Below are 57,347 nucleotides of genomic sequence, written 5' to 3' on the forward strand. Positions count from 1 at the left end.
CGGTCAAGATCGCCATGTCCTGCAACATTGCCTTGCGTCGGTCGCCGAAGCCAGGAGCCTTGACCGCTACCGACTTGAAGGTGCCACGGATCTTGTTGACCACCAGGGTGGACAACGCCTCACCCTCGACATCTTCGGCGATGATCAGCAGCGGCTTGCCACCCTGGATGACCTTCTCGAGCAATGGCAGCAGATCCTTGACGGTCGAGATCTTGGAACTGACCAGCAGGATGTAGGGGTCCTCGAGGACCGCTTCCTGCCGGTCTGCGTCGGTCACGAAGTAGCCGGAGATGTAGCCCTTGTCGAATCGCATACCCTCGGTGAGTTCGAGCTGCAGGCCAAACGTGTTGGACTCCTCGACGGTGATAACACCTTCGTTGCCGACCTTGTCCATCGCCTCCGCGATCAGGTCGCCGATCGATTGGTCACCAGCCGAAATCCCCGCGGTGGCCGCTATCTGCTCCTTTGTCTCAACCTCTTTGGCCGACTTGAGCAGAGTCTCGGTGACTTTCTCGACCGCCTTCTCGATACCGCGCTTGAGGCCGAGCGGGTTAGCACCCGCCGCAACATTGCGCAGGCCTTCACGAACCAGCGACTGCGCCAACACCGTGGCTGTCGTCGTGCCGTCGCCGGCGACGTCATCGGTCTTCTTGGCGACTTCCTTGACCAGCTCGGCGCCGATCTTTTCGTACGGGTCCTCCAGCTCGATCTCCTTAGCGATGGACACACCATCGTTGGTGATCGTGGGAGCACCCCACTTCTTCTCGAGGACGACATTGCGGCCCTTGGGGCCCAACGTCACCTTTACCGCGTCGGCGAGGCTGTTCAGACCCCGCTCGAGGCCGCGACGGGCCTCTTCGTCGTACGCAATTGTCTTGGCCATTGCGAAGTGATTCCTCCGGATTGGGAATGAAACGGGGTCACCGGGTATTAGGCCACCCCATTACTTACGCTGGCCGGGCGCAGTGCCCGCGACGGACGACCAGAGCTGCCGTGGAGCCACGACAATGCCTAGCCTCACCGTCCCGACCTAGCACTCGCCGGTCGCGAGTGCCAACGTCATTCTTAGCACTCGCCTATGCCGAGTGCAAGGTCACCCAGGGCACGATGCGCGCCCTACAGCGCCGCACCGAATAGCCCGCCAAGCAACGCCCACCTACCCGGGTCGAAATTCGGCGCGACATTGGCGCCACTGGATGCCTATCGCTTGCAACGCCTCCCTACCCAGACCAATGCCAACCGCATGGACGAGCGTGGCCCACCCGCTCTGGGCCAGACCCAACGACCGCCAGGGCAGTCAGAATCGAAGACCGCTCGAAAACTGGCGCACCACCGGCACTGGTCGCAGCTGCGCGAGGAATGGCCAGTGGCGTGCGCACGCCGCTAACGTTCCACGGCGCACTAGATGACCGGACCCGATGACGGATCACGCAGACCAGGATCAAACGGAACCAACCTCACCACGGAGATGTCGCGAGTGGGGAAATTTCTCGCTACATGTGACGCTCTCGCGCCGCTTTCGCCTGTCTCGACGCAGCCTAAGCTCGCCGTGACCATCTACTTTTACGCACTTTCGCCGATGTTCTTTGCCCTTCCGAGCTATCAAGATCGATGACGTACGGGGGCGAACGCAGGACCCGTTTTCAAAAGTTCGTCGGCTCAAACGTGCGCCAGCCAGGTCTCAGATGGAACACAGCAGTGACAAGCGATCCCGCAAGAAGAACAGGACGATTTCTCCGGGCGGCCCAAACCGACGGTCCGAATGGGCGGATCAACCCGCCGAACCGGAAGCGTCAACAGCTAGGCCGGCAAACCATCGCTGCTCGGGCCGGCCATCGCTGTTCGGGCCGGTCGGAAACCCTTAAGCGAGCTGTTCTCACCTAGCCTCCAACGCCTACTCCATCATCGACAATGCACGTGGGATATGACGAAAGGACGCCGCGATGACCCGGCCTAGCTCACATTGGCGTGACGACGTCGATCCCGACTACGACGGAGAACCCCCTGCCAAATGGCCCCGATTTGATAACGGGGCCAGCTCGGTTTTTATCGATCCAACAGCCGACCCGAATCTAACCACAGAAGAAGACGACTGGGCAGTTGTCGACTTCGGAGCCGATGGCAACCTCCACTCCGTCCAAGCGTCATCACATGAACTGTTTCAACAGCGGAAATCCGCAAAACTCGAAGCCGAGTTTCGAAGCATCGACCAAGAACCAGACCAAACAGGTATGGATTGGATCGCCGAGGGCGGCTCCTACCCGGGTGGAGCCGCCACTTCGAGCCAAATATTATTTGATCAAGAACGCGTCGAGCAAAATCTATCGGATTTACAAAACACCATTGATAGAGCTCGTGATATCAACGCCGAAGCTAGACAACTGACAGGATCCTCGGCCGAGACCTCGCAGGGTCAACTTTTCGATGCGCACGAGCAAACGGCACAACCACTGATTAGCCGGAATGAAAAAACTATCGACATGGCTAGCCAAGCGATTCAAATCGTAAGACAACATACCGACGAAGTTATGGAGACCGACAGAAACAGAGCGACACAATTCTAGAGCCCCGGCGATGGCGATACGCGCCACTGTGAACTAAGGACGTTTCACTGCCACCGGCTTTGCCCGGGTCGATCTTGACTCGGCGGATTTCAGACCCCCGGTGGTTGTAGGTGTCAAGTCTGCGGGTTGCCCAGGCTTTCGGCTTGACCGCGAGGGCCGCAAAAGCGCCGAGAGAGGGCCGCTATCTCGACGGGCCGCAAGACAGCGAAGACGTTTGCCGCGCAGCTCCCTTCTCCTGCAGGCGTTAGGTCGCCCAATCCTCGGAACTAACGGTCACTCGGTCATTCGGATCTACGTAGTGGTAGATAACCGGGTAAGCGCCATCGTCAGGTCGAGATGTGGGGCATGACCTGTGCCCACAGATTGGAGCCGGGTAGTGAGAGTTGATGGATCGGACAGACCTCCCTTGAAGAACCCACCGGCACCAGCGTCGAGGTTTGCGGTGTCGATAATGAACGCGTGGGGTCTGCCATGCGGTCCGTAGCGGAACATCAGCGCGTCGTCACGGAAATGGTCCGCACCCGCCCGGCGATCATGGTTCCGCTGTCCGAGGCCCAAGGTCTAGTGCTAGCCGACGACGTAGTCGCGCAGCTGTCGCTTCCGGTGTTCGATAACTCCGCGATGGACGGCTACGCGGTGCGCGCCGAGGAAACCTCGGGGGCGACATCGGAACATCCGGTGGTGCTGCCGGTCATCGAGGATATTCCCGCTGGCCGCACCGACGATCTGACACTGCAACCGCAGTCGGCGCACCGGATCATGACCGGGGCGCCGCTGCCGGCCGGGGCAAACTCCGTTGTTCCGGTCGAGGCCACCGACGGTGGCATGCAGTCAGTGACAATCTGGCAGCAGTCCACCCTCGGCAAGCACATCCGGCGGGCCGGCGAAGACGTCGCCGCCGGTACTACCGTGCTGCACAAGGGCCAGATCGCGACGCCCGCCGCGCTCGGCCTGGCCGCAGCGCTGGGACGGGATGAGCTGACCGCCATCCCGCGGCAACGGATCCTGGTGGTCTCCACCGGGTCAGAACTGGTGCAACCCGGCAGTCCTCTAAGACCGGGACAGATCTACGAGTCCAATGCAGTCATGCTGGCCGCCGCCGCGCGCGAGGCGGGCGCCGACGTTGTTGCTGCGCCAACCACCAGCGACGATGTCGCGCAGTTCGGGGCGGTTCTGGACCGGTATGCCGCCGATGCAGACCTGATCATTACCAGCGGCGGCGTCAGCGCCGGCGCCTATGAAGTAGTCAAAGACGCATTTGGCCGCGAAGGTTTTCAAGGCGGCCGGGCCGTGGAGTTCGTGAAAGTAGCGATGCAGCCGGGGATGCCGCAAGGCACCGGACACGTGGCCGGCACACCGATCATCACCCTGCCCGGCAACCCGGTTAGCGCGCTGGTGTCTTTTGAGGTGTTCATCCGCCCCGCGCTCCGAATGGCCATGGGGCTGCCAGATCCGCGACGACCACAACGGGGCGCGGTGCTCACCGAGTCGCTGACATCGCCGCAGGGTAAGCGCCAGTTCCGGCGCGCAGTGCTCGACACCACCCCAGCGGGGATGAGCCAAGTAACCAGCTACGGCCCACCAGCGTCACACCATTTGCGCTGGTTGGCGTCGGCCAATGCGCTGTTGGACATCCCCGAAGATGTCGTGGAGGTATCCGCCGGAACCGAGTTGCTGGTCTGGGATCTGAGCTAAGTCGGCAGAGCGGCACTCTCGCGGGGAAACCGCTTCGGCGGTTCTAGCCGACAACCCGAAGTTCCAAACCAGCAGTGGCGCGCCGCCGGCATGCCTTCCGTAAGATAACCGCGTGGCACGACGCCCTCGCCGCCGTTCCGTCAAGGAAGGCCCCGCACACCTGCTCGAGTTGGTGAGGTCCACCGTTCCTCCAGTCCACCCGGCCGGGCTGCCCTTCATCACCGCCGGCCTAGCCGTGGCCTCGGCTGGCGTGGTGAGTCAGGCCGCGACTGGACGTGACCACCGTTGGCTACGTCGGGCAGGCCTGCTGGCTGCAGGTGCCTGCGCGGGTTTCTTCCGTCACCCCCCACGCGTCCCGCCCAACCGCCCGGGCGCCATCGTTGCACCGGCGGACGGCGTGATCTGCGTAGTCGACTCCGCTGCCCCGCCCGCCGAAATCGACATGGGTGACCTACCGCTACCTCGGGTCAGCATCTTCCTGTCGGTGTTCGACGCCCACGTACAGCGGGCCCCAGTCAGTGGCGAGGTCATCGCCGTACAACACCGACCAGGCCGTTTCAGGTCCGCCGATCTGCCCGCAGCGAGCATCGACAATGAACGCAACAGCGTTCGACTGCGCACGGCCAGCGGCGCTGAAGTAGTCGCGGTGCAGGTAGCCGGACTAGTAGCACGCCGCATCGTGTGCGATACACACGTCGGAGACAAGCTGTCGATCGGAGACACCTACGGCCTGATCCGGTTTGGCTCCCGGCTGGATACCTACCTACCGTCGGGCACCGAACCAGTCGTGCAAGTCGGCCAGCGCGCTGTTGCCGGCGAGACTGTGCTGGCTGATCTGCCATGATCCGCAAGCCCCGAACCAAGCGAGCGGTAAACCTCCAGATCCTGCCCAGCTCAATGACGGTACTGTCGATCTGCGCAGGGTTGACCTCGATCAGATTCGCCCTTGAGTATCAGCCGAAAGCCGCGATGGCGCTGATCGCCGCGGCCGCCATCCTCGACGGACTCGACGGCCGGGTGGCCCGCATCCTCGACGCCGAGTCGCGGATCGGTGAGCAGATCGACTCACTGGCTGATGCGGTGAACTTCGGTGTGGCACCCGCGGTGGTGCTTTACGTCACGATGCTGTCCGGCTCACCCGCCGGCTGGATAGTCGTCCTGCTGTACGCGGTGTGCGTCGTGTTGCGGCTAGCCAGATTCAACGCGCTGCTCGACGACGGGACCCAGCCTGCCTATGCACGGGAGTTCTTCGTCGGGATGCCCGCACCGGCGGGCGCGGTCGCGATGATCGGTCTGATGGCCGCCCAAATGCAGTTCGGCGATGGGTGGTGGACGTCGACGTGGTTTCTTTGCTTCTGGACAGCAGGAACCTCGATGCTGATGGTCAGCGGAATCCCGATGAAGAAAATGCATGCCGTGTCGGTTCCACCGAATCTGGCTGCCGTATTGCTGGCGGTGCTGGCGATCTTCGCCGCGGCCGCATTCCTGGCTCCCTACATCCTGATCATGGTGATCATCGTCGCCTACGTCTGCCACATTCCGTTCGCGATCCGCAGCCAGCGATGGCTCGCCGCACACCCAGAGGTGTGGGACGACAAGCCCAAACAGCGGCGCGCCGTGCGACGCGCGATCCGCCGCGCGCAGCCACACCGCAGGTCGATGGCGCGGCTGGGTCTGCGTAAACCCAGCAGAGGCTGAGATGAGTCGCCCTAGCGACGAAACCGGCCGTCCGGGCCCGGGAAGCAGCAGGGCAATTGAAGCGGGCCCGCCCTCCGTGCCCGGGCCAGCACGCCAACTCACCCTCACAGCTCGGCTGAACACGTCTGCTGTCGATACGCGCCGTGGTGTCATCCGTCTGCACCCGAACGCCGTTGCTGCCCTCGGCATCCGCGAGTGGGATGCGGTGTCGTTGACTGGGTCGCGCACTACGGCGGCGGTAGCGGCAGTGGCCAGCAAGACCGCTCCTGTCGGCATAGCGCTGCTGGACGACGTCACCCTGTCGAACGCTGGGCTGCGCGAGGGAACGGCCGTGCTCGTCAGCGCGGTCACGGTCTATGGCGCACGATCGGTGGCTTTGAGCGGCTCAGCACTGGCCACCCAGTCCCTGTCGCCAGCGACTCTGCGCCAGGCCTTGCTGGGCAAGGTGATGACCGTCGGCGATGCAGTGTCGCTGTTGCCCCGCGATCTAGGCCCCGGAACGTCGACCTCGGCAGCGAGCAGAGCGCTGGCGTCGGCAGTCGGAATCAGCTGGACCTCGGAACTGCTGACCGTCACCGGCGCCGACCCTGGCGGCCCGGTCAGCGTCCAGCCTAATTCGCTGGTCACCTGGGGCACCGGCACTGCGCCCACGACTGTGCAGTCCGCTGCAAAAGCGGTCAACGTCGCGAATCCGCCCATCAAAGTCGATGACCTCAAGGGCACGCAGGTGCAGACCAACAAACTCGCTGAATGGCTCAAACTCGCCCTCGACGAGCCACACCTGCTCAAGAGCTTGGGCGCCGCCACCATTCTGGGCGTGTTGGTTTCAGGTCCAGCCGGCGTTGGCAAAGCGACATTGGTGCGCGCGGTGTGCGCCGGCCGCAGGCTCGTAGAGCTGGACGGACCTGAGGTCGGCGCGCTGGCGGCCGAAGACCGGCTGAATGCGGTCGCGGGCGCGGTGGCGGCGGTTCGCGACGGCGGCGGCGTCTTGCTGATCACCGATGTTGACGCCTTGCTGCCATCGACCAGCGAGCCGGTCGCCGCACTAATTCTTTCCGAGTTGCGCACCGCAGTGGCCACCGATGGCGTGGCGCTGATCGCCACCTCCGCACGTCCCGATCAGCTCGACAGTCGCTTGCGCGCGCCCGAGTTGTGCGATCGGGAGCTGGGCGTGCCATTGCCCGACGCCGCCATCCGCAAGGCGTTGCTGCAGGCACTGTTGAAGCAGGTGCCCACCGGCGACCTTGATCTCGACGACATTTCTAGCCGCACCCCAGGCTTCGTCGTCGCGGACCTGACCGCCTTGCTCCGCGAAGCAGCCCTGCGCGCAGCGTCGCGGGCCAGTGCGGACGGCTGCCCACCGGCACTCAACCAGGACGACCTCGTGGGTGCGCTGACCGTCATCCGCCCGCTGTCCCGCTCCGCGAGCGAAGCGGTGGTCGTTGGCCTCCAGACCGGAAATGTCACGCTCGACGATGTTGGCGATATGGCCGAGGCCAAACAGGCTCTGACCGAAGCAGTGCTGTGGCCACTGCAGCACCCCGACACCTTCGCCCGGCTGGGAGTCGACCCGCCGCGCGGGGTCTTACTGTACGGCCCACCAGGATGCGGCAAGACGTACGTGGTCCGTGCGTTAGCCAGTACCGGACAGCTCAGCGTGCACACCGTCAAAGGCTCTGAGCTGATGGACAAGTGGGTGGGCAGCTCCGAGCGGGCGGTACGAGACTTGTTTCGCCGGGCCCGCGATTCCGCGCCGTCGCTGGTATTCCTCGATGAGCTTGACGCGCTGGCCCCCCGGCGCGGTCAGAGTTTCGACTCCGGCGCAAGCGATCGGGTGGTAGCCGCGCTGCTAACCGAGCTGGACGGCATCAACCCGTTGCGAGACGTGGTTGTGCTGGGCGCTACCAATCGGCCCGATCTGATCGACCCGGCTCTGCTGAGGCCAGGGCGACTAGAACGGCTGGTATTCGTCGAACCCCCTGACGCTGCGGCCCGCCGCGAAATTCTGCGCACCGCCGCACAGTCGATCCCGTTGAACGCCGACGTCAACCTGGACGTAGTGGCTACCAAACTCGACGGTTACAGCGCGGCCGACTGCGTGGCGCTGCTGCGAGAGGCGGCCCTTACCGCGATGCGGCAATCTATCGACGCCACCGACGTGACTGCTGCCGACATGGCAGCGGCTCGAGCAACCGTTCAACCCTCTCTGGACCCGGCGCAGGTGGCATCGCTGCGCACGTTTGCTGATAGACCGTAGCGCTGGCCGCATGGTTGTCCGTGCACGGTAGCCGGGCGGATACTCCACCCTGCTTCCGGCCCACATGAAATCGTCTGCCGCCAGGTAAATTCCGCAAGCACTGGTTCGCTACACACGGTTGCTGCCCACCGGCCCGACCCGGTCGGCCGGTAGACTGCCCGGCGAAATGGCCCCTCGGGCCAACACCCCGCTTTGCGCTCTTAGCCGAGGGCTCATCGCAGACCCCATCGGAGTGCCGTGCTAGCGATTCTGCTCGCCCACGCGGCAGCCGCAGCACTGGCCCCAGCACTGGTGCGCAGATGGGGTCGGATTGGGTTCTATCCGCTCACGCTGGTTCCACTTACATCGCTGGCCTGGGTCGTGCTGAACTGGCCAAGATCGCCGACCGGTGACCATCGTGTCGTGGTGTCCTGGGTGCCCAACCTGTCGATGGACATTGCGCTGCGGTTCGACAACCTGGCGGCGATCATGAGCGTGCTGGTTCTCGGTATCGGCGCGCTGGTGCTCTGCTACTGCGCCGACTACTTCGACCACCGGGACGGTGGCGCCGAAAACCGGCTGCCCAGCTTCGCCGCCGAGCTGGTCGCGTTCTCCGGAGCCATGTTTGGTCTCGTCGTCGCCGACAACATGCTGGTGCTTTACGTGTTCTGGGAGCTCACAACGGTGTTGTCGTTCCTGCTGATCGGTCACTACGCTGAACGCCTCATCAGCCGCCGCGCCGCCACCCAGGCCCTGCTGGTAACCACCGCCGGCGGATTGACCATGTTGGCCGGGATCATCATTGTGGGTCTTGCCGCCGGCAGCTTTCTGCTATCCGACGTACTCGCCGCTCCTCCTTCGGGGACAGCGGTTACCGTCGCCGTACTGCTGGTGCTGGTCGGCGCGATGAGCAAGTCTGCGATCGTACCGTTGCATTTCTGGCTGCCGAGCGCGATGACTGCACCGACACCGGTGAGCGCTTACCTGCATGCTGCCGCGATGGTCAAGGCCGGTGTGTACGTGATCGCCCGGATGACGCCGGGTTTCGCCGATTCTCCGGGATGGCGGCCGACTCTTCTGGTCCTCGGTGCGGCCACGATGCTGCTCGCGGGCTGGCGCGCAGCCCGCGAAAACGACTTAAAGCTAATCCTCGCGTTCGGCACGGTCAGCCAACTCGGGCTGATCACCGTGCTGGTCGGCAGTGGGGGGCGCGACCTGATGCTGGCCGGTTTAACCGTGTTGTGTGCACACGCGATGTTCAAAGCGGCGCTGTTCATGGTCGCGGGCATCATCGACCACGCCACCGGCACCCGCGACGTCCGCCGGCTCGCCTGGCTCGGCCACCGCTGCCCCTGGCTATTCGTGATTGCGGCCGCGGCCACCGCCAGCATGATTGCGCTGCCGCCGTTTCTTGGATTCGTGGCCAAAGAAGCCAGTTTCGCGGCACTAGCGCACAGCCCCACCCTCGGTATGGCGGCGCCATACGTGCTCGGCGTGATCGCGGTTGGCTCGGTGTTCACCACGGTCTACGGTGCGCGTTTCCTGTGGGGCGCCTTCGCGCGCAAGGGCACAGCCAGCCCCAGCGGCCCAGTGGCCGGCCTCCACCAACCCACCGCAACATTTCTGGCAGCGCCAGCGATTCTGGCTACGGCGAGTCTGCTGTTCGGCGTGGCGCCGACGCAACTGGGTCGCACAGCAGGCAGCTACGCCGACGCATCCTTTGCCGCCGCCTCACGTGAAGGCGAGAACGGATACCGACTGGCGCTGTGGCACGGCCTGGATCTTCCACTGTTGTTGTCGGCGCTCGTCCTACTGACCGGAACAGCGATATTCGTAGCGCGTACCCGGCTGCGCCGCCCCCAACTCGGCTGGCTGCCACTGCGCAACGCTGATCGCGTCTATGACGCGGCGATGCGGGCGCTGGATGTGGTTTCAGTGCGGTTGACGGCAATCACGCAGCGTGGCTCGATTCCCGGCACCCAATCGGTAATCCTGTGCACGCTGATCCTGGTGTCGTCGGCGGCGCTGTTGTCGGGTGCCCGCGACCGGCCAGAGTTCCGGCTCTGGGATACCCCACTGCAACCGATACTCGGAGTGCTGCTGCTGGCCGGTGCGGTGGGCGCCACGATGATGCGCAACCGGCTGGCCACTGTGCTGATGGTTGGTGTCACCGGCTACGGCTGCGGCGCGGTGTTCGCCTTCCACGGCGCGCCCGATCTCGCGTTGACGCAGTTTTTGGTGGAGACAGTGACACTGGTGATCTTCGTGCTGGTCCTAAGGACGTTGCCCGCCGAGGTCGATCAGGATTCCGTCGGCCGGCACCGACTCCCCCGGGCTCTGCTGGCGCTAGCGGTCGGCGCCACCGTCACTACACTCGCGGCGTTCGCGATGGCCGCGCGAACCGACCGCTCAATCGCGACTTTGCTGCCCGCCGCTGCACACGCCCGCGGACATGGCGCCAACACGGTCAACGTCCTGCTGGTCGATATCAGAGCATGGGACACACTCGGTGAAATCTCAGTGCTACTCGTCGCGGCGACCGGTGTCGCCTCAATGGTGTTCCGGCACCGCCGGTTCGGGGCGGCACCACGGATACCGCAATCCGGTCAGCCCGACCAACCTCAAAGCGGGCAAAGCCCACCGACCCCATATAGCCCAGCCGTCGGCGACACCACCTGGCTGCGCGGCAGCGACTACCGCGATCCCAGATACAGGTCGTTGGTCTTAGAAGTCACCACGCGGGCCATTTTCCCGATGATGATGGTGGTCTCGGTGTACTTCTTCTTCTTCACCGGCCACAACACTCCCGGAGGGGGTTTTGCCGGCGGCCTGATGGCCGGGCTCGCGCTGGTACTGCGCTACCTGGCGGGCGGTCGCTACGAGCTCGGCGAGACATTGCCGTTGGACGCGGGCAAGGTCCTGGGCGCTGGCCTGGGTTTGTCCGCCGGAACCGCGATCGGGTCAGTGCTGTTGGGTGCGCCAGCGCTCTCCTCAGCGGTGGTGCAGATCGAGATACCGGTCCTAGGCCATGTTGAGTTCGGCACCGCGTTGTTCTTTGATCTCGGCGTGTACCTCATCGTGGTCGGGCTGGTGCTCGACGTGCTGCGCAGTCTCGGCGCGCACCTCGACGAGCAAGTCGCCGCCCGGGAGCCAGCGCCGGAGGTGCGGGTGCAGTGACAGTCTTTTTGGTTCCGTTGATCGCGATCGGCGGCCTCACCAGCTGCGGGGTGTACCTGCTGGGTGGCGTCTTAGGACTGGTGTAAAAACGCTGGGCGCATGTTCCTGGTGGTCATGTTACGCGGCGGTGGTGTCGGTCGTGGTTGTTGTGGTGGGGGGATGCAGTGGGCGGGGTGGCTCGAGCAGTTGGTGGCGTAGTTCTTGGAGGTGGCGGCTGGTCGCTGATGTTTGGGTGACTCCGCGCCAGCCGCGGCTGGCGCGGTCGAGGACGGCCCATACCAGCGACAGACAGCTGGTTTCGCCGGGTAGGCGGCCGATGACCTTGACCCGGCGACGGGATTCTCCGAAGGTGCGTTCGATGAGGTTGGAATGGCGGATGCGTGTCCAGTGTTGGCGGGGGAAGCGCAAATGCACGCTCAGCGAGGCGAAGTCGTTGGCCAGGCAAGCGACCGCGGCTGGGTAGAGCCCGCGGTATGTGGTGGTGAACTCCTCGGCGCGGCGGGTGGCTTCATCCACGGCCTGCTGGCCGGGTGGCTGGTCAATGTCATCGAAGATCGACCAGAACGCGGCTTTGATCTCGTCCTGGACCGCGACAGGTGTCTTGGCGATGACGTTACGGCAGCGATGGATCAGACACCGCTGACGCAGGCTTGCCGGAAACGTGGTCTCCCATGCGGCGATCAGGCCCGGCGCCCCGTCGGAGATGCCCAGTAGCGGCGGGCGTAGTCCCCGGTTCCTCAGGTCAGCCAAGAAGTCGGCCCACGCATCAGCCGACTCCGCTGCGGCTGGGGCCAGCCCAATAAACAGGGGCTTGCCGTCGGTGCAGATGCCCCAGGCGGCCAGCACCGGCTCGGCCGGGGCGTTGGGATGCATCCGAAAGTTCGAGGCATCCAAGAACAGGTAGTCCAACACCAGCTCATCAAGGCGTCGAGACGACCACGCAGCGAACTCGTCTTTGATGGCCGCACAAATCCGGCTCACCGTCGAGCGCGACAACGCCGCCTGCGAGCCCAGCACCTCGGCCAACGCGGCCTCGATGTCGCGATCCGACAAACCGCGCACCCATCCCGAAATCACCAACGCCTCCAGAGCGTGGGTGCGCGTCACCCCGGCACCGAATAGCCGCGAACAGAACCGCTCGTCGGTGTCGCGTAGTTTCGGGCGGCATAATTCGACCGAGCCCATCGTGGTCTTCACCGTCGCCGGCGGTTGATACCCATTGCGGTACCCGCCCGGGCCGTCCTGAACCCGACGCTGGTGACGGGCTCGGCCCAACACTGCTTCTACCTCGGCCTCCACGGCGACCTGAAACACCAGACGCACCGATAACCGCCCGACCTCCTCCAAAATCTCGGTCAACGGCCGCTCGGTCGCGGCGAACAACTGATCCATCTCAACACGCACACGCTCAATCGGCGATACTCGCTTGGTCACGGGCGTAGCCCCTCCTTCATAGCTTTCGTCGGTTGCGACGGAACCTACGCCCGTGACCATTTACACCAGCGATGAGACGCGACCACCTGCTGCTGGAACGCAATCTGACCCGCATGTTGCTGGGATTGTTGCTGATCGGCAACGCGATAAACCTGTTGATCATCACCGTTGGTGGGCCTGCCGGCAATCCTCCGATCCAGGACCGTGACAGCACCGGCAAGGCCGCCACAGCTGACCCCTTGGCGCAAGGCATGGTTCTGACCGCCATCGTGATCACCATGGGCGTCGCCGCATTCGTTCTTGCGTTGGCCTACCGCGCCTACCAACTGACCACCGCAGAAGCACTGCACAACGACCCCGAGGACACCAGGGTCTCGCGACTGTCCAGCAAAGAGGCCGCCGCGCCCGATACCGACCCAGCCGAGCCATACCCTGACACCGACGAGCCCGACGAGTTGGACGCCGTGCCTGGTCATCGGGGTTCGCGATGATCGCATCGAATACTCTGGCCACCGCACTCATCCCGTTGCCGGTGCTGGTACCGATGAGCGGCGCGGCGGCTAATCTGCTCGCCGGCCGGCGACCGCGGCTGCAACGCGGGGTCACACTGACTGCTCTTGCAACGATCGTCATTGTCTGTGCAGCGCTGCTGTACCTAACGGATCAAGCAGGCACCCTCGCCCTCAACGTCGGAGGCTGGGGTCAGACCGAGCCCGGGATGGGTCCGCTGGGCATCACACTGGTGCTGGACCGGTTGTCGGCGCTGATGTTGATGGTGTCGTCGATTGTGCTGCTGGCGGTGGTGGTCTATGCGATCGGTCAGGGCATTCGTGACGGCGGCGAACGTCAGCCAGTGTCGATATTTCTGCCCACCTATCTGGCCCTAGCCGCGGGTGTGTGCTTGGCGTTTATGGCCGGTGACCTGTTCAATCTATTCGTCGGGGTCGAGGTGCTGCTCAACGCCAGCTTCGTATTGCTAACCATCGGCGCCAGCGCCGAGAGGGTGCGCGCCGGGATCGGCTACGTGATGGTCTCGCTGGTGTCGTCGATGATCTTCCTCTTCGGCATCGCGTTGGTCTACGCCGCGACCGGCACGCTGAATCTGGCTGAGCTGGCGCTGCGCGTAGGCACCCTCAGTGCAGGCACCCGCAGCGCAATACTCGCGGTGCTGCTGGTTGCGTTCGGCATCAAAGCCGCGGTCTTCCCGCTGTCTGCTTGGTTGCCGGACTCCTACCCCACCGCGCCGGCGCCAGTGACCGCCGTGTTCGCCGGAATCCTCACCAAAGTCGGCATCTATGCGATCATCCGCGCGCATTCGCTGCTGTTTCCCGGCGCCGCGCTCGACGGTGTGCTCCTGGTGGCGGCATTGCTGACCATGATCGTTGGCATCCTCGGCGCAATCGCGCAGAGCGATATCAAACGCCTGCTGTCATTCACCCTCGTCAGCCATATCGGCTACATGGTGTTCGGCGTCGCGCTATCCAATCGGATGGGCATGTCGGGCGCCATCTACTACGTAGCCCACCACATCATCGTGCAGACCACTCTCTTCCTGGTGGCTGGGTTGATCGAACGCCAGGGAGGCGCTTCCACTCTGCGACGTCTCGGCGGACTCGCGGCCAACCCACTGCTGGCCTTCCTGTTCCTGGTTCCGGCGTTGAACCTTGGCGGCATCCCACCGTTCTCGGGGTTCATCGGCAAAGTGGCGCTGCTGCGCGCCGGCAGCGCTGACGGGTCAGTGCTGGCCTGGCTGCTTGTGGCCGGCGGGTTGCTGACCAGTCTCCTAACCCTGTATGCGGTGGCGCGGGTGTGGACCAACGCGTTCTGGCGTCCCCGGATCGACGCCCCAGAAGGTGATCTGGTCGCCCGCCGCGCCACTGCTCTGCTCAACACAGGCGACGATGATGTGGCGTTCGGCGACCAGGACGATGTCGGGCGAATGCCAACCACGATGATCGCCCCGACAGTGGCCCTGATCGTCGTCGGGCTGGGACTCACAGTTCTGGCTGGGCCGATCTTTGCCTACAGCGAGCGTGCTGCGGGCGAGGTGCTCGACCGCAGCCACTACATCTCGACGGTGCTGCCCCGCGATGGAGCCGGGCGGGCCGCTCAAGCCAGAGACACCTCCGACTTTCCGGGGAGTACCGGACCATGAATCTCAGCGGACCAGCGATGCGGGCGGCCGTGCTACGGACCGCGATCTTGATCGCCTTGACCGCGGTGTGGGTGCTGCTGTGGGACGTCTTGTCGGTCGCTACCGCACTCAGTGGCCTGTTGGTGGCGGTGGCGATCACGACCTTGCTCCCGATGCCACCGGTGCCGGTGCAGGGTAAGGTTCATCCGCTGTCTCTGCTGCGGCTGATCTTGCGAGTCGCCTGGTATCTCGTGGTCGCCAGTGTTCAGGTGTCGTGGCTGGCCGTGCGGCTGGGGCCGCCGCCACCCACTGCGGTGCTGCGAGTACAGCTATCGATCAAGTCTGATCTGGTGCTGGTACTCGCCGTTAGCCTCTTGACGATGATTCCGGGATCGATCGTGCTAGAGATCGATCAACTTCGGCGGGTGATCTACCTGCATGTAATCGACGTTGGATCGGCTCGTTCCATCGAGAGATTCCACCGTCAGGTCGCTGAGGTGGAGCAGCTTCTAGTAGCAGCTTTCGAACGAGACGCGGACTGGCGACCGGCACGACCGCAGGAGGCCGCATGAACGGTATCTGGGTAGTCGCCGGAGTGTTGCTCGGCGGCGCGGCGGTCATCACCTTGGTCCGTCTGCTGGCCGGTCCCAGCACACTCGACCGGCTGGTCGCGCTCGACACGCTGATCGCTGTGACGATGTGCGCGATCGGCGCCTGGGCGGCATCCAGTCTCGACAGCACGGCGACCTACAGCCTTGCCGCGATGGCGCTGATCAGCTTTGTCGGGTCGGTGAGCGTGGCCCGGTTCCGAGTTCCCGAGGTCGCGTCTCATCGCTGGTGTAAATGGTCACGGGCGTAGGTTCCGTCGCAACCGACGAAAGCTATGAAGGAGGGGCTACGCCCGTGACCAAGCGAGTATCGCCGATTGAGCGTGTGCGTGTTGAGATGGATCAGTTGTTCGCCGCGACCGAGCGGCCGTTGACCGAGATTTTGGAGGAGGTCGGGCGGTTATCGGTGCGTCTGGTGTTTCAGGTCGCCGTGGAGGCCGAGGTAGAAGCAGTGTTGGGCCGAGCCCGTCACCAGCGTCGGGTTCAGGACGGCCCGGGCGGGTACCGCAATGGGTATCAACCGCCGGCGACGGTGAAGACCACGATGGGCTCGGTCGAATTATGCCGCCCGAAACTACGCGACACCGACGAGCGGTTCTGTTCGCGGCTATTCGGTGCCGGGGTGACGCGCACCCACGCTCTGGAGGCGTTGGTGATTTCGGGATGGGTGCGCGGTTTGTCGGATCGCGACATCGAGGCCGCGTTGGCCGAGGTGCTGGGCTCGCAGGCGGCGTTGTCGCGCTCGACGGTGAGCCGGATTTGTGCGGCCATCAAAGACGAGTTCGCTGCGTGGTCGTCTCGACGCCTTGATGAGCTGGTGTTGGACTACCTGTTCTTGGATGCCTCGAACTTTCGGATGCATCCCAACGCCCCGGCCGAGCCGGTGCTGGCCGCCTGGGGCATCTGCACCGACGGCAAGCCCCTGTTTATTGGGCTGGCCCCAGCCGCAGCGGAGTCGGCTGATGCGTGGGCCGACTTCTTGGCTGACCTGAGGAACCGGGGACTACGCCCGCCGCTACTGGGCATCTCCGACGGGGCGCCGGGCCTGATCGCCGCATGGGAGACCACGTTTCCGGCAAGCCTGCGTCAGCGGTGTCTGATCCATCGCTGCCGTAACGTCATCGCCAAGACACCTGTCGCGGTCCAGGACGAGATCAAAGCCGCGTTCTGGTCGATCTTCGATGACATTGACCAGCCACCCGGCCAGCAGGCCGTGGATGAAGCCACCCGCCGCGCCGAGGAGTTCACCACCACATACCGCGGGCTCTACCCAGCCGCGGTCGCTTGCCTGGCCAACGACTTCGCCTCGCTGAGCGTGCATTTGCGCTTCCCCCGCCAACACTGGACACGCATCCGCCATTCCAACCTCATCGAACGCACCTTCGGAGAATCCCGTCGCCGGGTCAAGGTCATCGGCCGCCTACCCGGCGAAACCAGCTGTCTGTCGCTGGTATGGGCCGTCCTCGACCGCGCCAGCCGCGGCTGGCGCGGAGTCACCCAAACATCAGCGACCAGCCGCCACCTCCAAGAACTACGCCACCAACTGCTCGAGCCACCCCGCCCACTGCATCCCCCCACCACAACAACCACGACCGACACCACCGCCGCGTAACATGACCACCAGGAACATGCGCCCAGCGTTTTTACACCAGTCCTAAGACGCCACCGTTCCCGATACTCGGCGGGACGAGCCACAGTGAATACAGTCGATCTGGTCGCCGGTGTGTTGGTGTTGGCCGGCTGCTCGTTGGCCCTAACCGCAGCCATCGGAGTGGTTCGATTCCCCGACACCTTGTCGAGGATGCACTCCGCGACCAAACCTCAGGTGCTCGGCTTGCTGCTGGTGTTGGCCGGAGCCGCGATCCGATTACGCGGCGACCACGACGTCGGCATGCTCATCCTTTCCGGAATATTCACCGTGATCACTGCCCCGGTGGTGGCGCATCGCGTCGGGCAATTGGCCTATCGAGAGCAGCAGCCGCAACGCTCTCGCACGGTCGATCAGCTACGGCCCAATGCCCGAGACGAACAAGACAGCGGCCAAGACCCCCGTCGTTAGCGGCCTGCTATCGCAGACCATTTCCGAGCAGAAGAGACCGTGCTCACTTGGTGAGCCTCATCGCGGCAATGGAACCTTCGCTGCGCTTGACCGCGCACGCCACCCGGTGAACTTGACGCAGGTCGCCGTGCCGAATGCCGGCAAGCACGTGGCCGCGTTGTCATGGTGACAGCTCGAACTCCACCATGTCGGCCACCGAGTCCACCGCCTCGCTGAGCGCGGCCAGCCGGTCCGCCGCCGAAGGCGACGACAACACCGCGTAGCGGTCGGTGGGCCCCATCGGGATCCGAGAGGCCAACGCGAATAGACGCTCCGCCGTTTCACCGGTGGCCCCCCGCGGGTAGCCAAGCAACACGTCGTGGCCCGGCAGCCGAGCGCCGCGAGCGGTTGCGATCCGCTCAAATAACGCCAGAACCCGGTCCTCCACAGCACGCAGCTCCGAATCTCTTACCTGCTGTCCCGGCTCGTCGGGCCAGACCCGCACGATCGCGCGCGGGAAAGGATCGTCGGGTAACCAGTCGCACACCCGGATCCGTTCACCCGTCCGACAGCGCAACGAATACCGACCCGAACCGTGGTCGACCCAGTCCTGAATCCTGGTCAATGTGCCAACGTCGCAACGCATTTCTCCGCCACCGACCTCTCGGCCGCGCGAGATGAGCACAACGCCGAACGGATCGCCGCTGCCGACGCAATGCTGCACCAGCGCGCCATAACGGGGTTCGAAGATGCTTAGCGGTAGATCCTCGTTCGGCAGCATCGCCGACTCGAGTGGAAACATAGCCAGCTCAACTGGCTCGGAGGCGCCCATGGCTAAATTTCTAGTTCACCAACCAGTGCGTCGACAACGGCGCGCAAGTCTCCGTCATGTTCCTCGGCGACCCGGCGCTGTCGTTGATAGGACGCACCATCACGGCAAATGTCGAACACCGCGGCCAGTTCATCCGTGCAGTTCAGAGACTTCGCGACCGGCTCCAGCCGGGTCAGAAGGTCAGCGACATCATCAGTTACCAGCCGCTCGTTACTATCGTCGTCGCGGATGATCACCGCGTCCAGACCGTAGCGGGCGGCACGCCACTTGTTCTCCTGCACATGCCAGGGCGGCATCGTCGGCAGCGTCTCGCCAGCGTCGAGACGACGGTCCAGGTCCACGATCAGACAATGGGTCAACGCAACCAGAGCGCCGAGCTCACGCAAATTGGATACGCCGTCGCAAATCCGTACCTCCAGCGTGCCCAGATGCGGAGAAGGTCTTATATCCCAACGGATTTCATCCATATGGTCGATGATGCCGGTCTTCTTCTGATCGTGCACGAAGCCTTCGAATTCCGCCCAAGTCTGGAACTGGAACGGCAAACCGGCAGTGGGCAACTGCTGAAACATCATCGCCCGATTGCTGGCGTATCCGGTGTCCTCGCCGCCCCACCACGGTGAGGAAGCCGACAACGCCAACAGATGCGGATAGTAGTTCAACAACGAGGTCATGATCGGCATCACTTTGTGCGCCGAACGAATCCCGACGTGAACGTGCACCCCCCAGATCAGCATCTGGCGTCCCCACCACTGGGTGCGCTTGATCAGTTCTGCGTAGCGCGGCGCGTCGGTGAGCTGCTGGATAGACCACCGCGCAAACGGATGAGTACCCGCGCAGAACAACTCCATTCCACGATCCCGGACGATTCGACGCGCAGGACCTAAGTTGTCGCGCAGATCCTCGATCGCCTCTGCGGCGGATTCACAGATTCCGCTGACAACTTCGACGGTGTTGCGCAGCAACTCCTTATGCACGCGCGGGTTTTCACCTAGTTCGGCGATGACCGCGGTCGCCTCATTGCTCAGGTCGCGGGTCTGCGCGTCGACAAGAGCGAACTCCCACTCCACACCAACGGTAGGCCTTGGCGAGCGGGCAAAATCGATTCGGGTGCCCGCTGTGGCGGCCGGCGGGCTAGCCGGCACCGATGACACCGCACGCCACTCGCTTGCCGGCGTCGCCAGTGCTCATCGTCGTCTCATCGGGACCCGGTGTCCCGTCGACCTGCGTGTAGCGGTCCGTTGGGATGTTGGCGAAGTTGTCGGCACCGGCGTGAACGATAATCGCCGTCTTTTGACCGGTCACCAAGTCGTCCATGGTGAACGCGTCCGTGGTGGTAACCAGCGTCGCAGCACCATCCTGGCGTACCTGCAGTGAGGACAAGTCACCACTGGTGGCACTCCCGGTGCCGTGGCCAGACACATGAAGGTGTCCGCCGGCTGACAAGAAATCACCCGACGCTCCGCCGGTTGGGGCGACCGAGTTGGGCTCACACTTGCCCACCTCGTGGATGTGCACTCCGTGGAAACCGGGCGTGAGCTGACCCACGCCGGTCGTCTCGATGGTGATCGTGGCGTACCCGTCGGCGAACTCGAACTTCGCCGTCGCAACCTCGGTGCCGTCTGGCGCCTTCAAGCGGGTGGTCAGGCCCTGCGGCCCGAGCGAATCCTGCTCAGGCATCGAGTTCCCCGACGAGGAAGGTGATCCCGTCCAGACCGAAGGTGTGGTGCCCGGCGACGTCGCTGGAGGCTGATTCGGTGTGCACGCGCTCAACAACGCGACGCACGTAGCGACGGACAATACCGACGTAGCGGCAGCGGCGACATTGCGGTGACCGGCGAGCATTGGCATAGCCAGAGCCTAACCTGACGACCCGAAACGCATTTAGCCGGCCGAAACGGCACGCTGTGAACGCACCGCACGGTCACCGAGCAGAGTCGAGAACGGCCTCACCTTGTCACGACGACTATCACCCCGGGCGGCTGGTCGGCGAGGCCAGGGACTCGCTCCAGGACCGGAGCTCCCAGCTTTTGCCCCACCGCTTCCGCAGTGGCCCGCTCCCCCTCGGCATCACCGAAGTACACCGTCGTTGCGGAGACATCGGGCAGCGTGAGGTTCCCGACTTCAGTGACGTTGAAGCCAGCATCCTTCAGCTCGTCTCCGGTGCGTCCGGCTGCCCCGGTCACCTCCGAGATGTTGAACACGCGTACCTCGGCTTGGGTCTTCGGCGGTTCAGTTTTTCTGATGGTGGCGGCAGTGGTCGTTGTGGTCACGGTCGGCATGCTCGACACCGCAGCCGAATCGTCGTCGGAATCTCCGGAACCTAGCGCTTGCCAACCAAGCAACAAGAAAATGACGCCAAGGAACAGCAGCACCATAACCATGGCCCGTAGAGGAAGCCCCGAAGAGTCGGGTACACGCTCATTCATCGAGCCCACTGTAGCCAGGAGAGACCCAAAACCTGCAAAGGCACGAAGTCGTCAGGTCACCTCAAAACCAAGTCGCCGCGCAGCCCGTGCCTTCTGACGACTGGCACGAAGCCGGCGCAGCCGCTTAACCAGCATCGGGTCGGCAGCCAGCGCCTCCGGCCTATCGACCAACGCATTCAACACCTGGTAATAGCGCGTAGCCGACATCGAGAACAGCTCTTTGATGGCTTCTTCCTTGACACCCGCGAACTTCCACCACTGACGTTCGAACCCAAGGATGTCATGTTCGCGACGGGTCAACCCGTCAACGATTTCAGAGTCGTCCCCCGGTCGATTTGCCCGCGCCATGGCGCTGTCCATATCGCTTCCCTGGACCCTTTCGGCGATTTCCCAAACTGCTTGAATGACTTGACTTACATAGGGGCATGTTTCGGCGAATATTGAACCACGGCGAGATGCCTTGAGTCGTAACCCAGGCCCGCGAGTCGGCCTATTGGCTTGGATTACCTTGCTAGCCGGTCTTCTGACAGGTCCGGTCCCGCCTCCTCCGCACGCCGCATAGCGGCGCGCCCACACCCCCCGGGGTCGGCGCGCCCAACCCGACCGCCCGCCTCCTCCGCACGCCGCATAGCGGCGCGCATCGTCGGCGCGCCTAAGCTAACCAACCATGGCAGTAGTACCCATCCGCATCGTGGGCGATCCCGTATTGCACACTCCCACGACGCCAATTTCGGTCGCAGCCGACGGATCACTACCGACGGATCTGAGCGAATTGATCTCGACGATGTACGAAACCATGGACGCCGCCAACGGCGTCGGCCTGGCAGCCAATCAGATCGGTTACGGACTGCGGGTGTTCGTCTATGACTGCGCTGACGACCGCGCGTTGTCCAACCGCCGCCGCGGCGTGGTAGTAAATCCGGTCCTGGAAACCTCGCACATCCCCGAGACGATGCCCGACCCGAACTCTGACGACGAAGGTTGTTTGTCGGTTCCCGGCGAGTCATTCCCCACCGGACGTGCCGACTGGGCGCGTGTGACTGGACTCGGCGATGATGGCAGCCCGATCTCCGTCGAAGGCACCGGCCTCTTCGCGCGGATGCTGCAGCACGAGACCGGGCACCTCGATGGTTTCCTTTACCTCGACTGCCTGATCGGCCGACACGCCCGCAGCGCGAAACGGGCCGTCAAGTCACACGGCTGGGGCGTTCCCGGGCTGTCCTGGACGCCGGGCGAGGGACCCGACCCGTTCGGTCACTAATGCCCATCCTGCCGCGCGTCGGGACCCGGGTGGCGGTGCGTTACCGCCGCCCGCACGGGGCCAAGCCACCGCTGACCGACGCGGTGGGGCACCTCCTAGCCACTGCTCCCATGGTGCAGGTGCGGACGAAAAACGGGGACGTGGTCGAATTCGCGCCGGCGGATGTGTTGACCGTGCGCCGATTGACCGACATTCCGGTGCGCAACTCACAGATCCGTGCGGTAGAGCATGCCGCGGCGCTAGCTTGGCCTGGCGTCGAGCAACAATGGCTGGACGGCTGGCTGCTGCGCGCGGGCCATGGCATCGACTACCGCGCCAATTCTGCAATACCACTGGATATTTCAGCCCGATCCGACACCGTGCCGGCGATCATCGACTGGTACTTAGAGCGCGGAGCCACCCCTCGTCTGGCCATCCCAGACCGGCTGCTGTCATTGCCCGCGGATGCGCCAGCAGAATGCGAGACCCGCATGCTGGTATGCGATCTGTCGAGCGTCTCGCTGCCGTTGCAGTACGCCTCAAGCGCGACGCTGGAGCCACGGCCGAACAACGCCTGGCTGGCCTGCTACGCAGGCGATCTGTCGGTCGACGTGTTGACCGCAGTCGTCGATGGCGAGGTCGCGTTCGGCTTGCGGTCGGACGCAGCAGTCGCGCGGGCGGCCGTAACAAAAGCACCGGACGGTACTGCCTGGGTAGGATTGTCCGCGCTGCGGATACGCGAAGAATCGCGCGATCATGCCCACGCACTGTCCGCTGCGCTGCTGTCCTGGGGTGTTGAGCGCGGTGCGACCCACGCCTATGCGCAGGTCGCTGAAGACTGCCGCGACGCCGCGGCTACGCTGCCTGCTCTCGAATCCTTGGGTTTCATCGCCCAGCACCGCTGCAGATACCTTTCGGCCACCTGGTTGGCCGAACATAGGCTATAGGACATGCGCGACGGCAACCTGCGACTGGCTACCTGGAACGTGAACTCGATTCGCGCACGACTAGATCGCGTCGCCGATTGGCTTGCGCGAGCAGATATCGACATACTGGCGATGCAGGAAACCAAGTGTGCTGACAGCCAGTTCCCTAGCCTGCCGCTCCTCGAACTCGGCTACGAAGTTGCCCACGTCGGCTTCAATCAGTGGAACGGAGTGGCGATCGCTTCCCGCGTCGGCCTCGACGATGTGCAGATTGGCTTCGACGGTCAACCGGGCTGGAGCAGCACTCCAGAGGTCGCCGCCACCACCGAAGCCCGGGCAATGGGCGCCACCTGCGGCGGCGTGCGGGTTTGGAGTCTGTACGTGCCCAACGGTCGCGCGCTCGCCGATCCCCACTACGCATACAAATTGGATTGGCTTGCCGCGCTGCGTGATACGGCAGACGGTTGGCTACGCGACGACCCCGCCGCTTCGATTGCGCTAGTCGGCGACTGGAATATCGCACCAACCGACGAGGACGTCTGGAGCACCGAATTCTTTGCCGACTGCACGCACGTCTCGGAGCGGGAGCGCAAGGCGTTCAACGCCTTTGCTGACGCGCAATTCACCGATGTAGTACGGCCCTTCACCCCGGGCCCCGGGGTCTACACCTACTGGGACTACACCCAGCTGCGCTTCCCGAAGAAACAAGGCATGCGCATCGACTTCATTCTCGGGTCGCCGGCGTTTGCGAGCCGAGTCACCAGCGCACAGATCGTCCGCGACGAGCGCAAAGGCAAGGCGCCCAGCGACCACGCACCGGTGCTGGTCGAGTTCGTTGACTGCTCCCCCGCATAAATGCGGGGGATTCCGCAGCTCGGGTTGCCTAGCGCAGCTACGCCGCGTCGGGTCTTACACCGTCTACGCCGCCGGGGTTCAGCCCTGCCCGGTTTAAAACCACCTGCGCCGCGTTTCGATCCCTGTCCGCGACTGTGCCGCACGTGGCACAGGTGTAGATGCGTTGCGACAGCGGCAGGCGGTGCGTGGCTCTTGCCCCGCACTGTCCGCAGTCGGTGCTGGTGTACTTCGGGTCCACCATCACAACACAACGGCCATGCTTGCCCGCCATGTTCACAAGTTCTGTTTTCGCGATACGGATACCCGCATCGGCGGCCTTACGCGCCATCGTCGACTTCGCCAAAAACTTTGGCTTGAAGTCCTCGACTGCTACCGCATCGAAATCATTGACCAGGTTTTTCGCCCACATTCGTGCGTCCTGCTGGCGTTGACGCGCAACCTTCTTGTGCGCCTTGGCCGCCAACCTTTTAGCCGCCCGGTAGCGCCGACTACCTGGCTTCCCTTTTCCGGGGCGCCGTCGCGCCATGGCCCGCTGATAGCGGGCCAGCTTGTCGGATCCGGTTTTACCGTGCTGCGGGTGCGCCAAATCATGCTCAGCGCTGGTGGTGGTAGCTATAGCCTTCACACCCCAGTCGATACCAACTACCCGGCCCGTGACTGGTAGCGGCTCGGCTTGGGCTTTCACCACAAACGAGGCATACCAGTGCCCCAGACTGTCGCGGTAGACGCGCACACTCGACGGCGCAGTAGGCAGCTCCCGCGACCACACCGGCCGCACCACAACACCTTTCGCCAAAAACAGCACCCGGTCTACGAGCCGGAAGGCGTTGCGGTTGTAGTTGAGGGTGGGCGCGGCGAGTTGCTTCTTCTTGAATGTGGGGAATCCAGCACGGGCTCGCATCGGCAGCCGGTTCCGGATGTCCTTGAGCGCTTTTGCCCGCGATTTCGCGAAGTCACGCACGGTTTGTTGATGCGGTACCGCCGATCCAGCGGCCAGCCAATCCTGCTGTTGGCGCCAGCCAGTTAGTTGCTTGTCGAGTTCCGCGTATCCGCAGGTCTGGCCTGCCTGATGCGCTTTTTTCGATTCTGCGACACACTGGTTCCACACCCAGCGGCAGCGATCCCACTCGACCAGGAGAGCCTTTTCGGCGACGCCCGACATGCGCAGCCGGTAGGTGTAGCGGGCTTTGCCGCTACCCGCATCCTCACCAGCCCCGGCACTCATACCAGTCACGATAGTGCCGGGCACCGACAAGCGGCGGCCACGCCGCGACCCCAGGCAGTGGCCACCCCGGAAACAAAATTGATGCGCTCCATCCCCGCACTAAAGATGCGGGGCTTTCCCGCGCTACGAATTTTCGGGTAATGACTGAGCCGACCGCGAAGCGCGAGCCGGCACCCAGGCCGCTGCGGCGGCGGGCGCTTATGAGGCGGCGTAGACTTACCGTCGCCCGTTGTATACGCGTTTGTAACGTGGCACGCTTTCGCTGGAGGCATGCCGAGAGCCGTTTTTTGTCGGCCATATTAAATGTCCGGGCAAACGGCATACAAACGTTGCCGACGAGTTATAGCCAGAAAGAATGGAAGAGTACGGGCCAGGGAGTCATCATGAGTGTCGTTGGCGGGGCAGTTCGGGGCGTGGGCCGAACGGTGAATCTTGCGGCGACGGCGACCACATCGGCCGCGGGCGCCATAGGTGGCGCGGCGGTGAACGGGGTCGTGGGTGGAGTGACCGGCGCCGCAGAAGGCGTTAAACGCGGACTCGACACAGGCAGCAGATCCACGCCTGCCGCCGCATTAGCCATGGGTGCGCTCGGGGTTGTGGGTCTGGTCGAGTGGCCGATTCTGTTAGCCGTCGGCGGCGGTGCGCTGTTGCTGCGCAGAATGAACCACAAACCAGAGGAACCCGCACTGCCGGTGAAGACAAAGTTGACCACGGTTCCCGCCAAGCCAGAGCAGACAAAACCAGCTGAGCCAGCTGCACCACGCAAACGCGCAGCCAAGAAGACAACTGGCAGGCGGGCAGGCAACACCGAGTTACATATCACCAACTAATCGGCCTCGAGACCGACTCTTGAGCATTGCAAACCTTAAGAAGTCCGCACCATGGCGGGCTGCCGCGACGGGTTTGCGGATCAGCGCTGCCCTCACAGGTGGATCGATTACTACCGCGGCGTCGCTAGCCGGCACGCTGCGGAAGACAGCGGGCTCGGCCGCCGCGATAGGGATCGAGGTCACTGCCGTCCCGCTGCGAGAAGGCGTCCGGGCGTTTTGCGCCAACCTATCCCCCGACGTGCTCGGCCGGCACTGCTGGCGTGGCGGGAACCGCGCCTGGATAGAGGTTCGCGGCCTTGACGACGACCGCAACAGTGACCTCGGGCACGCAGTTCTCGAGGCGGTTTTGGCTCACCCGGACGTGGCTAAAGCCAGCCTTAACTACCCCTTGTCGCGCGTCGTCATCAGCGTCGACAGTCACGGCACCTCGCTGCGCGATCTTTGCCGGGTAGTCGACAAAGCCGAAAAAGCCGCTGCCCGCCACCGCCCGAGCCGGCGCACCGTCTCGGCGACCAGTCTGCCGGGCGACGGTGTGATGCTGGCGACCAGAGCCGTAACCGTGGCAACCAACGCAGCCGGGCTAGGCGCCGCGGTCGCAGGCCAAGTACTGCGGTGGCCCCGATTTCCGCTCGGCGTTGAGGCCGTCGTCGCAGCCGCGGAATACCAGCCCCGACTGCGTCAGATGCTCGAAGATCGCATCGGCGAATCCGCCACGGAAACCATATTGACGCTGGCCATGGCAGCCGCACACACTCTCACGCTGTCGCCAACGTCACTAGCGGTGGATCTGACGATGGAGACCCTCAAAGCTGCCGAATGTCGCGCCGGGGCACGAGCCTGGCAACAGCATGAACCCGAATTGGCGCGGTTCGCCGACCAACCTGCCATCCACCCGGCGGAAAGGCCGAAGGGGCCTTCGGCGACCAAAGCTGCCGAACGCAGCGCCGGTCGTTTCGCACTCATCCAAGCGTTAAGCACCGTCCTGGTCGGCGCCGGTACCCGCAGCCCGCACATGGCCGCCACCGCGGCCCTGGTAGCCACCCCGAAAGCCAGCCGAACCACGCCTGAGGCGTTCGCTGCGACGCTCGGTCGGGGCCTCGCCGATCAGCATTCGGTGTTGCCGCTGCGACCGGAGAGTTTGCGCCGGCTAGGAAACATCGACGCGATCGTCATCGACCCGCGGGTACTGTGCACCACCAGCATGCGAGTGGCACGCATCCGCGGCGCCGCCGACGAGGAACTGTCCACAGCATGGAACCAAGCCCAGCTCGTACTAGAGGAGAACGGCCACCGCCCAGGCTGGCATCCAGTGCCGGGAATATCGGCTTGCCGCCCCGATGCCCAGATCGAGGCGTTGTTCCGCCCCGCCCTAGATCCACTGGCTTCGGCCGTGGTCAGCGAGGCAAACCGTACCGGGGCGGATCTGATCTCGGTCGACGACGACTCCTTGGGGGAGCTACGGCCGGTATTCGACGATATCTGGCCGCTAGGCGACGGCGAGCCAAACCGATCCGTCGATGACGCGCTCGCGAACGCGGTAGCCAACATAAAGAGTTCCGGACGAACCGTAGCGGTGCTGTCATCATCAGCCACACAAGCGATTGCGTGGGCCGATGTGGCACTAGGCGTGATGCCGCGGCCTGGCGGCTCTCCACCGCCTTGGTACGCCGACCTGCTTCTTCCCGATCTCGCTGCTGCATGGCGGGTGCTGCGTGCTATTCCGGTGGCCAGGTTGGCCCGCCGACGCGGTATCGAAATATCCGGTGGTGCATCGGCTTTAGGAGCGCTATTGATGCTGCCCGGTGTCCGCGGCGCCGGCCCCGGGCCAGTGACCAGCGGCGCGGCGGCCGGCATGTTCTCGGGTTACGTGCTAGCACGCAAGGTTGTCACTTCCCGAATACCCCGTCCGGCGGCTTTCCACGAGTGGCACGCGATGTCTGCCGGACAGGTTCGCAAATTGCTGCCGCCGCCCAATGCTTTGGCTGTGAATGAACAGCCCCCGACACGGGCGGCCCGCGCCCTGGCAGGTGGCGTTCGCACAGCCACGCGTGGCGCACGGCTCACGGCGCCGCCTATCCGCGCGGTGGGTCAGTTCTTCGGAGCAGTGCGTGCGGAGTTGTCGGACCCCTTGACCCCGATGCTGGCTCTGGGCGCGGCAGCCAGCGCGGTACTGGGTTCGCCTGTCGATGCGGTCATGGTGGGCTCGGTGCTAACTGGAAACTCCATCCTCGCAGCCAGCCAGCGGCTCCGGGCCGAGGGCCGACTAAAGCGCTTGCTGGCTCAACAGATTCCACCGGCCAGGAAGATGCTCAGCGGTCCGGACGGAGAACCGATGTATACCGACGTCATCGCTGAGCAACTACAGCCGGGCGATGTCATCGAAGTGCGCACCCACGAGGTGGTTCCCGCTGATGCGCGCGTGATCGCAGAGATCGACGTCGAGGTTGACGAATCCGCGCTGACCGGCGAGTCGCTGTCGGTGGCAAAACAGGTCGACGCCACCCCGGGCGCCGACTTGGCCGAGCGTCGCTGCATGCTGTTCGCAGGGACCACCGTCGTCAGCGGAACCGCAGTTGCGATAGTGACCGCCGTGGGCGCCGACACACACGAGCGGCGCGCTGCCGATCTGATATCAGATGACCTGTCAAACGTCGGCCTGCAACAACAGTTGAGTCAGCTCACCAATCGGGCCTGGCCAGTCAGCATGATCGGCGGCGCGCTGGTCACCGCGCTCGGGTTGCTACGCAGACAGGGCCTACGCCAAGCGGTGGCTAGCGGAATAGCAGTCACGGTGGCTGCGGTGCCAGAAGGGATGCCTTTGGTGGCGACCCTGGCCCAACAGGCGTCGGCACGTCGGCTAACCCACTTCGGCGCGCTGGTCCGCATCCCGCGTTCAGTGGAGGCCCTCGGCCGTGTCGACATGGTCTGCTTCGACAAAACAGGAACTCTTAGCGAGAACCGCCTGCAGGTGACCCAGGTGCAGCCAGTCTCGGGGTATTCGCGCCAAGACGTGCTGCGCTGCGCGGCGCACGCAACGCCAGCATCGAGCGGCCCGCAGGTACATGCCACCGACCTCGCCATCGTCACGGCGGCGGCAGCTGCCGATAAAGGCAATAGCGCCAATAGCTCATGCCCCGCCGCGCACCTTCCGTTCCGCTCTGGTCGGTCGTTCTCCGCTTCGGTGACCGGCACTGAGCTCACCGTGAAAGGTGCACCCGAAGTCGTGTTAGCGGCTTGCGCCGATCTTGACTCGAGCATGGACGGCGCGGTCGCTGACCTTGCCGCCGCCGGCCTTCGAGTGATCGCAGTGGCTCACCGCCAGCTCAACGAGCAGCAAGCCGAGACGCTGCTGCACGACCCCGACCACATCGCCGATTTCTGTGCCGATGAGTTGACCCTGGCAGGGTTCATCGGCCTTTCCGACACCCCGCGCCCAGCAGCGGCCAATCTGCTCGCGAGTCTGCGTGAGCATGGACTGGACGTGCGACTAATCACCGGTGATCACCCGATTACGGCGACGGCTATCGCACGGGAGCTGGGCATGCCGGTGAGCACCGAACAGATCATCAGCGGTGCCGAATGGGACGCTTTGTCGCGCAAGGAGCAGGAGCGGGCGGTCGCCGAGCGGATCATCTTCGCCAGAATGACGCCGGAGAACAAGGTGCAGATCGTGCAGACGTTGGAACGCAGCGGGCGGGTGTGCGCGATGGTGGGCGATGGCTCCAACGATGCCGCGGCCATCCGGGCTGCCGCAGTCGGCATCGGTGTCGTGGCACATAGCAGCGATCCTGCTCGGGTCGCAGCCGACATGGTCCTGGTCGACGGACGGATCGAGTCACTGTTGCCCTCGATTCAGGAAGGCCGCCAGCTCTGGCAACGAGTCCAAGCGGCGGTATCGGTGCTACTCGGCGGAAACGCCGGCGAGGTAGCGTTCGCCGCCATCGGCAGCGCAATCACCGGAATCTCACCGCTTAATACACGCCAACTGCTGTTGGTGAACATGCTGACGGACGCCCTGCCCGCGGCGGCACTGGCGGTCAGCAAGCCGAGCGATCCGGCAAACGAAAGCACCGGCGGACCGGACCAGAAGGCGCTGTGGCACGCCGTCGGCATCCGCGGCACCACCACTGCGGCCGCGGCAACTGCGGCCTGGGCGATGGCGGGCGTGACCGGGCGCCCACGCCGGGCATCGACGGTGGCGCTCGTCGCGTTGGTGGCCGCACAATTGGGTCAAACTCTGGTGGACTCGCACGATTGGCTTGTCGTGCTCACCGCTTTAGGTTCGCTGGCCGCGATGGGGACCATGATCAGCATTCCGGTAGTCAGCCAGCTGCTCGGCTGCACCCCGCTGGGCCCCCTCGGCTGGACTCAAGCTCTGGGAGCCGCTGCTTCGGCAACCGTGGTGATGGCTGTGGTGAATCGTGTGCTGACGGATCGGGGCAAATCGGCCCCTGCAAACCCGCAGCCGCCGCCGAATGTGACCCCGCCAGCGGCGGGTTCGCCTGGTGAGTCTGGTGGACCTCGACAACACCGACGCGCCACAGCAACGCGTAAAGCTCAAGCAACGGGACACGCAGCACAGAAACAAACGACGAAATCAACGGATCGGCCAGGGCGTCGGTCCTCGACATACGTCCGACGGTGACGGCACGATCCGGCTCGGCGGCAAACCCTTCGTTACTGAAAGGCAAATGATGGCGGAAGAGAAGACGCGCCGGGCGATCTCGCAGCGCGAAGCAGTGGCGAAGGTTCGAGCAGGCGACAGTTTTGCCGTTAACCTGCCGTTTGTCGGAGAGATCACCATTCCGCGACCGGAACAATTGGCCTACTACGGCGGCCTTGCCGGTCTGGCCGCGCTCGAACTCATCGACTGGCCGGTCGCGCTGGTGATCGCCGCTGGACACGTGTTGGCGAACAACCACCACAACCGGCTCCTGGAGGAGTTCGGTGAGGCGATGGAAGATGCCTGAGCCCTAGCGCCGATGGGTGGAGGTACCCTCGGGCTACCGATCGAATCAATTCAACAGACCGCGGGAGCGCACGCCGAGTGCGCTGAGAGGACGGCTGGGGCCGTCGACCGTACGAACCTGACCGGGTAATGCCGGCGTAGGGAGATGACTAATGACCATGACTGTCGAACCGTCGGTGACCACCGGCCCCATCACAGGCAGCAGCAAGATCTACCGCGACATCAAGGCGCCCGGCACCGGGGCCACCCTTCACGTGCCGTTCCGACGCGTGAAGCTGTCCAACGGAGATCACTTCGATCTCTACGACACCTCTGGGCCGTACACCGACTCGGACGCTGTGATCGATCTAGAGGCGGGGCTCGCTCCGCGGCCCGAGGTGATCCGCGATCGCGGTACTCAGCTGCAGCGGGCGCGCGCCGGCGAGATTACGGCGGAGATGGCGCTTATCGCAGCCCGCGAGGGCATGCCTGCCGAGCTCGTGCGCGACGAGGTCGCCCGCGGCCGAGCGGTCATACCGTCCAACCACAACCACCCCGAGATCGAACCGATGATCATCGGCAAGGCGTTCGCGGTCAAGGTCAACGCCAACATCGGCAACTCGGCTGTGACATCGTCGATCGCCGAGGAAGTCGACAAAATGGTGTGGGCCACCCGCTGGGGTGCCGACACCGTCATGGACTTGTCGACTGGCAAGAACATCCATGAAACCCGCGAATGGATCCTGCGCAATTCGCCGGTTCCGATCGGCACTGTGCCGATCTACCAGGCGCTGGAGAAGGTCAATGGTGATCCGACCAAGCTGACCTGGCAGATCTACCGAGACACGGTGATCGAACAGTGCGAGCAAGGTGTGGACTACATGACGGTGCATGCCGGGGTACTGCTGCGGTATGTGCCGCTGACCGCCAAGCGGGTCACGGGCATCGTCAGCCGCGGCGGATCGATAATGGCGGCCTGGTGCCTTGCCCATCATCAGGAGTCGTTCCTGTACACGAACTTTGACGAGTTGTGTGACATCCTTGCGCGCTACGACGTCACTTTTTCGCTCGGCGACGGACTGCGGCCCGGTTCCATCGCGGACGCCAACGACGCTGCGCAGTTCGCCGAACTCCGCACCCTAGGCGAGCTGACTAAGGTTGCGAAAGCTCATGGCGTGCAAGTGATGATAGAGGGTCCGGGACACGTACCGATGCACAAGATCGTGGAGAACGTGCGTCTAGAGGAAGAGCTTTGCGAGGAGGCCCCCTTTTACACGCTGGGCCCTCTGACCACCGACATCGCGCCGGCTTATGATCACATCACCTCCGCGATCGGTGCGGCTATCATCGCCCAAGCCGGTACCGCGATGCTGTGCTATGTCACGCCTAAAGAGCACCTGGGGTTGCCCGATCGGAAAGACGTCAAAGATGGGGTGATCGCCTACAAGATCGCAGCACACGCAGCGGACTTGGCCAAGGGCCATCCCCGCGCACAAGAGCGCGACGATGCATTGTCGACCGCCCGCTTCGAGTTCCGGTGGAACGACCAATTCGCGCTCTCGCTAGATCCCGATACGGCACGGGAGTTCCACGACGAGACGCTGCCCGCCGAGCCGGCCAAGAGTGCGCACTTCTGCTCGATGTGCGGACCGAAGTTCTGCTCGATGCGCATAACCGCCGATGTGCGCGCATACGCGGCCGAGCACGGACTCGACACCGAGGAAGCCATTGAGGCGGCGCTGGAAATGGGCATGGCCGAGAAGTCGGCCGAATTCGCCGAGCACGGCAATCGGGTGTACCTGCCGATTACGCAGTGAACCTGCTTCCGCTGGCGCCGCCCGGCACGACGCCGTTGCGGGTACTTTCCATCGCCGGATCCGATTCCGGCGGCGGCGCCGGAGTCCAGGCCGATATGCGCACCATGGCTCTGCTCGGTGTGCACGCGTGCGCCGCGATCACCGCGGTTACCGTGCAGAACACGTTGAGTGTGCAGAATTTTCACGAAGTGCCCAGCGATATCGTGGCCGGCCAGATCGAAGCGGTCATCTCCGACATTGGCATTCAGGCCGCTAAGACCGGGATGCTGGCATCGTCGAGCATTGTCACCGCGGTAGCCACGACCTGGCGCCGCCTCGGCAACGGAGTGCCACTCGTCGTCGACCCAGTGTGCGCATCGATGCACGGGGACACTCTTTTAGCTCCGTCGGCCCTGGATTCGCTTCGCGTCCAGCTGTTTCCGCTGGCCACGCTGGTAACGCCGAACCTAGACGAGGTACGTCAGTTGGTAGATATCGAGGTTGTCGATTCGAAGACGCAACGCGCCGCGGCGAAGGCTCTGCACGCGCTGGGCCCAAAGTGGGCGCTTGTTACCGGCGGGCATCTGCGATCGTCAGGTACGAGCTGCGACGTGTTGTTCGACGGTGACGCCTTCTATGAGTTCGACGCAGAGCGGCTGCCCACGGCTAATGACCACGGCGGCGGCGACACCCTGGCAACCGCCCTGGCGTGCGCACTAGCGCACGGATTCACCGTGCCCGACGCGGTCGGCTTCGGGAAACGATGGGTGACCGAAAGCCTACGGGCTGCCTATCCGCTCGGAAGCGGCCACGGCCCGGTATCTCCGCTGTTCCGGCTGTCATGAACCTCGATCGGATCGCCGGTGTCGCGCACCTACCGGAGGGGCAATCAACCAACCCGCCAAGAGGCGTGGTAGCTCTGACTCACGGCGCCGGCGGCAACCGGGAATCTCCTCTGCTGCAGCAGATTTGCGGTGATTGGGCACGGCGTGGCTGGCTGGCGGTGCGCTACAACCTGCCCTACCGTCGACGCCGACCCAACGGTCCGCCGTCCGGCTCGGCTGACAACGACCGCACAGGGATCATCGAAGCGATCGCAGTATGCCGCAGCCTTGCCGACGGCCCGCTGATTGTCGGCGGACATTCCTACGGAGGTCGCCAGACATCCATGGTGGTGGCCTCTGGCCAAGCACCGGTGGACGCGCTCACGTTGTTCTCCTATCCGGTTCATCCGCCTGGCAAGCCCGAGCGCTCCCGCACCGAACATCTGCCCGACATCATGGTGCCGACCATCTTTGTCCACGGAACATCGGATCCGTTTGGTACACCCAACGAATTCCGCGATGCCGCGGCCATGATTTCGGCACCAACCGAAATCGTCGAAATCACTGGCGCACGGCATGACCTGCGCTCGAAGAGCCTCGACGTCGCCGGCCTCGCGGTCGATGCCACGCTGCGCTTGCTAGGCAAACAAATATGACGCACCGTTAGGCCGCGAGCCCGCAAACGCTATCCCGGATACCGAGCGTAGCACTCGTCCATTTCTCCGCCCAATCCAGCACGGAACGCCGCTATCCGAGTGAAACCGGCCGGCACGGATACACCATCGGCGTCGCTAGCGACCATGCGGTTGGTGAGCAGCCCGGAAACAGCTTCATCGAGGTCACCAGCGGTGAGCACCAGTGACCGACCGGAAGGCAGCTCGATGGGGTCGGCCATCTTCCGGTGCGCAACACCGGTCAGGCATGCAGTCCGCAACGCTGTCCACGGACTCTGCATCTGCAGATTGTGTTCATGCTGCGCTGCCAGCGCGTATCTCGACATCACAATCGACAGGGCGGTGTCATCGCCCTGTGGCAGCGCGTACTCGTCGATGTCGGCGACCCTTCCCATCTTCGCCAGGGCAGGCAAGTCGACAACGATCGTGTTGGCGGCCGGGCAGTAGGACGCCGGCGGACTGGGCCTGGCGTCAGGGCAATCGGCTGGCGTGTAGGACAACGTCGGCGCAGTCTGGGGCGCGAAGATCTTCCCCATGAGCTCCATCAGTGTCGATAGAGTGTCGTCACTGATCGAGACCTCACCGGTCTCGTAGCCCCGGTAGGGATCGACCCGCAAGGTCCTGGGCAGGTCACCGCGGCGCTGAGCGACCTCGGCCCTGCTGATTGCCGTGCACGCTGAGGCGCCGGTGAGAAATCCTGTTTGGAACGCGCTGACCCGATCTAGCGCCGATCCGTGTTCGTCGTCGTTTTCATCGGTTGCGTCCATAACCGGGTCGCGAGTGGTGATGATCCCAGCAAGTACATGGTCGAGCCCCGCTGCGGTGCTCAGCGTGAAACGCGACGAGTTCCCCTCGGCCACCCACCACAGATAGACCCCCGCGAAGCAATCCGCTTGCTGCTCGCGAACAATCGTGGGGTCTTTGCTCGTAGCCAAGTTTCCCATCACCTGTAGAGCGTGGCCGAACTCGTGGGCCAACACCCCATTAACTGCCATGTCGCCGAAATAGTGCTGCGCGACGGTCATGAATACCGCACGATCCCAGGCGATCAAATTGCAACGTGAGGTGTAAAAGGCGTTGACAAGCCGGTAGGTGTCGTTACGGCAAACAATCGGACCATGCGCGTCTTCGGAATCGTAGGACACCAGCGTGTCTACCGGGTGGAATTTTCCTTCCATTGACTCGCTGTATACCGACTTCCAGTACTCCTCGATGTCGTTGATCGACAGCAACGATAATTCGTCGATGGGTCCGCCATCGCTATTGATGACTTCACCGGTGGGGCTCGGCGCGTTCGATCGGATTCCGCTTGGACCGTTGGTTGCGGGCAAGCCCGCCACCCGGAATGGGTCGTTGAGAATCGATAGAGCGCGCCCATCGACCACGGTGGTGCAACCCGCCACCACAAGTAGCGCTGCCATGCAGGAAATCGCGACCCGTGCGGGAGCGACGACCGCAGGCGCCCAACCAGGCCGCACCCCAAGTAGATACCAAGCACGGTAGCTCATCTGACCCACCAACCCGTCCGACCGGCCGGCACCGAATGAGTTCTATTTTAGATCGCATGGCGGGCGGCCAATACCCGAACGAAGCCACAGCCCACGGCAAACCGCTGGCCGATTGCGCATTCGGAACTCCGGGTGGGTTGCTCCGGCTCTGGGGGAACGAAAAACCTGTTGTCGATGAAGATGGTCGCGCCCCAGAGCGAATCCTCGCCGCGGGTCACCGCGAGAGTCACTGCAGACCCTAAGACAGGCAACACGTCCTGGTTGATGTCGTGGATCGGCCAGCAACGGCATCAGGCCGCGCGGACGCGTCCGCACTGATAATCACGGCTTCGTGAGCACGTGGCGAGTGCGGTCCCCCATGACCGGAACCCCATTTCGGCCACCGAGAGCCTGCGCATACAGCCCCACGGTGTAGGCAACCCCGCCGCCGTTGATACCCAGCGCGGTGCGGTCGATGTGCTCGAGGGTGTCGGTCTTCTTGTGGTAGTTGGGATCGAAAGGCTCGTCCGCGGTGCCGCCCCACAACTTGGCTTGCTCCTCGGACTTCTTGACCTCCGCGCCTGAGGTCAGGCCTCCCGACGGTATGCCCGCCAAGGTGAACGCCTCGTAGTCAGACCGACCGTCGAACGCAGTGTCCTGCCCCGTCTTGTCGGCCAACTGCAGGTAGGCGACCAGCGTGCGTTCGATGCCGGCTGAGCCTTCCGGAACGATCGGCCGGCCGCGCGCTTCCAGCGGTAACGACTGGTCACCGTCATAGACGAAGTAGCCAGGATTTGGGGATGCCAGCATGTCAAAGTTGAGGTACAAAGCGATGTTCTTCAGTCCTTCGAGGTTCAGCGACTCGACGTAGTTCCGCGACCCGATCAGGCCGAGTTCCTCCGCGCCCCAAAAACCGAACCGTACCGCGTTGTGGACGCGCGGTGAACTCCCCAGCTGCACTGCGGTCTCTAGAACTGCCGCTACACCCGAGCCGTCATCATTGATGCCTGGTCCGGCGGGGACGCTATCTAAATGCGCACCCGCCATCACAACATCGGAGGGCGAGCCGGTCTTGGTCTGCGCAATGATGTTGCGAGCTGTGACACTCTGTGTGCTCGCCTTGAGCTTGACCGTAGCGGGCTGCGGGTTTGGTCCCCGAAGCTCGCGTAGCTGCAGCCCGACGGACTTGGTCACGCTCACCACCGGGATTTTCACCTCGGCGTCTGCACCCAGTGTGCCGCCCATGCGTTGCTCGTCAACATTGTCGACGATGATCAGGGCCACCGCGCCGCGCTCGGCCGCGGCGTCTTCTTTCTCGGCGAACGGACACGTGCCACGATCCGCCAACGCCACCGCACCTTGCACCGGCAGATTGTCGTAGTCAGAGGCGGTGCAACCAGGGCTGTCGTCGGACGGAGCCACTACCAGCGGCCCGGTCAGGCCGTCTGGCGGCGTGCCGACACTGTACTCCAGCGCATAGGCATCGACCCTCTCACCGCCTAGGGTCACCGAACCTTTCTCCGAGTGAAACACGCGGGCGGAAAACTCAGGGGTTTGCACATCAAAGCCATTGTCACGCAACGTTTTGACTACATAGTCGACTGAGGCGTCATAGCCTGGGGTGCCCACGGCTCTAGTGCCGTTGTTGGCGTTGGCAATGTCTTGGAGTTTCTTCAGATGCTCCGTCATCGCGTCAATGCTCACCCGATTGCGCAACGCGGAGGCCATCTCGGCGGCGGAGAGATTGCCGGTGCCCGGTAGCGTCTGAGTCGACCAACGAACGCAGCCCACAGCCAGCACTGCGACGACCGTTGCCACGGCCAGCACCACCGCAACCGTCTTTGATTTGTTCACCATTGCGCCCAGATTAGACCGCAGCTCGCCGGCAGCAACGTTCGACCAGAGCAAGCACCCTCCCCAGGAGGTTGATCTCGACTACCCGGCCACGGTCGCCTGCCGAGCCGGGAACCGAGAAGCCCGCCGCCGCGGACCAGCACGGCGGCACCGGATTCACCCCGCGACTAGCGTTCCCGATAGACCTCGATCCATGCCGGTGTCGGGTGAATCCCATAGTGGCGGCATTCAGCACGCCGATCGGCGATCAGACATGCAATGCGCTGAATGGCGCTAGCGGTAGGTTGCGCACCACAAACCAAGCGATCACCAAGGACAAGGTTGCGACCGCCGCCCAGCGCTTGTGCTGCCAGCTTGCGATCTGTCGCCCCGTCAAGCGCCCATACGTCCAGGACACGTAAGCTACGAGCAGCAGCACCACGGCCAACAGGCCCAGAGCGTTGAACCTGGCAGCCTGCAAAAGGTCGCCGTGCAAAAGGCTGTACAGCATTCGCAAACTGCCGCACCCGGGGCAATCAATTCCCAACAGAGCCTTGGTCGGGCATACCGGCAGCGGGCCATTCGGTGTTGTCGGATCACCCACCCATATCGCGGCGCACATCAATGTCGCCGATGCCGCCACCATCAAGGGCGCACCCAAACTCAGCGGCACCACGCGCTGCCAGACCACCATCGACTCAACCCACGCTCACAGCATCGCGGCGTTGGCATTCAGCGCACCCAGCACTGTCAAAATGCCGTAGATGACCAATAGGCCAACGCCGATGCCAGCCGACCAAGTCACAAACTTCTTGGCGCTTTCAGCAGACGCTTGCGCCTCTGCGTAACGCCCTTGCGCCCACAATCCGTTTACCTGAGAAGACTTGATGATTGCGACGATCCCGAGGGGGAGGCAACAAAACAACGTCACCAAAATAGACCAGACCAGATAGTTATCCGGGACTTGCCCCGCGGGCGGCTGGTGCGGCGGGTAGCCAGGCGGCGGCGGTGGTTGCGTCATGAATTCTCCAGTCGAAGAAGCTAGCTGGCATGAAACGGTGCCTACCCTACCGGAGCGGCGTTTTAGCGGCACCAGAAAACGACAAATACCGTTTTCCGGGATCGATATCTACGTACAGCAACGCGAACCGACCCCAGATACCACCGCTTGTCAGCGCAATATATTGCCGGTTGGTAAATGTCTCTATGGCAACTAGCAGCAAGAAGTAGCAATTCTACGAACAAACGACAGTAATGCACTCGCGAATTGCCAAACGCTGCCACTCGATCGGCACAACCGCAACCAGCCGTCGACAAGCACAGTGGCTACAACTGGTCCAATACCAACCTCGCGACCGCGCACATCCCGGCGCCGTTGGGATGCAGCGGAGCCGGCTGACCAGGTAGTGACACAACGCTTCGTGTCGACTTGGTCGTCCACGGATCGTCCGACCAGCCGTGGTGCTGTCGACTGGCGGCGGCGGCACCCACGAGCTCGCACCCTGTTGCTGCCGCCGCATCGGCGGTGAGTTGTTCTAGGGCTGTTGCCACATGGCGGCCTAGGTCTGCATCGGTCTGCGAAAGCGGCGGAGCTGCAGTACCGGCCGGCGGCAATAGCGTCAGGTAATCAACGAAGAGCACCCTGGCCCGGGGAGCACGCCGCCGCAACGTGGCACCGATCGTGCATAGCGAACCGAACAGCTCCGCCAGCGCCCGGTCACGCGCTTGGCGGTCCAGCAATTCATTGACACGCTGACCGACCAGCGGCAGCCGCCGTACCCCGCGTGGCAGCGCCGCAGCCATAAGCAGCGGAATGTAACCGACGTCATTGCCACCGATAGTGACCGTGACCAGGGCTTCCGAGCCGCTCAGCGCGGCGATCTGAGGCGGTGCGCCGCGCTGGTTGTCGCTGAGCACATGGGTGGTGGTCGCGCCGGAATACGTTACGTCGACGAGGTTGAGGTCTAGGCGTTCGGCCACAAGATGCGGGTAGTTGCGGGCTGATCGGCCCGACGCCCACGGCGCGCCTGCCGCACGAGGCCGGATGCCCGGACCGGCGGCCATCGAACTGCCCAGTGCAACATAGCGTTTCATCATTGATGATCTTGCTACTAGTCGTCGAGCGGGCTGGATGCCTGCGCCCAGAAGCGTTTGGGGATCCGGCCGGCGCGGCGCGCCAGATAGCCAGCCGTGACCGCCGCAGCCATCGCCCCGGCCATCGCCGGCGGATCAGCAGCCCGGGTCACCGCAGTGGCCAGTAGGACGGCGTCGCAACCCAGCTCCATCGCGAGCGCTGCGTCACTGGCGGTGCCGATTCCCGCGTCGAGCACCACCGGAACGCCGGCACCGGCGACAATCATCTCGATATTGTGCGGGTTGCCGATGCCAAGGCCGGTGCCAATAGGCGAGCCCAGCGGCATCACTGCAGCGCAGCCAGTGTCTTCCAAGCGACTCGCCAGGGCCGGGTCGTCGTTCGTGTATGGCAGGACTACGAATCCGTCGTCCACCAATTGCTCTGCTGCCAGGACTAATTCGACTGCATCGGGCAGCAGGGTGCGGTCATCGGCGATAACCTCAAGCTTGACCCAGTTGGTACTCAACGCCTCGCGGGCCAGCTGCGCTGTCAGGACGGCTTCAGCCGCACTGTGGCAGCCCGCCGTGTTGGGCAGCGGAGTAATACCCAGCCGGTTAAGCAGATCCAGCAGTCCCGTTCCGCTCTCGGCATCAACCCGACGTATCGCGACAGTGGTCAGCTCGGTGCCTGATGCGACCAATGCCTGTTCCAGCACCGCCAGGTTGGTCGCTCCCCCGGTGCCCATGATGAGCCGCGAACCAAAGCTGCGGTCCGCGATCGTCAGCTTCTGATCAACCACCCTGTACCGCCGTCACCACTTCGAGTCGGACAAGATCCGCTTGCCCCCCGACCGCAGGAAGCTCAGCAAGTCTTGTAGTCCAGTCAGATCGCGGGAGTACCGACCTGTGCAGCGCCACCGCCACACCCCGGGTCGGAAAACCCAGCGACTCCAACAGACCTGCGACAGTAGTCTGATCGTCGACTTCGACCCGGCGCTCGTTGACGACCACAATCATGAGCGGGCTCCCACCCGAACAAGTTCGGACGCGACCTGCTCGGCGGTCCACGGCGCTAGGAGAAACCCCGACCGGCCATGACCGGTGGCGACCAGCGTCCGCTCGTCCAAACGTTGCACGATTGGCAGGTTATCGGGCGTCATTGGACGCAGTCCGGCGGCACATTCAGCCAGCTCATACTCCCCTAGTGCCGGAACGACCGCACACGCGTCATCAAGCAGGTCACGCACTCCCGAGACGACCGGAGCGGTGTCCCGGCCCCGTTCATACTGAGTGGCACCGACGACAACCCCGTCCGCCCGCGGCACCACGTACACCTGACGCCCGTGCACACGGGCGCGGATTACTCGCTCCAGCAACGGCATGCAGCCTTTTCGCCAGACTAGGCGTAGCACTTCACCCTTCACCGGGCGCACTGGCAGGCCGGCCCACAACGCGGGAGCGTCAATACCGTTGGCGATCACCGTGGTGTCGCCCTCAGCATCAGAAAGATCGGCGACCGGCGCCGACCACCGGACTCCGAGCCGCTCGCAGTCCCGACACAACGCGTCGAGCACGGCGCGGTTATCCACAGCCAGCTCGGTCGGCGCTCGGAAGCCGTGTCGGATCCCCCCGGCCAGCAGGGGCTCGACGTTGCGCGCAGCCGATTCCCAGATCACCGGGTGGCCCTGTGCGGACAACCAGTCGGCGACCATCCGCAGGTCGGCGATATCGGCCTGGTCGACCCCGACGACCAGCGATTCACGTGCGGTAACCACATGCGCCGGCAGCCCGTCCAGAAAGCCGCCCTCACGCCACAGCCGAAGAGACTCCATACCCAGCCGCAACAACCGTTCCTCGCCCGGCCAGCCTTCGCTATGCGGGGCGAGCATGCCACCGGCCACCCAGGACGCGCCACACTCGCCGCTGCGGTGCACCCGTACTGACCATCCGTCCAAGGCCGCGCGTCGGGCCACTGCGAGCCCGATAATTCCGCCGCCGATGACTGCCAGCGACGCCGACGACGCGTCTGGCGGCCGCGGCCGAACCGACGCCATCCGATGCTCCCTTCGCCGGCATGATCCGGATCAGGTGTGACGGTCAGGGCAAATCCACGTTGCAAGCTGGCCTGCAAGCTGGCGGTGCCCACTCTCAGTCCCGCCGACTACGGTCACCCGGGACTCCCGTGTCTCGTTTCTTCTAGCATCTAAGCTAGCGCGCTAACGTCACGATGTGCATCAACCTGGTACCCGAACGATGGCTCGTCTCGCCACAGCGAAGCTCTATCTGTGCACCGACGCGCGTCGAGAGCTTGGTGATCTCGCCCAGTTCGCCGATGCTGCCCTATCGGGCGGCGTGGACATCATCCAGCTTCGGGACAAAGGTTCAGCCGGTGAGCAGCGGTTCGGGCCGCTAGAGGCCTCCGACGAACTGGCTGCGTGCGAGGTCCTCGCCGACGCCGCTCGCCGCCATGGAGCTCTGTTCGCAGTCAACGACCGTGCCGATATTGCGCGTGCAGCCGGTGCGGATGCGCTTCACCTAGGGCAACGCGACCTGCCAGTGCCGGTTGCCCGCGGGATTATTGGGCCGGGTCCCCTCATCGGCCGGTCCACGCACAGCCCCGAGCAGGTTGCCGCGGCAACGACCCACTCCGGGATCGCAAGCTGCGACTATTTCTGCGTCGGACCGTGTTGGCCCACTCCTACCAAGCCGCGCCGCGCCGCGCCCGGCCTACAGCTCGTGCGGGCCGCGGCCGAACTCGGCGGTGACAAACCGTGGTTCGCGATCGGCGGTATCGACGCGCAACGCCTACCCGACGTCCTCGCCGCCGGCGCCCGCCGGATCGTCGTAGTTCGCGCCATTACCACAGCTGCGGATCCACAAGCCGCGGCTCAGCAGCTCAAGTCGGCGCTTGCAGCAGCGAGCTGATCCGGCGGCTCAGCGGCGACGGAACCTGATCCGCGTCGCCCGGCATGCACCAGAGAAAAACACCGGCCTCTATCTCGATGGTCCGCGGCAGGCATCGTCGCCGTTCATCGCTCTGCCCGAGCGGTACCGTTGCCGGGGACGTCCGGAGCCTTTGCCAGCTGTCGGCGAATCCGGGATGCAGCGGCAGTTCGGGCACTTCGCGCTCTGCGACCCAACGCAATTCCGCACTCTCCCTGTTGGGCACGGTGTCCAGCAACTCGCTGGCATCAGCGACGACCGTGGTATAGGCCCACTTCGTATCGCTGCCCTCGCGCACCTCTGCCGTGACCACCGTCGCCCGCACTGCGAGTCGTTCGGCATGCAGACCGGCCTCTTCCTGCGCTTCGCGCACCGCAGTCTCCTCCGGCGTCTCATGGCTGTCTCGAGCACCCCCCGGCAAACCCCAGGTGCCGCCCTGATGGCTCCACGGCGCCCGATGCTGCAGCAGCACCGCAGGGGAGCCGTCCGGCCGGGGTGCCCGAAGCAGCAGCCCGGCCGCACCATACCGACCCCAATAGTGAATGCCGCTGTCGGATATCACCCATCCGTCGCCGTCGCCCCGCACGCGTTCAGGATATGCAGACCGATGAAGAACAGCTGAGATAGAAAGTAGGATGCGAGCAATTTGGTCTGCCTCCCTCCATGTGTCGGAATATTCTCTTAGAATTTGCTTATAGAGGTTCGTGGGACGGCCGAAAGTTGAGGTCCGAGCAGACGTGACGGTTGAGCTGGCGCACCCATCGACTGAGCCCCTAGGGTCACAGTCGCCCACCGAACCGGTGCATCCCCGCCGGTGGTTCGTGTCAACAACACCCGGCCGAATCCTGACCATCGGCATCGTCTTGGCGGCTCTCGGCGTCGCCAGCGCGTTCGCCACCTCGACGACGATCAACCACCGGCAGCGCGTGCTGACCACCGTGCTCGAGCACACCGAGCCCCTCTCCTATGCAGCCGGACGGCTCTACACCACGCTCTCGGTCGCCGATGCCGCAGCCGCCACCGCGTTCATCGGCCAGGCCGAACCACGGGCTGTCCGCGTCCGCTACGAGCAGGCAATCACCGACGCCGCGGTAGCCGCGACCAGGGCTTCAGGTGGACTAACCGACGAAGCAATGGTGGAGTTACTGGCCCAAATCAACGCCGAATTGGCCGTCTACACCGGGTTGGTCGAGATCGCGCGGACCAATAACCGGGCGGGCAACCCGGTCGGCTCCTCGTATCTTTCAGAAGCGTCGGGACTGATGCAGTCGACGATCCTGCCCAACGCGCAACAACTGTATGAAGCCACGTCAACACGGGTGGACACAGAGACCACCGCTTCCACCAAGATCCCAGCCCCAGTGATCCTCGTCGTGACTACCACCGTGCTGTTCGGCGCGTTCGCGCACCGCTGGCTGGCCCGACACACCAGAAGACGGATCAACCCCGGCCTTGTCGTCGGCGCGCTGGGTATCCTCGTCATGGTGGTGTGGGTCGGAACTGCGCTGACCATCTCCACCACTGCCAGCCGTAGCGCCAAAGACACGGCAGCTGAGTCGCTCAAGGCCGTCACCAACTTGGCGATCACCGCCCAGCAAGCGCGAGCCGACGAGACACTGTCACTGATTCGGCGCGGCGATGAAGAGTTCCGCAAGGAGTCTTTCCACCAGCGCATCGATACGATGCAGAACCAGCTAGACGACTATATGTCTCGCTCCAACGCCGTTGACAAAGTCGACCTGCAAGGAGCCGACCAGCTGCTGGTCCGCTGGCGTCAGGCCAATGACCGGATCAACTCCTACATCTCAGTCGGCAACTATCGGGCCGCCACCCAAGTTGCGTTGGGCAAGGGTGAGGACAACTCGACTCCGGCGTTCGACGAACTCGACGAGGCGCTGACCAAAGCTATGTCGCAAAGCCGCAGTTACCTGCGTAGCGACGTGCTCGACGCATACCGGGGACTGGCCGGCGCACAACTGGGCGGCGTTGTGCTCAGCCTTGGAGCCGCCGTTGCTGTCGCCCTTGCCCTGTGGCCCCGGCTCAAGGAATACCGATGATGGCGCGCTTGCCCCGTTGCCGATGGGCGTCGACGCTACTCGGGGCACTTGTGGTGACGATCGCACTCGCCGGGTGCAGCCATAAAGAACCGCCCAAGGCGTTGACCACACCCACCCTGCCTCAACCCACACCGGTCGGCATGCAAGAAATGCCGTCCGAGCCCCCGCTGCCGCCCAACCGGTCGAGCCAGGACTGCGACCCCACTGCCAGTCTGCGCCCGTTCCCCACCGAAGCCGAGGCAGATGCCGCAGTGGAAGACATCCGCGCCCGCGGCCGGCTGATCGTCGGGCTCGACATCGGCAGCAACCTGTTCAGCTTTCGCGACCCGATCACCGGTGAGATCACCGGCTTCGACGTCGATATCGCTGGTGAGATAGCACGCGACATCTTTGGCACTCCGGCGCACGTCGAGTACCGAATCTTGTCGGCGGCGGAGCGCGTGACCGCGCTGCAACGGTCGCGGGTCGACGTCGTGGTCAAGACCATGACCATCACCTGCGAACGGCGCAAGCTGGTGAATTTCTCCACCGTCTATCTCGACGCCAACCAGCGCATACTGACCCCGAGCGACTCGGCGATCGCGAAAGTTTCCGACCTGTCCGGCAAACGGGTCTGCGTAGCTAGGGGGACGACCTCACTGCGCCGCATCCGCGAGATTGCCCCGCCGCCGGTTATCGTCTCGGTGGTGAACTGGGCCGACTGCCTCGTAGCAATGCAGCAGCGGCAGATCGACGCCATCAGCACCGACGACACGATTCTTGCCGGGCTGGTCGAAGAGGATCCCTACCTCCACATCGTCGGTCCAAACATGGCCGACCAGCCCTACGGCATCGGGATCAAACTAGGCAACACCGGGCTGGTCCGATTCGTCAACGGCACGCTCCAACGGATCCGCAATGACGGCACGTGGAACACGCTGTATCGCAAGTGGTTGTCGGTCCTCGGCCCGGCACCAGCCCCGCCCACGCCGAGGTACGTGGACTGATGGCCAAACCCGCGCAAAAGTCATCAGAGCCCGAAGTATCGGTCCCGGAGCAGGAAGACGAAGCACCTGGCACCCAGCCGGAAGAGTCACAACCAGATTCGTCGCCAGGGACCCGGCCCGTGGGTACTCAAGCGTTGTTCCGCCCTGATTTCGACGATGACGACCACTCGCCGCACATCGCGGTCGCCGCATTGGACGCCGAGCCGCAGGAACGGTTGGCCGTCGCGACGCGGGTACTGCCGCCGGTCAGGCAACTCGGCGGGGGCCTGGTCGAGATCCCGCGAGTACCAGACATCGATCCACTCAAAGCCCTGATGATCAACCCTGTGGTGCCCGAGTCCAAGCGGTTCTGCTGGAACTGCGAAAGACCAGTCGGGCGGTCGAACGCGGAGGGCGCCGGGGCATCGGAGGGCTGGTGTCCGTATTGCGGCAGCAAATATTCGTTCCTGCCGCAGCTGAGCCCCGGAGACATTGTCGCCGGCCAATACGAGGTCAAAGGTTGCATCGCACACGGCGGCTTGGGCTGGGTCTATCTAGCGCTCGACCGCAACGTCAATGACCGCCCGGTCGTGCTCAAAGGCCTGGTGCACTCCGGCGACGCGGAGGCGCAGGCTATCGCGATGGCCGAGCGACAGTTTCTCGCCGAGGTGGTGCACCCGTCGATTGTGCAGATCTTCAACTTTGTCGAGCACAGGGATACACACGGGAACCCGATCGAATACATCGTCATGGAGTACATCGGCGGGCAGTCGCTTAAACCGAGCGGAGGCAAACGGCTCCCGGTCGCCGAAGCGATCGCCTACATGCTTGAACTCCTGCCCGCCCTGGGCTATCTGCATTCTTTGGGCTTGGTCTACAACGATCTGAAGCCGGAGAACATCATGCTCACCGAAGAGCTACTCAAGCTAATCGACCTAGGCGCCGTCTCGCGAATCAATTCGTTCGGCTACCTCTATGGGACTCCCGGCTTTCAAGCACCAGAAATCGTGCGGACCGGGCCAACAATCGCCACCGACATCTACACCGTGGGACGCACGCTCGCGGCACTCACGTTGAAGATGCCCACTCGCGGCGGACGCTACTTGGACGGCCTGCCCGATCACGACCCGGTGCTGACTACATACGATTCGTTCCACCGATTGTTGCGTCGCGCAACGGATCCCGACCCACGGCGCCGGTTCACCAGCACCGAAGAGATGTCCGCGCAGCTGATGGGCGTTCTGCGCGAGGTGGTCTGCCAAGACACTGGGGTGCCGCGACCTGGGTTGTCGACGATCTTCAGTCGAACCCGCTCCACGTTCGGGGTAGAGCTGCTGGTCGCACATACCGACGTGTATCTGGATGGCCAGGTGCATTCGGAGAAGCTCACCGCGACCGAGATCGTGACAGCGTTGCAGGTGCCCCTGGTTGACCCAGCCGATGTCGCTGCCCCGGTATTACAGGCCACAGTGCTCTCACAACCCGTGCAGACACTGGATTCGCTACGCGCCTTCCGCCATGGCTCGGTGGGCGAAAAGGACATTGACGTGTCCGAGTCGATCGAACTTCCGCTGATGGAAGTTCGGGCCCTACTTGACCTAGGCGACGTGGCCAAGGCCAACCGTAAACTCGACTACCTGGCCGAGCGGGTGGGTTGGCTGTGGCGACTGATCTGGTATCGCGCTGTCGCAGAGCTACTTACCGGTGACTACGACGCCGCGATCAAGCATTTCACTGAGGTACTAGATACTTTCCCCGGCGAACTGGCCCCCAAAATGGCGCTAGCCGCCACGGCCGAGCTGGCCGGAAAGGCCGACCAGCACCACTTCTACCAGTCGGTGTGGCGCACCGACGACGGCGTCATCTCAGCGGCCTTCGGACTGGCAAGATCTCAGTCGGCCGCGGGCGATCGAGTTGGCGCGGTGCGCACTCTCGACGAGGTGCCCGCCACCTCCCGGCATTTCACTACCGCGCGGTTGACCAGTGCGGTAACCCTGCTGTCCGGTCGGTCGAGGAGTGAAATCACTGAGCAGCAGATCCGCGACGCCGCCCGACGGGTGGAAGCGCTGCCGCCGACCGAACCGCGCGTGCTGCAGATCCGCGCTCTGGTACTCGGCTGTGCGATGGACTGGTTGCAAAACAACCAGGCGAGCACCAACCACATCCTCGGTTTTCCGTTCACCGATCACGGGCTGCGGCTGGGCGTCGAGGCGTCGCTACGTACCCTGGCGCGGCTCGCTCCCACCCAACGCCACCGGTACACGCTGGTAGACATGGCTAATCAGGTGCGACCTACCAGCACGTTCTAGGGATTCTTGCGCCGTACCCATTCATCGCATGAATGTCGGGGATTGAGCAACTGCGGAAAACGCTTTGCTGGGTACCCATGGCAGAGCTCTGCCGGTCATCAGAGCTACTCGCGGAGCACGTCGATGCAATCGCGGGCAATAGCCAGCTCTTCGTTGGTAGCAACCACGAGCACGGCAATCGGTGAGTTGTCCGTGGAAATGCCCGCAATCCGCCCAGCGCCGAGGTCCACGCCTAGGTTGCGATGCTCGTCGAGGTCGATTCCGAGTTCACTCATCCCGGCCAAAGCGTCACGACGCGTCGCCGCATCGTGCTCACCGATGCCCGCGGTGAAGCTCACCACATCGGTATGTCCCAGCACTGCCAGGTAGGCACCGATGTATTTGCGCAGCCGGTGAATGAACACGTCGTAGGCCAATTGTGCTGCTCGATCACCGGATTCGATCATTAAACGCAAGCGCCGAAAATCTCGCTCACCGGCCAACCCCAAGACTCCCGACCGGTGGTTAAGCATCGACTCGATCTCGGCTACGCTCATCTTCGCGGTGCGGCCCAAGTAACTGAAGACGCCAGGGTCAACATCACCAGAGCGGGTGCCCATCACCAAGCCTTCCAACGGGGTAAGGCCCATCGAGGTGTCGACCGGACGGCCACGGGCAATCGCCGACGCCGATGCCCCGTTGCCCAGATGCAGCACAATCTGATTCAGATCATCAAGTGGCCTGCCTAGGAAGGCCGCGGCCTGACTGCTGACGTACTGGTGCGACGTACCGTGAAATCCGTAACGTCGAATGCCCCAATGCGTGGCCAACTCGTGGTCGATCGCATAAGTCGCCGCTTCGTGCGGTAGGTCGTGAAAAAAGGCGGTGTCGAAGACTGCGACGTGCGGAATATCGGGCAGTAGCTTGCGGGCAACCTCGATTCCGCGCACCGCAGCAGGATTATGCAGCGGAGCCAGCGGCGAGAGGTCTCTGAGCTGGTCGACGACCGCGTCATCCAAGAGAGTTGGCCGATGAAACTTGTTGCCACCGTGTACTACTCTGTGCCCCACTGCCGCCAGACCAGCCGACTTCAGCACGATGCCGGAATCCGCCAACAGCTCGATCGCTAGACGCAGGGCTGCGTCATGATCGGCGACCGGGCTGGCACGTTCTAAATGGGTTTCCCCGGCATCCAGGTGGGCCGACGACGACCGCTCAGAGATTTTCTCGACGATTCCGACCGCGCGTGCCGTGCCGGACGCCGGTTCGACAAGCTGGAACTTCAGCGACGAAGAGCCGGAGTTAATCACCAGCACAACGCTTTTGTCATCCATCACGGACACCTTGCGCCTGGATCGCGGTGATAGCGACGGTATTGACGATGTCCTCGACCAGTGCGCCCCGGGACAGGTCATTGACCGGTTTTCGCAAGCCTTGCAGCACTGGGCCAATCGCAATTGCCCCAGCCGTGCGCTGCACAGCCTTGTAGGTGTTGTTTCCGGTGTTGAGGTCAGGGAAGATCAGCACCGTGGCGTTGCCCGCCACCGCCGAATCACCCATTTTGGCAGCCGCGACCGATGGCTCGACTGCCGCGTCGTACTGGATGGGTCCGGCGACCAATAGCCGGGGATCTTTATTCCGCACCAACTCCGTTGCTGCCCTTACTTTGTCTACACCGATCCCGCTGCCGGAATCGCCGGTTGCGTACGACAGCATTGCGACCCTCGGCTCAATGCCGAACTGCGCGGCAGTGCGCGCTGAACTGATCGCAATATCGGCGAGCTGTTCGGGAGTCGGGTCAGGAACGATAGCGCAGTCACCATACGCCAGCACCCGATCCGACAGGCACATCAAGAAGACGCTAGACACCGTCGAGACGCCCGGCTCGGTCTTGATAATCTCGAATGCTGGACGAACGGTGTGAGCCGTGGTGTGAGCAGCGCCAGAAACCATGCCGTCGACCATGTCGTTGTACACCAGCATGGTGCCGAAATACGATACGTCATACATGATCTCGCGGGCTTGCTCGACGGTGACTCCCCTGGCCCCACGCAGCTGGGCGTACTGATCGGCGAATTGGTACCGCAATTCGCTGGTACGCGGGTCAATCACTGCAGCAGCATCGACGCCTACCCCGAGTTCTGCTGCGCGCAAACGGATTTGGGCCTCACTACCTAAGATCGTCAAGTCTGCGATGCCGCGCTGAAGCAAGCGGCCGGCCGCTTGCACGATGCGGTCGTCTTCCCCTTCAGGCAGTACGATATGTCTGCGATCAGAACGTGCTTGCTGCTGCAGCCCGTAGGTGAACATAGGGGGCGTGGTAATCGTTGGGATCGGAATTGTTAACTGCGCCAGCAGGTCTTCGATGTCGACGTGGCGGTCCATCAGATCCAGAGCAGTGTCGATCTTACGTCGCGAGTTTGCAGTCACCCGGCCGCGAGCCGCGGCCGCCGCGCTAGCGGCATCGTATGTACCCAACGCTGTGGTGATGATCGGCAGCCGCAGCCGCAGTCCGGAAACCAGCGCAGCGATCGACGGGTGCAGCTCAAACCCACCATTGAGGATGATGCACGAAAGCGAGGGAAACCCCTCGGCGGCATGAGCGCTGGAAACGGCGAGCACCACGTCCGAACGGTCACCAGGGGTGATCACTGCCATACCGTCGCGCAGCCGTTCCAGCACATGATCGGCAGTCATGCCGGCGGCCAGCACGCCTAGCACCTCACGGCTCCACAGCGACGCGTCACCGCTGATAGAAGTCCCGTTGACAGCTTGCTCCAGCTCGGCCACGGTCGGCGCCAAGAGCAGTGGGGCCTCGGGCAACACATAACTGGGCGGCGCGGGCGTTGGAAAAATCTGGGCGAGCTGTGCGCGAAGAACTTCCACCTCTGCTGGCTCGCATCGATTAGCGACTACCGCCGCGGTATGAGCACGATGGGCACGCAACTCAGCCAAGCCGACAGAGACGACGTTCGCGACCTGCTCGGGACTTCGGTTCTTGGCCCGTACCGTCAGAAGCACCGACGCCCCGAGGTTAGCCGCAATTTGGGCATTGACCGAAAGTTCAACCGGGCTGGCGACGTCGGTGTAATCGCTGCCGACAATCACCACCGCGTCACATGATTCGGCCAACGCATAGTAGGAACTGACGATCTTGGCGATCGCGGCTTCGCCGTCGGCGTGCAGTTGCTGGTATGTCACGCCGACACACTGTTCATAGGGCAGGCCCGCAGTGGCGTACTCGAGCAGCAGCTCCAGGATGTAGTCCCGGTTCTCGGTGCATCCCGATGAATCCAGCCGCGGCGAATCGACACCAGACGTGCGAGTAATCGGTCGGAACACACCAACTTTGGCGACTGTGGCGGTCAGTCGGTGCAAGATCCCCAGAGCGATTGTAGACTTGCCGGTCTCCGCTTCGGGAGCAGCGATGTAGATCGCGGAGGCCTCTGGAGTGGGCACAGCCCGGCTTTCAGCCCAACCGCCGCAACCTGGGCGCCAAATCCCTCTCGAATAGGCTCAGGAACCGGCGCTGGTCATGCCCAGGTGCGTGGAATACCAGGTGGTTGAGACCCCAAGCCACGTACTCCCCGACTTTTTCGACGGCTTCGTCGGGGTCCGACGCCACAATCCAGCGCTTGGCAATCTGGTCGATCGGCAGCGCGTCGGCAGCCTTCTCCATCTCAATCGGGTCGTCGATGCTGTGCTTCTGCTCGGCTGTCAACGACAGCGGCGCCCAGAACCGGGTGTTCGACAAGGCTAGCTCGGGATCGGGGTCGTAGGAGATCTTGATCTCGATCATCTTGTCGACGTCATCGACGTTGCGCCCGGCGGCCGCCGCTCCTTCTCGAACTGCGGGCATCAGCTTCTGGGTGTACAAGTCTTCGCCCTTGCCCGACGTGCAGATGAAGCCATCGCCAGCTCGGCCCGCATATCTGGCCACCACCGGACCGCCGGCGGCTATATACACCGGCACGCCCCCCTCCCGCACGTCATAGATCGAGGCACCTTTGAGCTGGTAGTACTCACCGTCGAAGTCGACGCGGTCGCCGCTCCACAGCTCGCGCATCAACCGCACCGATTCACGCAGCCGCGCGAACCGTTCCTTGAACTCCGGCCAGACGCCCTGATAACCAGTGGCGATCTCATTCAGCGCCTCACCGGTGCCCACTCCGAGAAAGACGCGGTTCGGGTACAGGCAGCCCATGGTGGCGAATGCCTGCGCAATCACCGCCGGGTTGTAGCGAAAGGTTGGGGTGAGCACCGAAGTGCCCAGTAGTAGCCGGTTGGTGCGTTCGCCCACAGCGGTCATCCACGCCAGCGAGAACGGTGCATGCCCACCCTGATGACGCCACGGCTGGAAGTGATCGCTGACGGTGGCGCTGTCCATGCCGTGAGTTTCGGCGGCAACGGCCAGTTCGACGAGCTCGCGCGGTGCGAATTGTTCGGCGGACGCTTTATATCCGAGTTTCAGTTCAGCCACCAGTTCTTTCTACTCCTGTCCGATAAACGTGACCCGCCGCGCCCAGGTTCGCCGCGCTTGTGGTCGCTCCTAGACTCGCGAGCATGGCGCACCAGTTCAAGACATCGACCGAGCTTGTCCAGGTCACCGACATCGTGTATCTCGCTCGTGGCCATGCGGTCAACTGGGTGCTGGTGGCCGACGATTCCGGCGTCCTCATGATCGACGCAGGCTATCCCGGCGATCGTCAGGAGGTGCTGGCCTCACTGCGCAAGCTGGGCTACCAGCCCGGTGACGTGCGTGCCATCCTGCTCACGCACGCGCACGTCGACCATCTCGGCTCTGCGATCTGGTTCGCCAGCGAGTACGGCACTCCGGTGTATTGCCATGCCGACGAGGTGGGGCATGCCAAGCGCGAGTACCTCGAGCAGGTGGCGGTTTTCGACGTCGCGTTGCGCATCTGGCGACCGCGGTGGGCGATCTGGGGCGTTCACCTGATCCGCAAGGGCGGCTTGATCCGCGATGGAATCCCGACCGCCCAGGCGCTAACCAACATGACAGGAGCGGAGCTACCCGGCCATCCGATGGCTGTGTTCACTCCGGGGCATACCAGTGGTCATTGTTCGTATCTCGTCGACGGTGTGCTCGCCAGTGGCGACGCGCTGATCACCGGTCATCCGCTACTGCGCCACCGCGGGCCGCAGCTGTTGCCCGAGATTTTCAGCCATAGCCAGCAGGACTGTCTGCGGAGCCTGTCCGCGCTGGCCCTGCTCGAAACTGAGATCCTTGCGCCTGGCCACGGCGACCTGTGGCGCGGCCCGATTCGCGAAGCGACTGATGCGGCGGCAGCGCTAGCTCAATAAGCATCTGAGCCGCCAACTACATCCGCAAACAGAGGGCCCGGTCCAACTCGGCAAGACCAGCTAACCAAAAGAATCTTGGCCAGCGACCCCGCTGTCGCTGCATGCCAGCGAGAGTGGATCTGCCCGTAGTTTCCCCGAACAACGAACTCGCTAACCGTCGCGACCAACTCATACAGGCCTGGAGTCAAATCGTCGACACCAGCAATTTGGATTATAGAGTGAGCAATGAACGTATGTTTAAGTTTGTTTGAGGTTCATCGCAATAGGCGGTTGACGCAGTCCAACTGGTGGCGTCTTAGTGGCTGGTCCCCGATATCGGGTCCACCTGGAATTAGAGCCAGGTTGTTGTTGATCTGGATTTTAGTTGATGTCGCAGGCTATGGGGTGATGGGTGTGGCTGCATTGGGCAGCGTATTCGGCCGGAGTGCGATAACCCAGCGATGAGTGGCGGTGGCGGTGGTTGTGCTCGTGTTTGAAATCGCTGATCACCACCTTGGCTTCGAGCAGGTCAGTCCAGTAGTTGCGGTTCAGACACTCCTTTCGTAAGCGGCTGTTAAAGGATTCAATGTAGGGGTTTTTCCAGGGCTGACCTGGGGGGATATAGGTCAGCCCGACTTTTCCGTCGCAAAACTGCTGCAACGCTTGAGAAATCAGCTCCGGCCCGTTGTCCATGCGCAGCACCGTGGGCGGACCCCCGGCAGTGGTGAACACTCGCTCGAGCTCGTCGACCAGCGCCTCGGCGGTGATGGAGCGTGCGGTCATGTCCAGCAGCGACTCGCGAGTGTGCTCATCGAGCATCGAGGCGATCTTGACCGACCTGCCGTCGATAGTGGAGTCAAACTGAAAATCCAGCGCCCACACCACCTTGGGGGCATCGGCGATGATCGGCGGCACTGAGGGCACACCACCACGTTTGCGTGGGGAGCGGACGGCGACTTGCAGTCCCTCTTGGCGCCACAGCCGGTGGATCTTCTTCTTGTTGACCTGGTGATGCTCGTCGTAGCGCAACGCCGACCACGCACGGCGAAACCCGTGACAGGGGTGTTTGCGGGCGTAGGAACGCAGCCAGGCCCGCAGATCGGCATCCGGGTCCGCCGGGGTCTGGTCGATACGGACACGTCGGTAGGTTGAGCGGGCCAGCCCAACCGCTTGGCACGCCAACCGTTCTGAGATGCCCTTGACTTCTGTGAGCATGTCCACGGCGCGGCGTTTGGCGGCTGGGCTCAAAATTTTCCCTTGGCCACCTCACGTAGGGCGTCTTTGACGAGCTCGGCCTCGGCCAACAGCCGTTTGAGCCGCCCGTTTTGCTCGCGCAGTTCCTTGAGCTCGCGGGCCGCATCGAGATCCATTCCCCCGTAGGCTCGGCGCCAGTTGTACAGGGTGGCCGCCGATACCCCCAGCTCGGCAGCGATCTGCTCACCGGAGCTGCCGCCGGCGGCCAGCTCATCAGCTCGGCGCAGCTTGCGCACAATGTCTTCGGCGGCATACCTCTTACGACCAGCCATTTCCTTGTCCCTTCCAGCCCACGTTTAGGGCCACGAGACTCTAAAACAAGCTGGACTCATTCACGGGGAACACGCCATTAGGACTGGTGTAAAAACGCTGGGCGCATGTTCCTGGTGGTCATGTTACGCGGCGGTGGTGTCGGTCGTGGTTGTTGTGGTGGGGGGATGCAGTGGGCGGGGTGGCTCGAGCAGTTGGTGGCGTAGTTCTTGGAGGTGGCGGCTGGTCGCTGATGTTTGGGTGACTCCGCGCCAGCCGCGGCTGGCGCGGTCGAGGACGGCCCATACCAGCGACAGACAGCTGGTTTCGCCGGGTAGGCGGCCGATGACCTTGACCCGGCGACGGGATTCTCCGAAGGTGCGTTCGATGAGGTTGGAATGGCGGATGCGTGTCCAGTGTTGGCGGGGGAAGCGCAAATGCACGCTCAGCGAGGCGAAGTCGTTGGCCAGGCAAGCGACCGCGGCTGGGTAGAGCCCGCGGTATGTGGTGGTGAACTCCTCGGCGCGGCGGGTGGCTTCATCCACGGCCTGCTGGCCGGGTGGCTGGTCAATGTCATCGAAGATCGACCAGAACGCGGCTTTGATCTCGTCCTGGACCGCGACAGGTGTCTTGGCGATGACGTTACGGCAGCGATGGATCAGACACCGCTGACGCAGGCTTGCCGGAAACGTGGTCTCCCATGCGGCGATCAGGCCCGGCGCCCCGTCGGAGATGCCCAGTAGCGGCGGGCGTAGTCCCCGGTTCCTCAGGTCAGCCAAGAAGTCGGCCCACGCATCAGCCGACTCCGCTGCGGCTGGGGCCAGCCCAATAAACAGGGGCTTGCCGTCGGTGCAGATGCCCCAGGCGGCCAGCACCGGCTCGGCCGGGGCGTTGGGATGCATCCGAAAGTTCGAGGCATCCAAGAACAGGTAGTCCAACACCAGCTCATCAAGGCGTCGAGACGACCACGCAGCGAACTCGTCTTTGATGGCCGCACAAATCCGGCTCACCGTCGAGCGCGACAACGCCGCCTGCGAGCCCAGCACCTCGGCCAACGCGGCCTCGATGTCGCGATCCGACAAACCGCGCACCCATCCCGAAATCACCAACGCCTCCAGAGCGTGGGTGCGCGTCACCCCGGCACCGAATAGCCGCGAACAGAACCGCTCGTCGGTGTCGCGTAGTTTCGGGCGGCATAATTCGACCGAGCCCATCGTGGTCTTCACCGTCGCCGGCGGTTGATACCCATTGCGGTACCCGCCCGGGCCGTCCTGAACCCGACGCTGGTGACGGGCTCGGCCCAACACTGCTTCTACCTCGGCCTCCACGGCGACCTGAAACACCAGACGCACCGATAACCGCCCGACCTCCTCCAAAATCTCGGTCAACGGCCGCTCGGTCGCGGCGAACAACTGATCCATCTCAACACGCACACGCTCAATCGGCGATACTCGCTTGGTCACGGGCGTAGCCCCTCCTTCATAGCTTTCGTCGGTTGCGACGGAACCTACGCCCGTGACCATTTACACCAGCGATGAGACGCGACCGTCCAACTTGCAGATCAAACGATGATGCCGCGCTCAGCAGCTAGTTGTGGGTAAAGATCAAAAGCCGGGTGCAGAATCGGTACGAATTCGAGAACCTCGGCAATGCTTCCCCTTACCCGCACCTTCCCGGCGGCAATGGCAATCGATATAGGAATTTTTCCCAACCACAGCGCGTGCGCAGTGTCGCAGGACATCTTGATGCGGATCGCCGACAGCTGCGCAGGCGGTCCGGCGACTACGCCGGTTTCCGGCGAGACGGACATCTCAAGGTCCGGTCTGGTACACATGAGATGCAGCGAAAGATTTGACTCGCGATACTTAGAAGAAAGGGCATCGTCAGCAAGCAGGATTTTGAAAAACCTGGCGAACAAATCATACGCGGTCTCAGGTGAATCGAATGTTGGCATTGTCTTGTAGGCGTTCTACTCAGAAATTTTCTTGCCCGACCACCAGGGCGCTTCCACGTTCGCCTCCCCGGCGGCCGAGATGGTTGTGGAAGTGGAGTATTCCCCCAGATGTTTTTTACATTCGGCACGCCAAGCGCCGCGGTTATGGTCGCACCAATCGTGAGCGTCATCTGATTTTCCTTTCATTTGTTTTTCCAGAGTCGGCGGGTCAATCGCAGATTTCTCGAGGTCACCTGCGGGGCCATCCCCGCTAAGAGCTGTCGGCACCGTCTGCGTTTTGCGCAGCCGAATCCGGCTTTCCGAACCGGCGAATAATCGTCTCGATGTCCCGGAAATCGCCCGGATGAAGATTTTCGACATCGATCGGCGAACCTTGCAGCCGTTCGAGCAGGAGCAGCAACTCTGGAAGATGAGCCGAGCGAAGAAGGTGATTATCGAACAAAGGCGTCTGATCGGCGAGTTCCGCAGAACCAAGCACTTCCACCTTGGTAAGAATCCAGGAACGCAGCGCCTTCCGGATCTCTGATTCAGAAAGCATCAGCTGGCTCTTCTATAAGGATCTCGTTGGATAGCAGGAAGTTGAGGCAATTTGTGGACAAGGCACGCCGGTGGCGTCGCTGTTGGGCGTTTCCCCACGCGTCTTCAGCCAGCTGCCACGGATCGTCGAACCCGACATTGGCGAAGACATCGGGGTTGTAGTAGTCACGCCAGCTGGCGATGAAGAATAGCGCCAGCTGGTCGCGTACGTCAGAAATCCTGGCGTCACCCCAGTAGGGAGCA

General features: G+C 63.5%; 52 protein-coding genes, 1 pseudogene and 1 riboswitch (2 of these 54 only partly in view). Of the genes and pseudogenes, 27 read left to right on the forward strand and 26 right to left on the reverse strand.

Going from position 1 to position 57,347, the window contains the following annotated elements; genetic code table 11:
- Positions 1–883 carry the 5' portion of a chaperonin GroEL gene (gene groL, locus ACO07W_RS08755; RefSeq protein ID WP_421842432.1) on the reverse strand. The gene continues 743 nt to the left of window position 1, outside the view, so the window shows 883 of its 1,626 coding nt (coding positions 1–883); the start codon lies at positions 881–883; its stop codon lies off the left edge, out of view.
- Positions 884–1,943: 1,060 nt separating this feature from the next.
- On the opposite strand from groL, the gene ACO07W_RS08760 reads away from it, so the two are divergent.
- The 6 genes from ACO07W_RS08760 to ACO07W_RS08785 all read left to right on the forward strand — a co-directional run bounded on the left by ACO07W_RS08760 (position 1,944) and on the right by ACO07W_RS08785 (position 11,370).
- Entirely contained in the window at positions 1,944–2,564 is a 621-nt protein-coding gene (locus ACO07W_RS08760; protein ID WP_421842434.1) for a hypothetical protein, read from the forward strand.
- 471 nt (positions 2,565–3,035) lie between these two features.
- Positions 3,036–4,259: a gephyrin-like molybdotransferase Glp gene (gene glp, locus ACO07W_RS08765; protein ID WP_421842436.1), complete on the forward strand. Its 1,224-nt coding sequence runs from the start codon at positions 3,036–3,038 to the stop codon at positions 4,257–4,259.
- A gap of 112 nt (positions 4,260–4,371) precedes the next feature.
- A complete protein-coding gene (locus ACO07W_RS08770; protein ID WP_421842438.1) occupies positions 4,372–5,103 on the forward strand; it encodes a phosphatidylserine decarboxylase in 732 nt (243 codons plus the stop codon).
- Positions 5,100–5,957 carry a CDP-diacylglycerol--serine O-phosphatidyltransferase gene (gene pssA / locus ACO07W_RS08775; RefSeq protein ID WP_421842440.1) on the forward strand — a complete coding sequence of 286 codons (858 nt, stop codon included), beginning with the start codon at positions 5,100–5,102 and terminating at the stop codon, positions 5,955–5,957. Before ACO07W_RS08770 ends, pssA begins: the two co-directional genes overlap by 4 nt.
- Position 5,958: 1 nt before the next feature.
- Positions 5,959–8,214, forward strand: a complete 2,256-nt coding sequence (locus ACO07W_RS08780; protein ID WP_421842442.1) for an AAA family ATPase — start codon at positions 5,959–5,961, stop codon at positions 8,212–8,214.
- 237 nt (positions 8,215–8,451) lie between these two features.
- Positions 8,452–11,370 carry a Na+/H+ antiporter subunit A gene (locus tag ACO07W_RS08785; RefSeq protein ID WP_421842444.1) on the forward strand — a complete coding sequence of 973 codons (2,919 nt, stop codon included), beginning with the start codon at positions 8,452–8,454 and terminating at the stop codon, positions 11,368–11,370.
- A gap of 117 nt (positions 11,371–11,487) precedes the next feature.
- On the opposite strand, the gene ACO07W_RS08790 is transcribed toward ACO07W_RS08785, so the two are convergent.
- The gene (locus ACO07W_RS08790; protein ID WP_421840071.1) at positions 11,488–12,762 is read right to left on the reverse strand and encodes an IS256 family transposase; all 1,275 of its coding nucleotides are present in this window, start codon (positions 12,760–12,762) and stop codon (positions 11,488–11,490) included.
- Between the two features lie 113 nt (positions 12,763–12,875).
- Between ACO07W_RS08790 and ACO07W_RS08795 the strand changes: the two genes are divergently transcribed.
- The 6 genes from ACO07W_RS08795 (at position 12,876) to mnhG (ending at position 17,605) form a co-directional block, all read left to right on the forward strand.
- Positions 12,876–13,295 (forward strand): Na(+)/H(+) antiporter subunit C, encoded by a 420-nt coding sequence (locus tag ACO07W_RS08795; RefSeq protein ID WP_421842446.1) that lies wholly within the window; start codon positions 12,876–12,878, stop codon positions 13,293–13,295.
- Entirely contained in the window at positions 13,292–14,959 is a 1,668-nt protein-coding gene (locus tag ACO07W_RS08800; protein ID WP_421842448.1) for a Na+/H+ antiporter subunit D, read from the forward strand. Before ACO07W_RS08795 ends, ACO07W_RS08800 begins: the two co-directional genes overlap by 4 nt.
- Positions 14,956–15,510: a Na+/H+ antiporter subunit E gene (locus ACO07W_RS08805; protein WP_421842450.1), complete on the forward strand. Its 555-nt coding sequence runs from the start codon at positions 14,956–14,958 to the stop codon at positions 15,508–15,510. Before ACO07W_RS08800 ends, ACO07W_RS08805 begins: the two co-directional genes overlap by 4 nt.
- On the forward strand, positions 15,507–15,797 hold the full coding sequence (locus ACO07W_RS08810) for a monovalent cation/H+ antiporter complex subunit F (RefSeq protein WP_421842452.1): 291 nt from the start codon (positions 15,507–15,509) through the stop codon (positions 15,795–15,797). The genes ACO07W_RS08805 and ACO07W_RS08810 overlap by 4 nt, the downstream gene beginning before the upstream one ends.
- 86 nt (positions 15,798–15,883) lie before the next feature.
- The gene (locus tag ACO07W_RS08815; RefSeq protein WP_421840071.1) at positions 15,884–17,158 is read left to right on the forward strand and encodes an IS256 family transposase; all 1,275 of its coding nucleotides are present in this window, start codon (positions 15,884–15,886) and stop codon (positions 17,156–17,158) included.
- Between the two features lie 84 nt (positions 17,159–17,242).
- Positions 17,243–17,605, forward strand: a complete 363-nt coding sequence (gene mnhG, locus ACO07W_RS08820; protein WP_421842454.1) for a monovalent cation/H(+) antiporter subunit G — start codon at positions 17,243–17,245, stop codon at positions 17,603–17,605.
- Positions 17,606–17,765: 160 nt separating this feature from the next.
- Here the strand turns inward: mnhG and ACO07W_RS08825 are convergent, their stop codons facing one another.
- The 5 genes from ACO07W_RS08825 to ACO07W_RS08845 all read right to left on the reverse strand — a co-directional run bounded on the left by ACO07W_RS08825 (position 17,766) and on the right by ACO07W_RS08845 (position 21,205).
- Complete coding sequence (locus ACO07W_RS08825) at positions 17,766–18,416, reverse strand: LON peptidase substrate-binding domain-containing protein (RefSeq protein ID WP_421842456.1); 651 nt, start codon at positions 18,414–18,416, stop codon at positions 17,766–17,768.
- 2 nt (positions 18,417–18,418) lie between these two features.
- Positions 18,419–19,570, reverse strand: coding sequence for a glutamate--cysteine ligase (locus ACO07W_RS08830; protein WP_421842458.1), 1,152 nt, complete (start codon positions 19,568–19,570; stop codon positions 18,419–18,421).
- Positions 19,551–20,267 (reverse strand): superoxide dismutase[Cu-Zn], encoded by a 717-nt coding sequence (gene sodC / locus ACO07W_RS08835; RefSeq protein ID WP_421842460.1) that lies wholly within the window; start codon positions 20,265–20,267, stop codon positions 19,551–19,553. The genes ACO07W_RS08830 and sodC overlap by 20 nt, the downstream gene beginning before the upstream one ends.
- 98 nt (positions 20,268–20,365) lie before the next feature.
- On the reverse strand, positions 20,366–20,845 hold the full coding sequence (locus tag ACO07W_RS08840; RefSeq protein WP_421842462.1) for a LytR C-terminal domain-containing protein: 480 nt from the start codon (positions 20,843–20,845) through the stop codon (positions 20,366–20,368).
- A gap of 51 nt (positions 20,846–20,896) precedes the next feature.
- The gene (locus tag ACO07W_RS08845) at positions 20,897–21,205 is read right to left on the reverse strand and encodes a DUF3263 domain-containing protein (protein ID WP_421842464.1); all 309 of its coding nucleotides are present in this window, start codon (positions 21,203–21,205) and stop codon (positions 20,897–20,899) included.
- Positions 21,206–21,512: 307 nt separating this feature from the next.
- Here ACO07W_RS08845 and ACO07W_RS08850 point away from each other — a divergent pair, with 307 nt between their 5' ends.
- The 3 genes from ACO07W_RS08850 to ACO07W_RS08860 are packed head-to-tail and all read left to right on the forward strand — an operon-like array spanning position 21,513 to position 23,866.
- The gene (locus ACO07W_RS08850; protein WP_421842466.1) at positions 21,513–22,106 is read left to right on the forward strand and encodes a peptide deformylase; all 594 of its coding nucleotides are present in this window, start codon (positions 21,513–21,515) and stop codon (positions 22,104–22,106) included.
- Positions 22,106–23,032, forward strand: a complete 927-nt coding sequence (locus tag ACO07W_RS08855; protein WP_421842468.1) for an N-acetylglutamate synthase, CG3035 family — start codon at positions 22,106–22,108, stop codon at positions 23,030–23,032. Before ACO07W_RS08850 ends, ACO07W_RS08855 begins: the two co-directional genes overlap by 1 nt.
- An 18-nt stretch (positions 23,033–23,050) precedes the next feature.
- On the forward strand, positions 23,051–23,866 hold the full coding sequence (locus ACO07W_RS08860; RefSeq protein WP_421845888.1) for an exodeoxyribonuclease III: 816 nt from the start codon (positions 23,051–23,053) through the stop codon (positions 23,864–23,866).
- A 37-nt stretch (positions 23,867–23,903) separates the two neighbouring features.
- Here ACO07W_RS08860 and ACO07W_RS08865 read toward each other — a convergent pair whose 3' ends face one another.
- Positions 23,904–25,091, reverse strand: a complete 1,188-nt coding sequence (locus ACO07W_RS08865) for an RNA-guided endonuclease InsQ/TnpB family protein (protein ID WP_421841682.1) — start codon at positions 25,089–25,091, stop codon at positions 23,904–23,906.
- A gap of 383 nt (positions 25,092–25,474) precedes the next feature.
- Here ACO07W_RS08865 and ACO07W_RS08870 point away from each other — a divergent pair, with 383 nt between their 5' ends.
- Together ACO07W_RS08870 and ACO07W_RS08875 are read left to right on the forward strand one after the other, a co-directional pair.
- A complete protein-coding gene (locus ACO07W_RS08870) occupies positions 25,475–25,921 on the forward strand; it encodes a hypothetical protein (RefSeq protein ID WP_421842470.1) in 447 nt (148 codons plus the stop codon).
- 2,194 nt (positions 25,922–28,115) lie between these two features.
- Positions 28,116–30,284, forward strand: a pseudogene (locus ACO07W_RS08875) (cation-translocating P-type ATPase); the annotation flags it as partial.
- Here the strand turns inward: ACO07W_RS08875 and ACO07W_RS08880 are convergent.
- The gene (locus ACO07W_RS08880; RefSeq protein ID WP_421845889.1) at positions 30,244–30,552 is read right to left on the reverse strand and encodes an Rv1535 domain-containing protein; all 309 of its coding nucleotides are present in this window, start codon (positions 30,550–30,552) and stop codon (positions 30,244–30,246) included. The pseudogene ACO07W_RS08875 and the gene ACO07W_RS08880 overlap by 41 nt on opposite strands.
- Before the next feature lie 60 nt (positions 30,553–30,612).
- Here ACO07W_RS08880 and ACO07W_RS08885 point away from each other — a divergent pair, with 60 nt between their 5' ends.
- The 4 genes from ACO07W_RS08885 (at position 30,613) to ACO07W_RS08900 (ending at position 34,145) form a co-directional block, all read left to right on the forward strand.
- The gene (locus ACO07W_RS08885; protein WP_421845890.1) at positions 30,613–30,891 is read left to right on the forward strand and encodes a hypothetical protein; all 279 of its coding nucleotides are present in this window, start codon (positions 30,613–30,615) and stop codon (positions 30,889–30,891) included.
- Positions 30,892–30,941: 50 nt separating this feature from the next.
- Positions 30,942–31,051, forward strand: a riboswitch (TPP riboswitch).
- Positions 31,043–32,686: a phosphomethylpyrimidine synthase ThiC gene (gene thiC, locus ACO07W_RS08890; protein ID WP_421842472.1), complete on the forward strand. Its 1,644-nt coding sequence runs from the start codon at positions 31,043–31,045 to the stop codon at positions 32,684–32,686. (Overlaps the previous riboswitch by 9 nt.)
- Positions 32,683–33,510, forward strand: a complete 828-nt coding sequence (thiD, locus tag ACO07W_RS08895) for a bifunctional hydroxymethylpyrimidine kinase/phosphomethylpyrimidine kinase (RefSeq protein ID WP_421842474.1) — start codon at positions 32,683–32,685, stop codon at positions 33,508–33,510. Before thiC ends, thiD begins: the two co-directional genes overlap by 4 nt.
- On the forward strand, positions 33,507–34,145 hold the full coding sequence (locus tag ACO07W_RS08900; RefSeq protein WP_421842476.1) for an alpha/beta family hydrolase: 639 nt from the start codon (positions 33,507–33,509) through the stop codon (positions 34,143–34,145). Before thiD ends, ACO07W_RS08900 begins: the two co-directional genes overlap by 4 nt.
- Before the next feature lie 29 nt (positions 34,146–34,174).
- Here the strand turns inward: ACO07W_RS08900 and ACO07W_RS08905 are convergent, their stop codons facing one another.
- From ACO07W_RS08905 to thiO, 8 genes are all read right to left on the reverse strand, one after another.
- Positions 34,175–35,671 carry a peptidase gene (locus ACO07W_RS08905; RefSeq protein ID WP_421842478.1) on the reverse strand — a complete coding sequence of 499 codons (1,497 nt, stop codon included), beginning with the start codon at positions 35,669–35,671 and terminating at the stop codon, positions 34,175–34,177.
- A 321-nt stretch (positions 35,672–35,992) separates the two neighbouring features.
- The gene (locus ACO07W_RS08910; protein ID WP_421842480.1) at positions 35,993–37,507 is read right to left on the reverse strand and encodes a M28 family metallopeptidase; all 1,515 of its coding nucleotides are present in this window, start codon (positions 37,505–37,507) and stop codon (positions 35,993–35,995) included.
- 244 nt (positions 37,508–37,751) lie between these two features.
- Positions 37,752–38,129, reverse strand: coding sequence for a DUF2752 domain-containing protein (locus tag ACO07W_RS08915; protein ID WP_421845891.1), 378 nt, complete (start codon positions 38,127–38,129; stop codon positions 37,752–37,754).
- 63 nt (positions 38,130–38,192) lie between these two features.
- Complete coding sequence (locus ACO07W_RS08920; RefSeq protein WP_421842482.1) at positions 38,193–38,504, reverse strand: CD225/dispanin family protein; 312 nt, start codon at positions 38,502–38,504, stop codon at positions 38,193–38,195.
- A gap of 305 nt (positions 38,505–38,809) precedes the next feature.
- Positions 38,810–39,577, reverse strand: coding sequence for an SGNH/GDSL hydrolase family protein (locus ACO07W_RS08925; protein ID WP_421842484.1), 768 nt, complete (start codon positions 39,575–39,577; stop codon positions 38,810–38,812).
- Positions 39,578–39,594: 17 nt separating this feature from the next.
- Complete coding sequence (locus tag ACO07W_RS08930) at positions 39,595–40,356, reverse strand: thiazole synthase (RefSeq protein WP_421842486.1); 762 nt, start codon at positions 40,354–40,356, stop codon at positions 39,595–39,597.
- Positions 40,349–40,573: a sulfur carrier protein ThiS gene (gene thiS / locus ACO07W_RS08935; protein ID WP_421842488.1), complete on the reverse strand. Its 225-nt coding sequence runs from the start codon at positions 40,571–40,573 to the stop codon at positions 40,349–40,351. The genes ACO07W_RS08930 and thiS overlap by 8 nt, the downstream gene beginning before the upstream one ends.
- Positions 40,570–41,610 carry a glycine oxidase ThiO gene (gene thiO / locus ACO07W_RS08940; RefSeq protein WP_421842490.1) on the reverse strand — a complete coding sequence of 347 codons (1,041 nt, stop codon included), beginning with the start codon at positions 41,608–41,610 and terminating at the stop codon, positions 40,570–40,572. Before thiO ends, thiS begins: the two co-directional genes overlap by 4 nt.
- Before the next feature lie 199 nt (positions 41,611–41,809).
- Between thiO and thiE the strand changes: the two genes are divergently transcribed.
- Positions 41,810–42,481: a thiamine phosphate synthase gene (thiE, locus tag ACO07W_RS08945; RefSeq protein ID WP_421842492.1), complete on the forward strand. Its 672-nt coding sequence runs from the start codon at positions 41,810–41,812 to the stop codon at positions 42,479–42,481.
- Here the strand turns inward: thiE and ACO07W_RS08950 are convergent.
- Positions 42,453–43,085 carry an NUDIX hydrolase gene (locus tag ACO07W_RS08950; protein ID WP_421842494.1) on the reverse strand — a complete coding sequence of 211 codons (633 nt, stop codon included), beginning with the start codon at positions 43,083–43,085 and terminating at the stop codon, positions 42,453–42,455. The two genes, thiE and ACO07W_RS08950, sit on opposite strands and share 29 nt — an antisense overlap.
- Before the next feature lie 151 nt (positions 43,086–43,236).
- Here ACO07W_RS08950 and glnX point away from each other — a divergent pair, with 151 nt between their 5' ends.
- Genes glnX through ACO07W_RS08965 form a run of 3 tightly spaced genes read left to right on the forward strand, consistent with a single transcriptional unit; the run spans position 43,237 to position 47,830 of the window.
- The gene (gene glnX / locus ACO07W_RS08955) at positions 43,237–44,556 is read left to right on the forward strand and encodes a protein kinase G-activating protein GlnX (RefSeq protein ID WP_421845892.1); all 1,320 of its coding nucleotides are present in this window, start codon (positions 43,237–43,239) and stop codon (positions 44,554–44,556) included.
- Entirely contained in the window at positions 44,556–45,542 is a 987-nt protein-coding gene (locus tag ACO07W_RS08960; RefSeq protein WP_421842496.1) for a glutamate ABC transporter substrate-binding protein, read from the forward strand. Before glnX ends, ACO07W_RS08960 begins: the two co-directional genes overlap by 1 nt.
- Positions 45,542–47,830: a serine/threonine-protein kinase PknG gene (locus ACO07W_RS08965; RefSeq protein ID WP_421845893.1), complete on the forward strand. Its 2,289-nt coding sequence runs from the start codon at positions 45,542–45,544 to the stop codon at positions 47,828–47,830. The genes ACO07W_RS08960 and ACO07W_RS08965 overlap by 1 nt, the downstream gene beginning before the upstream one ends.
- Before the next feature lie 104 nt (positions 47,831–47,934).
- On the opposite strand, the gene ACO07W_RS08970 is transcribed toward ACO07W_RS08965, so the two are convergent.
- The 3 genes from ACO07W_RS08970 to fgd are packed head-to-tail and all read right to left on the reverse strand — an operon-like array spanning position 47,935 to position 52,289.
- Positions 47,935–49,143, reverse strand: a complete 1,209-nt coding sequence (locus ACO07W_RS08970; RefSeq protein WP_421842498.1) for an acetate kinase — start codon at positions 49,141–49,143, stop codon at positions 47,935–47,937.
- Entirely contained in the window at positions 49,136–51,268 is a 2,133-nt protein-coding gene (gene pta / locus ACO07W_RS08975; protein ID WP_421842500.1) for a phosphate acetyltransferase, read from the reverse strand. The genes ACO07W_RS08970 and pta overlap by 8 nt, the downstream gene beginning before the upstream one ends.
- Positions 51,269–51,278: 10 nt before the next feature.
- A complete protein-coding gene (fgd, locus tag ACO07W_RS08980) occupies positions 51,279–52,289 on the reverse strand; it encodes a glucose-6-phosphate dehydrogenase (coenzyme-F420) (RefSeq protein WP_421842502.1) in 1,011 nt (336 codons plus the stop codon).
- Between the two features lie 83 nt (positions 52,290–52,372).
- On the opposite strand from fgd, the gene ACO07W_RS08985 reads away from it, so the two are divergent.
- Complete coding sequence (locus ACO07W_RS08985; protein WP_421842504.1) at positions 52,373–53,131, forward strand: MBL fold metallo-hydrolase; 759 nt, start codon at positions 52,373–52,375, stop codon at positions 53,129–53,131.
- 360 nt (positions 53,132–53,491) lie between these two features.
- Here ACO07W_RS08985 and ACO07W_RS08990 read toward each other — a convergent pair.
- From ACO07W_RS08990 to ACO07W_RS09005, 4 genes are all read right to left on the reverse strand, one after another.
- A protein-coding gene (locus ACO07W_RS08990) for an IS3 family transposase (protein WP_421840069.1) occupies positions 53,492–54,636 on the reverse strand; the annotation gives its coding sequence in 2 pieces (ribosomal slippage) (positions 53,492–54,369 and positions 54,369–54,636; 1,146 coding nt in all).
- Between the two features lie 123 nt (positions 54,637–54,759).
- On the reverse strand, positions 54,760–56,034 hold the full coding sequence (locus ACO07W_RS08995) for an IS256 family transposase (RefSeq protein ID WP_421840071.1): 1,275 nt from the start codon (positions 56,032–56,034) through the stop codon (positions 54,760–54,762).
- A 140-nt stretch (positions 56,035–56,174) separates the two neighbouring features.
- Positions 56,175–56,567 (reverse strand): hypothetical protein, encoded by a 393-nt coding sequence (locus tag ACO07W_RS09000; protein WP_421842506.1) that lies wholly within the window; start codon positions 56,565–56,567, stop codon positions 56,175–56,177.
- Between the two features lie 15 nt (positions 56,568–56,582).
- Positions 56,583–56,927, reverse strand: coding sequence for a hypothetical protein (locus ACO07W_RS09005; RefSeq protein WP_421842508.1), 345 nt, complete (start codon positions 56,925–56,927; stop codon positions 56,583–56,585).
- Between ACO07W_RS09005 and ACO07W_RS09010 the strand changes: the two genes are divergently transcribed.
- Positions 56,911–57,093, forward strand: a complete 183-nt coding sequence (locus ACO07W_RS09010) for a hypothetical protein (protein WP_421842510.1) — start codon at positions 56,911–56,913, stop codon at positions 57,091–57,093. The two genes, ACO07W_RS09005 and ACO07W_RS09010, sit on opposite strands and share 17 nt — an antisense overlap.
- A gap of 1 nt (position 57,094) precedes the next feature.
- Here ACO07W_RS09010 and ACO07W_RS09015 read toward each other — a convergent pair whose 3' ends face one another.
- Positions 57,095–57,347 carry the 3' end of a diiron oxygenase gene (locus ACO07W_RS09015; protein WP_421842512.1) on the reverse strand. It continues 665 nt past the right edge of the window, so the window shows 253 of its 918 coding nt (coding positions 666–918); the start codon falls outside the window, past its right edge — the gene reads right to left on this strand; it ends in the stop codon at positions 57,095–57,097.

This window comes from Mycobacterium sp. (assembly GCF_965230835.1).
GTDB lineage: Bacteria > Actinomycetota > Actinomycetes > Mycobacteriales > Mycobacteriaceae > Mycobacterium.

Bases quoted from the DNA above. Each gene is read 5' to 3' on its own strand.
- ACO07W_RS08855 (WP_421842468.1), top strand. From the start codon at position 22,106: ATGCCCATCCTGCCGCGCGTCGGGACCCGGGTGGCGGTGCGTTACCGC.
- glp (WP_421842436.1), top strand. From the start codon at position 3,036: ATGCGGTCCGTAGCGGAACATCAGCGCGTCGTCACGGAAATGGTCCGC.
- ACO07W_RS08865 (WP_421841682.1), bottom strand. From the start codon at position 25,091: ATGAGTGCCGGGGCTGGTGAGGATGCGGGTAGCGGCAAAGCCCGCTAC.
- ACO07W_RS08985 (WP_421842504.1), top strand. From the start codon at position 52,373: ATGGCGCACCAGTTCAAGACATCGACCGAGCTTGTCCAGGTCACCGAC.
- ACO07W_RS08920 (WP_421842482.1), bottom strand. From the start codon at position 38,504: ATGACGCAACCACCGCCGCCGCCTGGCTACCCGCCGCACCAGCCGCCC.
- pssA (WP_421842440.1), top strand. From the start codon at position 5,100: ATGATCCGCAAGCCCCGAACCAAGCGAGCGGTAAACCTCCAGATCCTG.
- ACO07W_RS08915 (WP_421845891.1), bottom strand. From the start codon at position 38,129: ATGGTGGCGGCATCGGCGACATTGATGTGCGCCGCGATATGGGTGGGT.
- ACO07W_RS08880 (WP_421845889.1), bottom strand. From the start codon at position 30,552: ATGTCGAGGACCGACGCCCTGGCCGATCCGTTGATTTCGTCGTTTGTT.
- ACO07W_RS08805 (WP_421842450.1), top strand. From the start codon at position 14,956: ATGAATCTCAGCGGACCAGCGATGCGGGCGGCCGTGCTACGGACCGCG.
- ACO07W_RS08885 (WP_421845890.1), top strand. From the start codon at position 30,613: ATGATGGCGGAAGAGAAGACGCGCCGGGCGATCTCGCAGCGCGAAGCA.
- ACO07W_RS08960 (WP_421842496.1), top strand. From the start codon at position 44,556: ATGGCGCGCTTGCCCCGTTGCCGATGGGCGTCGACGCTACTCGGGGCA.
- ACO07W_RS08840 (WP_421842462.1), bottom strand. From the start codon at position 20,845: ATGAATGAGCGTGTACCCGACTCTTCGGGGCTTCCTCTACGGGCCATG.
- ACO07W_RS08925 (WP_421842484.1), bottom strand. From the start codon at position 39,577: ATGAAACGCTATGTTGCACTGGGCAGTTCGATGGCCGCCGGTCCGGGC.
- ACO07W_RS08965 (WP_421845893.1), top strand. From the start codon at position 45,542: ATGGCCAAACCCGCGCAAAAGTCATCAGAGCCCGAAGTATCGGTCCCG.
- thiC (WP_421842472.1), top strand. From the start codon at position 31,043: ATGACCATGACTGTCGAACCGTCGGTGACCACCGGCCCCATCACAGGC.
- thiS (WP_421842488.1), bottom strand. From the start codon at position 40,573: ATGATTGTGGTCGTCAACGAGCGCCGGGTCGAAGTCGACGATCAGACT.
- ACO07W_RS08995 (WP_421840071.1), bottom strand. From the start codon at position 56,034: ATGGATCAGTTGTTCGCCGCGACCGAGCGGCCGTTGACCGAGATTTTG.
- ACO07W_RS08780 (WP_421842442.1), top strand. From the start codon at position 5,959: ATGAGTCGCCCTAGCGACGAAACCGGCCGTCCGGGCCCGGGAAGCAGC.
- sodC (WP_421842460.1), bottom strand. From the start codon at position 20,267: ATGCCAATGCTCGCCGGTCACCGCAATGTCGCCGCTGCCGCTACGTCG.
- ACO07W_RS08850 (WP_421842466.1), top strand. From the start codon at position 21,513: ATGGCAGTAGTACCCATCCGCATCGTGGGCGATCCCGTATTGCACACT.
- ACO07W_RS08760 (WP_421842434.1), top strand. From the start codon at position 1,944: ATGACCCGGCCTAGCTCACATTGGCGTGACGACGTCGATCCCGACTAC.
- ACO07W_RS08970 (WP_421842498.1), bottom strand. From the start codon at position 49,143: ATGGATGACAAAAGCGTTGTGCTGGTGATTAACTCCGGCTCTTCGTCG.
- ACO07W_RS08800 (WP_421842448.1), top strand. From the start codon at position 13,292: ATGATCGCATCGAATACTCTGGCCACCGCACTCATCCCGTTGCCGGTG.
- thiE (WP_421842492.1), top strand. From the start codon at position 41,810: ATGGCTCGTCTCGCCACAGCGAAGCTCTATCTGTGCACCGACGCGCGT.
- ACO07W_RS09000 (WP_421842506.1), bottom strand. From the start codon at position 56,567: ATGCCAACATTCGATTCACCTGAGACCGCGTATGATTTGTTCGCCAGG.
- ACO07W_RS08790 (WP_421840071.1), bottom strand. From the start codon at position 12,762: ATGGATCAGTTGTTCGCCGCGACCGAGCGGCCGTTGACCGAGATTTTG.
- ACO07W_RS08845 (WP_421842464.1), bottom strand. From the start codon at position 21,205: ATGGACAGCGCCATGGCGCGGGCAAATCGACCGGGGGACGACTCTGAA.
- ACO07W_RS08910 (WP_421842480.1), bottom strand. From the start codon at position 37,507: ATGGTGAACAAATCAAAGACGGTTGCGGTGGTGCTGGCCGTGGCAACG.
- ACO07W_RS08870 (WP_421842470.1), top strand. From the start codon at position 25,475: ATGAGTGTCGTTGGCGGGGCAGTTCGGGGCGTGGGCCGAACGGTGAAT.
- ACO07W_RS08900 (WP_421842476.1), top strand. From the start codon at position 33,507: ATGAACCTCGATCGGATCGCCGGTGTCGCGCACCTACCGGAGGGGCAA.
- ACO07W_RS08795 (WP_421842446.1), top strand. From the start codon at position 12,876: ATGAGACGCGACCACCTGCTGCTGGAACGCAATCTGACCCGCATGTTG.
- ACO07W_RS09010 (WP_421842510.1), top strand. From the start codon at position 56,911: ATGAAGATTTTCGACATCGATCGGCGAACCTTGCAGCCGTTCGAGCAG.
- thiO (WP_421842490.1), bottom strand. From the start codon at position 41,610: ATGGCGTCGGTTCGGCCGCGGCCGCCAGACGCGTCGTCGGCGTCGCTG.
- ACO07W_RS08825 (WP_421842456.1), bottom strand. From the start codon at position 18,416: ATGGGCGCCTCCGAGCCAGTTGAGCTGGCTATGTTTCCACTCGAGTCG.
- ACO07W_RS08815 (WP_421840071.1), top strand. From the start codon at position 15,884: ATGGATCAGTTGTTCGCCGCGACCGAGCGGCCGTTGACCGAGATTTTG.
- ACO07W_RS09005 (WP_421842508.1), bottom strand. From the start codon at position 56,927: ATGTCGAAAATCTTCATCCGGGCGATTTCCGGGACATCGAGACGATTA.
- ACO07W_RS08810 (WP_421842452.1), top strand. From the start codon at position 15,507: ATGAACGGTATCTGGGTAGTCGCCGGAGTGTTGCTCGGCGGCGCGGCG.
- ACO07W_RS08905 (WP_421842478.1), bottom strand. From the start codon at position 35,671: ATGAGCTACCGTGCTTGGTATCTACTTGGGGTGCGGCCTGGTTGGGCG.